The following is a 56595-nucleotide window of genomic DNA, read 5'->3' on the forward strand; positions in this document are numbered from 1 at the left end:
TTCATCGACTGGAACCTTGCGCCTCAGCTCGATAATGCGACGTTCTCTGTACAGATCCCCGACGGTCTGCAAAAAGTCGCGTTCGCAGCACAGCTTCCGCGCGCGTCGCCCGCCACTGGCAAGCCGTCTGCGAAGAAGGGAGGCAAGTGATGAAAACAGGATCGTGGGACCGTGCCATTACGGCGTTGGTCGCCGCAGTATTGACGCTGGGGCTGATCAATCAGGCGGATGCACAACGCGAGAGAGGCGGCGGCGCCCGTGGCGGTGGCGGTGGCGGTGGGGGCGATGGCGGCTATTCGCGTGGCGGGGCGGCGTCGGCTGGAGGGCTCTCGTCCGGCGGCTCGACCGCTGCGCAAGGCAGTTCACGGCGTGGCGCCGGCCAGCAGGCAACGGGCCAGCAAAGGCAGGCCTCGCGCCAGGCTACAGCGACTTCAACCTCAAGCGCGAATCAGAGTGCGCGCCAGAGTTCGGCGAGTTCGATGCAGGAAACCTCCAGCCAGAACCAGGCTAACCGGCAGCAGAACACGAGCGAGAACCAGGCCCAGCGCCAGGCCACGTCGAGCCAGAACCAGGCGCAGCGCCAGACTACGTCGAGCCAGAACCAGAGTTCGCGACAAGCCGCGGCGGCTCAAACGACCAGCCAGAACCAGAGTTCGCGGCAATCGACGGCTAAGGAGATGCAAAACACGCGTGCTACGACCGTGAGCAATGTGCAGAACAACTACGATGGAAACTGCAACAACTGCTCAAACTCGGACTGGGACGGCGGTTCCGCGGCAGCCGGATTCGTAGCCGGTGCAATGGTTGTAGGTGCGGCCGCGGCCGCAACCACACCGACCGCCGTCGTTGCCGCGCCCGCACCGGCACCCGCGCCCGTGGGGCCGCCATGCAACGTGGCTCCGGTCGCTGTTCAGGACGTGGCGTACTATAAATGTGGCGCGACGTGGTACGCGGCGGGTTATGCGAGCAGCGGCGTGGTGTACATGCCAGTTCAGGCGCCGGCCGGATACTGATCGCGGCAGCTTCGCGGCACGGCCGGCGGTTGCCCGACGACTCTACGTCTGCAACGAGCGAAGCACATGCATCGCCGCGTCGGCCGATTCCAGGGGAACAAAAATATGATCGTGGCATGCGCCCGCCACCACGTTGCAGCTGATTCCGGAATGACCCAATGCAGTGGCGAATGCTGCGGTCAAGCCCACCGCCTCCAGGGCTGAATTCACGGTCAACGTAATCCAGGCGCATTTGAACAAGGCATTCAACCCGCTGATCTGCGCATCCGCTTCCCTCATGACGACGGATAAGCCCTCGGGCTCGCGGATCGACGCAACGATCGCGGCCGGGTCGATGGCGTTGCCGTCCTTGACCGAGGCAAACACGAACACGCCAGGGTTAAGCACCGGCTCCAGCGTCTTTAACAAAACAGAGAGATCCGAGACCGGGCTCATGTTGCCTCCCGTGCGGCGTCGTTCCACATCATTCAAAGCTCCGTCGCCTCGTGGGCCATCGGTGGGTTGTCGAACAATTGAAGCGTAATGTCGAATGACGGAAATTGGCGACTGGGTACCGGGGCTTGACGTGAAACCGCGCAACCTTTCGACGTTCGCCTCCAGCGCCCGCACTTGACCCGACTCGCGACGCTCACGCTCGGTCAGCATGTGTCCGCTGCCATCCGCTGAGCCGACGCTCGTAAAAAAAAGCGATCACCGCCTCGCAATGCCGCCGAAAGGAGCGCTGCTTTCCGTTTCTCATTCGCGAAGAAGCACAATCCGTCGGCAGGATGCTACCGCATTTCAGCGCGAAGTTCCCGCACCCCGCGGCCGAGCCTCCGGCGCAACAAGGTCCGCAATGTCGCCGAGTCGGCGTAGCCGACCTCGCTCGCAATCTTCTCGAGATCGTAGCCAACCGAGACGAGGTGCTGTGCCCGTTCGATTCGCAGGTCCTGAAAGAACGCCAGTGGTGACTTGCCAAGTACGGCCTCGGTACGGCGCTGCAAGGTGCGTGGTCCGACGGACAACGCAGCCGCCGCAGCCTGAAGCGAAAACCCCAGCGAAAGATTATCGCGAGCCCATCGCTCGAATCGCGCGACCAGTGGATCGGCGTGGGCGAGATAATCCGGAATGATGTATTCGGCCTGGGATGAACGCCTGTCAATGAGCATGAAGCGGGCAACGAGCGTGGCGAGTTCGGGACTTGCCTGACGCAGCAGCCATAGCGCAAGGTCGAGATGGCCCATCGCGGAACCCGCCGTGACCACACGATGCGACGCGACGACCATGCGTGAGTCATCCAGATTGACCGCCGGATAGCGTTGACGGAAGAACGGCGCCAGTGACCAGGTAGTGGTCGCCTCACGATTATCCAGAAGCCCGGTTTCAGCAAGCAGGAAAGTCCCGATACAGGCCGCCGCGACGCCGATGCCGTCAGCGTGCCAGCTACGAAGGTACGTCATCGCATCGCGTGCATCACGATCCTGCATCCGCTCGATCAGGCGCTCTGGCTCTCTGATACCCGGCGCGGGCACGACCACCCAATCTGCGCGAGAAATGGTGCTCACCGGTTCGACCGAAGTCGACAACCCGTGCGCGGTACGGATGCGCCTGCGCACGCCGACGAGCCTCACGTCGAAGGGCTCTGTCGCGAACCCATGGGATGCGGCCAGTTCGTTAGCCATCGCGAAGGTGTCGAGCAGTACCGTGAGGCCGGTGTCGAACAGGCCGTCAAGCGCGAAGATAACCAGTCTCATGTCGCAAACACCTCCAATAATGTCATTTGCGACTATAGCCCCGTTCCAGTCCGGCGTCTAGACTGCGTAGCAATGCGGTCACGACAGTGCGCTGGCCGAACATTCCCGCCCCCGTGGCGCCTTTGCGCTTGCAAAGGAGAGACATGCACGCATCGATACAAGCTGACCTCGACCGCCCTGTCTGGGCGGCACTCACAACCCGGCAGGCGCACCTCGGGCATGGAAATGCGCTTGCCCGCCGATACCATCCCGATGTGGCGCCCTTTGCTGCTCTGGCATCCGAAACGCCCGCCGCATACCGGACGCTCCATCAGCTTCTGCTGCCTCACGAAGAGGTGGTCTTGCAATCCGCTGAACCGATCCGTCCAATCGAGGCGCTACGAATGACGCACGTGGGCGTGATCCATCAAATGATCGCCCCGCATCCTGAAACAAAGCGTACGGACGAGCCGGAGGTCATCTGGCTGGGCAAGGCGGATGTGACAGATATGCTCGATCTGGTCCGAAGGACCAGGCCCGGCCCTTTCGGCAGCCGGACTTGCGAGATGGGCAACTACATCGGGGTTCGCGACCGCGGACGTCTCATTGCGATGGCCGGCGAACGGATGTGCGTCGACGGGCAGGTTGAGATCAGCGCCGTTTGCGTAGATGAAGACTATCGCGGGAATGGCCTTGCTGGCGGCCTCGTGAAAGTGTTGCGCAGAGGAATCGAGCAACGGGGAGAAGCACCGTTTCTGCACGTGTTCAGTGACAACATTTCTGCGATTCGGTTGTATGACCGTCTCGGCTTCCAGTTGCGTCGCACGTTTTACCTTACCCGCATTGGGCATGCTGATCCTGGTTCGGATGCAGCTTCTTTGAACCGACTAGCGGAAGGCGGAAAGCGGGCGGAACAGCAGTCTTCCGGGCAGCAGCCACGGTGATTGGCGGAAACGGCCGTCGTCTGCCGATGTTCTTGCTACGGCTTCGCCACTCTTCCTTCCCATCTCTTCAACCCATGAAACAAACCCATCATGTCCAAAACTATTCTGATTACCGGGGCTAGCAGCGGCTTCGGCCGCGACACCGCACAGATGCTCGCACAGGCCGGACACCGGGTTTTCGCGTCCATGCGTGACGTCGCCGACCGTAACCGGCCCCATGCCGAGGCGCTTCACGCAAAGGGGATACATGTCGTCGAGCTGGACGTGACAGACGACATCTCCGTCGAGCGCGGCGTGACCTTTGTGCTCGAACAGGCGGGATGCCTCGACGTCCTCGTCAACAACGCCGGCATCGGCTCGGCGGGCGTCTCCGAAGCGTTCACGACAGAACAGGTGCGCGCACTATTCGATGTGAACGTACTCGGCATCCAGCGGACACTGAGGGCCGTGTTGCCCGCGTTCAGGCATCAAGGCGAGGGTTTGGTCATCAATATCGGCTCTATCCTCGGGCGAGTGACCTTCCCTTTCTTCGGTCTCTATGGCGCGTCGAAGTTTGCGATCGAGGCACTAACCGACAGCTACCGCTATGAGCTGTCGCAACTGGGCGTCGAGGTGGTTCTCGTGCAACCCAGCAACTATCCGACGAACATTTTCGCCAACGCCCAGCGGCCCGGTGATGTGGCGCGCGGCCTCGACTACGGTGAACTTGGCGGGATCATCCCGGGCAAGATGGTTGAGACGTTGATGGACCTCTTCGAAAGCGAAAATGCTCCGAATCCGCACGACGTCGCCGAAGCCATTGCCCGGATAGTCGAACGGCCAAACGGCACGCGTCCCGCACGTTTGGTAGTGGGACAGGCATTCGGCGCCGACGCCATGAACGGTCAGGCGTTGTCCGTCCAGGCCGAGTTCATGGAGGCTCTCGGTCTCGCACAGCTAGCCGAACCACGAATGGGCCCGGCGGCGGCTTGAGCATACCGCGTGGGCCGGAGCCGATGCCGGCCCAGCCCACGCGCCACCCTCCACTTTTCGCCGAGTACCGGACGCAGGTCTGTCTACGTGCGACCCGATGGCATTGAATTCAGCGACACACTTTCCGCGTAAATGCGTGACGGCGGAGGTTGATCATTTGACGCCCCATGCATGGCACCGGCATGTATGTTGCACGCGCGGCGCGTCTCCTGACGGCTTACCGGGGCGCGCTGCTCATCCGTATGCTGGCGTAAGTCACGCGGCTATTCCAGCTCCCGAATAGACGAGTTCGCTCGTCCCCCGTCTCGGGCCTTGAGCAACATCAGAATCTCACGAACATCGCGTACGTCGTCCATTCTGGAGACAAGGTCCGCGAGTGTGTCGGCCTCGGCCTCGCCTATGGCGGCTCGCGCAAGCGAGCGGTACTTCGCAAGCAGCCGTGCATCGTCTAGCGGATTGCGCGGATCGCCAAGCGGGATGTCGATACGACAGGACCTCGACGTGCCGTCCGCCCACATCAGCGTAATCTCGGGCTCGTCGAGGTCGGCCATCGCGGGGTCGGGTTCGAGCGTGATGCGTTCGATCATCGCCCGCAGGCGCGGATCGTTGCGCCGCGCTTCGAGAAACGAATCGATGCCGGCATCGCCGAACACGAGCGCCGCCGCGATCGCATAAGGCATGCTCATCTGCGCCGATGCGAGGTTTGCCGGATTGCAGTCGCCGCACATGCCGGCGACGAACGCGCTCAGGCGCACATGCACGCGCGTGACGGGCTGCCGCTCGTCGCGGGAAAGTGCGAGCGTCGCATCGACGGCGGCATGCGTGCTCCGACAGCACGCGTGCGGCTTGATCGAACAGCGCATGATCTTCCAGTTCGCGCCCAGTTCCGCGACGAGCGCCCCGGGCTGCTGCGAATCGGGAGCCAACGTGCTGAAAAAGCCGCCCCATTCATCATCGAAGATTCGCGTCGGACCCGTCACGCCGCGCGCCGCCAGCAGCGCGGCGGTCAGGCCGCCCTCGGCCGCGCGGCCGGTGTGCAGGCGCTTGGTCTGCGATCCATCGTGGATGAAAGCCCACAGCCCGCCCGCGAAACTTGCCGCATGACCGAGCGCCGCGCCGATGCCGGCGGCATCGAGGCCGATGAGCCGCGCGCTCGCCGCGGCCGCGCCGAACACGCCGCAGGTCATCGTCGAGTGCCAGCCGCGGCCGTTGTGCGCCGAATAGCCGCCGCACGCTTCCAGCACACGCCGCGCGACGTCGTAACCGAGCACGACCGCCGCCAGAAATTCCGTCCCCGATACCGGCCGCTTCGTGCAGGACAGCGCCGCGAACGCGGCCGGAAGCACGACGGCGCCGGAGTGGTCGCAGCCGCCGGAGTCGTCGAGTTCCAGCGCGTGAGCCGCCACGCCGTTGATGAACGCGGCATCGCGCGCGCCGGCCGATTGCGCCGTGCCCCAGACGACGGCCTCGCCCGGCGCGTTCATGACCTCGCGGGCCTGACGCGCCTGCGCGGTGTGCGCGCCCGCGAGCGCGGCGCCCAGCGTGTCGAGCACGTGACGCTTGGTTTTCTCGATCACGTCGGCTGGCAGGTCGTCGTAACGGGTACGCTCGACAAAGACCGCAATGCGCCCGGACAAGGAAAGCTCCCGCACGTTCATCGAAGCGCGCTCCTGTGGCGTTCGTAGATGTCGACCGGATGCCCCGGCTCGTTCACATCCCGCTGACTGCGCCACCATTGCGCGACTTGCGCGCCGGTCGCGAACCAGACATCGCCACGCTCACGCATCGCGGCAAGCAGATCGCGCAGAATGCCGATGCGCCCCGCCGTGCCGGTGATCTCCGGATGCAGCCGCAGCACGAAGCACAATCCGAACCGATGGAACGCGTCGAAATCCTGCTTCCAGTTGGCGAGCACTTCGCGATACGACGCGATGCGCGACTGTCCCACCGGAACCGGCGGCGCGAGATTGAACGCGAAGTACGGTTCGTCTTCGAGTTCGTAGTGCAGCGGCAGTTCGATCAGCGGCGCGTCGTGGTGGAAGTAAGGCAAGTCATCGCCGCGCCATGACGACGACCACTCGATGCCCCGCTCTTGCAGAAACGGCGCGAAGCCCGGCGCCCAGTTGCCGGTGAACGAGCGAAAGCCTTGCGCTCCACGTCCGGTCGCAGCGACGAGCGCGGCTTGTCCCGTGTCAAATGCGTGCTTCTGCGCGGCGAGATCGAGCGCGTCGAAGTCCTCGCAGCGATAGCCGCTGATGCCGATCTCATGGCCCGCCGCATCGATGCGCCGCAGAGAATCGCGATGCGTTTCGGCCACGCGGCCCGGCACGAACCAGCTTGCCGGCACGTCGAACTCGCCGAATGCATCGAGCAGGCGATCGACGCCGCGCTTCGCCCCATAGCGCCACACCGATAGCGATTTCTCGCGCCCTTCGATCGCAGGCACCTGTGTGCGAACGCCGAGGTCGTCACTGAAATCGACGGTCAGGATCACCGCCGAGCGCGCGTTGTTCGGCCATCGTTCGTCGTTCATGTCGTCGTGCCTTGTCCGCTCGCAGTCCACCAGCTGGCCACTTCGGAACACTTTGCGAACCAGACGCCGCGCGCCGCCCGCATGTGCCCGACGAATTCTTCCAGCAGCGCGATCCGCCCCGGCTTGCCCGATACCTTTGGATGAAAGAGCGTCGTCATGGCGAGCCCGTCGTGGTGCGAGCCGTCGAATTCGCGGCACCAGTTGTCGAGCGTCGTCTCGTAGCTCGCGATGCGGTCGAGCCCCGCCGGGAAATCCGGATTGCGCTGGTACGCAAGCGACGCGTAGTCGTCGAGTTCCCAGCGCGCCGGAATCTCGATCAGGCCGCTTGCCGCGTCGAGCAGATACGGCCGGTCGTCGCCACGCATCGAACTCGAATAGCACACGCCGAACTCCGGCAGGATGCGCATGGTCTCCACGCTCCAGTCGCCCGAAGGCGTGCGAAAGCCTACAGGCCGAACGCCGAGGTGCCGATCGAAAAGCCTCATCGAACGCGCCATGACGTCGCGCTGTTCATCGGGCGAGAGCGTCCAGAACGCCTCGTGCATGTAGCCGTGATACGCGACCTCATGTCCGTGTTCGACGATCGCGCGGCATTGTGCCGGCCAGTTCTCGATCACCCACGCGGGAATGAAGAACGTGGCCGGCACGCTGTGCTCCGCCAGCACGTCGAGGATCCTGCCGAGCGCGCGCCACGGCCCGTACGCACCGAGCGTGAAGTACGACGGATTGCGCCAGATCGAGCCGTCGAGCATCGCGCCGCCGGTCGGCCCGTCCAGGTCGAACGCAAGCGCGACGCAGGAGCGCCTGCCCTCAGGCCAATGAGGACGCGCCGCCTCAATTGCTCGCATTGATGATTGCCTTCTGCACGCCCTGCTCCTGCAAGCCCCACTTCGTGAGGATCTTCTGGTACGTGCCGTCGGCGATCAGCTGCTCGAACGCCTTCGTCACCGCAGCATTGAGCGCCGTGTTGTTCTTCGCCATACCGATGCCGGTGTACTGCGCCATGAACGGCGCACCGATGCTGACGTACGCGTTCTGATCGATCCTGTTCTGATACGGCAGCGTCTCGCCGCCCTGCACGGCCGCATCGAGCCGGCCCTGGCGCAACTGCATGCGGGCATCCGACGAACCATCGGTGCCGACCACCGTGATCGGCGGCTTGCCCGCCTTCACGCAATGCTCGTCGCTCCATGCCGCGGTGTTGGTCGGGAAGGACGTGCGGCGGCTCGACCCCACCTTCTTGCCGCACAGTGCGCCCATGTTGGGGAAGTCGACGGCGCGGGTCTTCAGCGCGTAGAACTGCGGACCGCTCTTGATGTAGTCGAGGAAGTTCACCGAGGCGCGGCGCTCCGGCAGGTCCGTCATCCCCGAGAGGATGATGTCCACACGGTTCGTGGCGAGCGCGCTCATCATCTGGTCGAAGCTCGTCTCCGACCAGACCATCTTCACGCCCATCTTCGCGGCAAGGGCTTCGCCGAGATCGATGTCGAAGCCGGTGAGCTTGTCCGTCTCCGGGTCCTTGAATTCGAACGGCGGATAGTTCGGCACCACGGCCGCGACGATTTCCTTCTTGCCGGGCGCCGGCGTCTGGGCGACGGCGGCCCCGGCATGAAACATCACGGCAACAGCGGACAGCGCCAGCAGGTCACGCAAACACAAGGATGCTTTCATTGAGAACTCGCTTTGATTGGAATGGTTGGAAACTCATGCCAGCACGGCGGAAATGAAGTCCTGCGTGCGGCGCTGGCGCGGCTGCGAAAGCACTTGCTCGGGCGGTCCCGCTTCCACGACCTGCCCCTGATCCATGAACACGACGCGATTTGCCACCTCGCGCGCGAAGCCAAGTTCATGCGTGACGACGATCATCGTCATGCCGCTCTTCGCGAGATCGCGCATCACGGCGAGCACTTCGCCGACGAGTTCGGGATCGAGAGCGGACGTCGGCTCGTCGAACAGCATCAGTTGCGGATGCATCGCGAGCGCACGTGCGATCGCCACGCGCTGCTGCTGGCCGCCCGACAGTTCGACCGGATAGGCATCGCACTTATGGCCGAGCCCCACGCGTTCGAGCAGCGCGCGCGCTTCGTCGCACGCTTCGACGCGCGGGCGCTTCAGCACCTGCACGGGCCCTTCGATCACGTTCTCCAGCACCGTCATGTGCGGAAAGAGGTTAAAGCGCTGGAACACCATGCCTGTCGCGAGCCGCTGCCGCGCGATCTGCTTCTCCGACAATTCATGAAGCTTGTTGCCGGATTGCCGGAAGCCGAGCAGTTCGCCGTTGACCCAGAGCGAGCCGTCGCTCACGGCTTCGAGCTGGTTGATGCAGCGCAGGAAAGTGCTCTTGCCCGAGCCGGACGGGCCGATCACGCAGAGCACTTCGCCCTTGGCGACGTCGAGCGTGATGCCCTTGAGCGCCTGGAACTCGCCGAACGACTTGCGCACATCGATGGCACGAACGATGGGATTCATTTGCGTCATCTCCTCAATGGCGGCTCGACGGCCGGCCCGCGCCGCGCGCAAAGCGCCGCTCGACACGCGTCTGCAGGAACGAGAGCACCGTGACCACCGCGAGATACCAGACCGCAGCGACGATCAGCAGTTCGATCACGCGGCCGTTCGCGTAGTAGATGTTCTGCGCGTTGTGCAGCATTTCCGCATACTGGATCACGCTCGCGAGCGAAGTCAGCTTGACCATGCCGACCAGCTCGTTGCCGATCGGCGGCACGATCACGCGCATCGCCTGCGGGAGGATGATGCGGCGCAATGCCTGAAGACGCGGCATGCCGATCGACTTCGCCGCCTCGTATTGCCCGGTATCCACCGAGAGCAGGCCCGCTCGCACCACTTCCGACGTGTACGCGCCCTGGTTGATGCCGAGGCCGAGGATGGCCGCGAGAAACGGCGTCATCACGTCGACGGTGCGCCACGCGAACACGCCCGGAATGCCGATGCTCGGAAAGATCAGCGCGAGGTTGAACCAGAGCAGCAGTTGCAGGATCACCGGCGTGCCGCGAAAGAGCCACACGTAGCCTTGCGAAATCGTGCTCAGCACCGGATTGCTCGACAGCCGCATCACCGCGGTGATCACGCCGAGCGCGATACCGACCGCCATCGCGAGGATCGTCATGACGATCGTGTTGCCGAGACCGATCAGGATCGAGCGCGCCGTGAGGAACCGGCCAACGTATTGCCATTCGATCTGTCCGCGCGCAAACGCGGCAATGATGTAGCCGATCACGACGACGATCGCCGCCGATGCCACGTAGCGTCCCCAGTACCGCCGGCGCACGCGCTCGAGCTTCGGCTGCCCGGCGCCGGGGGCGACGCCGCGCTCCGCCTGTTCCGCTGCACTCAACATGTCGGACCTCCATATTCCCGAGCCCACGCGCGCTGCGTGCCGAGCGCGGTTTTCAGGCGCGCGATCTGCTCTTCGACGCGCAGGGGCGCCGTGCCGCCGAAGCCGCTGCGCGCGGCCACCGCCGTTTCGAGCTGCACGCGTTCGAGCACGCCCGCGTCGAGGCGCGGATCGATCTGCGCGAGTGTCGCCAGCGACACCTCGCCCAACTCGATCTGCTGCTCTTCGCAGGCGCGCACCAGCGCGCCCGTGATTTCATGCGCCTCGCTGAATGGGATGCCCTTCAGCGCGAGCCAGTCGGCCACTTCGGTGGCGAGCGTGAAGCCGAGCGGCGCCTGGCGGCGCAGTTCATCGACGTTCACGCGCATGGTCCGGATCATGCCTGCCATGGCGGGCAGCACGAGACCGAGCGTGTCGATGCTGTCGAAGGCGGCGGTCTTGTCCTCCGCGAGATCGCGGTTGTACGCGAGGGGCAACGACTTGAGCGTCGCGAGCAGGCCGCTCAGGTTGCCGATCAGGCGCCCCGCCTTGCCGCGCGTCAGTTCGGCAATGTCGGGATTCTTCTTCTGCGGCATGATCGAGCTGCCGGTGGCGTAGCCGTCGTCGAGTTCGACCCAGCGGAACTGGCGCGAGGTCCAGAGGATCACTTCTTCCGAAAGCCGCGACAGATTGACCGCCAGCATGCTCGTGATGAACAGGAACTCGGCGACGTGGTCGCGCGAGGCGACGGCATCGATGGAGTTTTCGCACGGTGCGTCGTAGCCAAGTTCGGCGGCCGAGAGCGCCGGGTTCACGCAGATCGCCGAGCCGGCGAGCGCCGCGGCGCCCAGCGGCGAGCGCGCGCTGCGGCGGTCCCAGTCCTTCAGGCGGTCCACGTCGCGATAGATCGATTGCGCGTGCGCCAGCAACTGATGTGCGAACACGACCGGCTGCGCGGGCTGCAGGTGCGTGAAACCGGTGCTGATGCTGCGCACGTGCGTCTCGGCCTGGGCGACCAGCGCGTCCTGCAGCGCAATGACGTCGAGGGCGAGCTTGCGGGCCTTGTCGCGCAGGAAGAGGCGCAGGTCGTTCGCGGCCTGGTCGTTGCGCGAGCGGCCGGCACGCAGCTTGGCGCCTACCGCGCCCAGACGCTGCGTCAGTACGCGTTCGAGGAACGTGTGCACGTCCTCGTCGTGCATCGACGGGGCCAGCGTGCCGCCGAGGAATTCCGCCTGCACGCGCTCCATCTCGGCGAGCAACTGCTGCACTTCGCCGGCGTTCAAAATGCCCGCGCGGCTCAGTTCGCGCGCATGGGCCCGGGAGCCGGCCAGATCGTAGGGTGCGAGGCGAAAGAAGCTCGCCTCCGAGCGCGACAGCGCCGTCAATTCGGCCGCCGGAGCCGATTTGAAGCGTCCGCCCCACAGTCGTTCAGTACCGTCGTTCACCTTCATCTCGTGCCTCGTCTTCTTTGGATTGAAAGCAGCATAGGGCGTCAATTTTTTTCTTTGTAGCGAGATTTTGGTTCTGTTCTAATCAAGTTTTTCTCAGCATCTCCTTGCGCACCGACGACCTCCGGACCCCATGCGAAGCCGACTCCCGCCGCTCAATCCACTGCGCGCATTCGAGGCGACGGCGCGCCATGCAACCGTCGCGAAGGCCGCCGAAGAGTTGAACGTGACCGCGAGCGCGGTGAGCCATCAGTTGCGCGTGCTGGAGGAATCGCTTGGCGTGACGCTCTTCATCCGTTCGCGCGCGCGCCTGAAGCTCACGCCCGATGGTGAAGCGCTGCTGCCTTCCGTGCGCGCCGCGTTCGAGATGATCGCGTCGGCTTTCGTGAAGGTCGGGTCGCCGGTGATTGCCGGGGATCTCGTGATATCGGCGCCATTGTCGTTTACTTCGCGCTGGCTCGCGCGGCATATCGGCGACTTCCTGCGGCAGTATCCGGCGGTCAATCTGAAGGTGATTCCGTCGAACGACGACAAGGAGGTGTATTCCCCGGATGTCGACGTCTGCGTGCGGTACGGCGAAGCGCAGTGGCGCGATCGCAGCGTGACGCTGCTCGAGCACCCGACGCTCTTTCCCGTCGTCAGCCCCGCGCTGATGAACGGCCCGAAGGCGATCCGCTCCGGCGACGACCTGCGCCATTACGCGCTCTTCTGCGAGCATCGCGGATCGTGGATGCGGTGGCTGATGGAAGCCGCGGTGGACAAGCCCGAACGGATGCGCGTGCTGGAGATCGGCAACGCGCATATCGCGATCGAGGCCGCGCTGCACGGCCAGGGTGTGGCGCTCGGCGACAGCATATCCGTACGCGACGACCTCACCGAAGGCACACTCGTGCGGCCGTTCAAGGCGACGGTGCCGTCGCGGCATCCGTATCACATCGTCAGGCGGCCGGAGCTGGCGGAAGCGCCGCTTGCGTCGGCGTTCGTGTTCTGGCTCGAGAGCAAGGTCCGCGGAGAGTCATAGCGTTCTTTCAAGCCGCGCGCGTGGCCGCCTCGGTCGATGCGGGCATCTGTAACTGCATCGCCTCGGCGATAAGCGCGCACGTTGGATATTCAACGGGCGCCGTGACCGATCGCATCGAGACCGAACTCTTCGAAACGTGTACCGAACTCCGCCCGAGTGAGAAGGCAAGTATGTCTCCTCCCCGCTTCCAATTGAACGTGCAGCGCGTGAGGCGTGTACCTCCCGCTTGCTCAGGCCGTGCCCGCCCGCCGCATTGCGTTATCGCCCATGGTCGGTGTCAACCTTCGTACCCTCGATACTGATTTGCGGCCCGATAAAGCATGGGGCGCCGCACGTCATGCCATTTGCAGACGGCATCGAACCGGGGACCTGCTCCTTGCTGACGACGCCCCTGACCAGTTGCCCGTCGTCTCCGACCACGAGTTGAATGTCGAGTATCGCTCCCGCCGCCGGCGCCCCTGGAAACACGATGTGCATCGTGCCCGTGCAGTCTGCATTGACCTGGTACGTGCCAGTCTCGCCTTCTGCGAATCCAGCCGTGTTGGTGGCGCCGGGCCGCGGGAGGCCCGTGTTCATCAGAAAGTCCTTGCGGGTGAACGTCCCTTTCCCGTCGAACGTCTGCACGGCGACGCCGTCGATGAGTTGCGGAGAAGAATACGGATAGAGCACTCCGCCAGCGATGACGCCCACAAGCGACCCGTGCACGCCAAAGCTGTAGGTGCCCCTCAGCGTACTGTTGGAGCACTGATGTCCGTCAGCGCGGGCCGCGCCACTGAGCGACATGAGAACCAGCGCTGCTGCCGCTGCGGAGTTGTTCCAGAACCTGTGCGTCATGATCATCTCCTTCAAGATTAGGCGTCGACGGTGAAACGCATGAGGCCCATTCGTGTCCATCGCCGCAGCCGAGACGTTTCTTTATGAGTTGAACGGAAAGCTTGCGATGGGGTTGTCCTTCACCCTCGACCTTCGAGAGCTTGATTGGCAGGATGGTGTGCGCCCCGAGGGAAATGAAGCAGCGCGATGAAGCGAGGCGGCACGACGCGACCATCGGATTCACGCTCAACGAACAGCCATCGACTCCATGCTGCGGCTGACCCGCCGATGGGACAATGGAGGCTGGATAAAGAAATCGTTAACTCCGTTCGATGTCGCTTCTCGCGAACGACAACACAAAACTGGATCCAGTACGCGGTAGGACGGCATCCCGGAACGCCAACGGTCGTGACTTGGCGCGTGTGACGGCGTCACGAATCCGACTGCACGGTGTGTCTTCCCGGGCCACGGTTGCTACCGCTGATATGTCTTCGATGCACCTGTCGCAGGCGGCGAAGCTCCAGACGCACGTTGAAATCTGCGCTAAATATGTGACGGGCCCGTTGGATCTTTTCGTGGTTTCGGGCGCGACATCATCAAGGCTATAGATGACCCGTTTTGCATTCGAACGCAGCCCACGCCGGTTCCTTGAGGTCTTTCGACGCGCTACGGTTCACAGCTTGAGCATGGCGCCCATATGGAGTCCGCGGAGCGTCTCCATGCAAAGCGAACCCTCACGAAGCATAGCCCGTGCCGTTATGCGGTAAACAATGGATTTCAATATCAGCTTCAACTTTCACGAATCAATCAACTACGCTTGGGTGACTGGCTACAGACAATGGGTTCGTTTGTAACGAGCGCAATCAACCATTTGAGGTACGCCACCATGAAATCGCTAATATACGGAATACTGCTTGCCTCGGCGCTTGCCGCCCCGGCGTTGTCGCTAGCCCAGTCGAATGCACCGGTGACCCGGGCGCAGGTGGACGCTGAACTCAAGCAGCTCGAAGCGGCGGGGTATCGGCCTGGTTCTGACAACAATTACTATCCGGCTGACATCATCGCGGCACAGAAACGTGTCAACACGCTCAACGGCACGCCAACGGGATACGGAGGCGCAGTGTCCGCCGCGAGTTCGTCCGGACGTCCGCCCGCCACATCGACCTCTGACGCGAGGTCCCTCTTCGGCCACAGCTAGGCCGGGGGCCGTTTGCGAAGCCTGGACCATTCTGATGCATGTCGGTTCGCACGCCAGCGTTGAATCGAGCGCCAGGCTCCATCTCTAGCGGTCGAACTGCTCGTCCCTTCTCGACATGCCGATCCGGTTGTCGACGTAGACGCCGCCATCGCACGAATCCTGTACGCCCCGCCGTGGCGAGCTCGCCGCCACGGACAGGCAGGCTGAAGCGCAAATCGACGCGCGGCCAATGCCCATTCCCTCGCTGACGTTTCGGCATACAAGACAAGCGCGAATATCAGGCTCGGAACGCCTGACGGCGTCAGATTCCATTGGGACCCACGCGCAACATGCTATTAGGGCTTAGCCGCATGGAACAACCGCTAATTGACGGCGCTTGTATAACGAGGCGGCCTGCGCACACGAGAGGGAAGCCGATGCGCCCCGTCTGAATATTCTTCAAACGTGCAACGTTGACCTCCGTTGGATCAGGACAAGTTGCGCGCGGGATGCACGTAATCTTGCACATCGACTGCCTGCCCTGCGAGCGAGCCCCTTTTTTCGAAGGTGCTGTGCTATAACCCAATATGCAGTTCGCTCCCGTTCTATGGGTCTTTCAAGTCCACGATGGAGAAGAATTATGCAAAGACGAAACTTCATGCTCCAGTCGACTGCCGTGCTGGCGCTGGGAGGGCTTGCGCTAGCCGGATGTACCACGACGTCGAACAAGGGTGACCAGAAAACCGCTGGCGACACGGACGCACGCCGCGCCATCGATTCCGAAGTCGACGCAACGCTGCAGCGCCTCTATGCCACCGTCCGCGGTTCGCAAGAACTCGTTTCCAAGGCGCGCGGCGTGCTGGTGTTTCCGTCTGTGATCCAGGCGGGCCTGGGGATCGGAGGCCAGTACGGGAAAGGTTCGCTCAGGGTCGGCGGGTCTACAGTAGGCTATTACAGCACAACGTCGTTGTCCGTCGGTCTGACGGCCGGCGCTCAGTCGAAGGCGCTCATCTTCCTGTTCATGACGCCGGAAGCGCTCGAAAAGCTTCGCAACTCCAAGGGCTGGGCGGCCGGAGTCGATGCATCGGTGGCGGTCGTCAAGGTCGGTGCAAACGGCGCAATCGACACAGCGACAGCCACGTCGCCCGTCGAAGCATTCGTCCTGACGAATGCCGGCCTGATGGCCGACGTGTCGGTGCAAGGCACCAAGGTCAATCCGCTGGATCTTTGAGCGCACAGCAACGTCTATGCGACGGCGCCGCTACCGGGCGGGCTCGATGTGAGCTTCGTGTATTTGGTCATCGATCCCGGCATGCGCCAGCCGCTCGCAGCGCTATTGTTGAAACAGTTGCACGCGCAATTGCAGGACAGGGAACGGTTGGTCGTCTATGCGGGAAGATGGATAGCTACAGTACCGCGTTCCGTCATCTCGCCGCGCGTACCGGCACGGCGGATTTTCAGGTGTGCGTTTCCGATGGCGTCAAGTCATTTGCGACAGCGCATCGTACTGACTCGCAAAACCGTGGCAGGCCAGCACCTCTTCCGTGCGCAGTCCACGGACTAAATTTTTGCGCCTCAGTTTTGATGATGGCGCCGTTCTCGGCACTGACTCCCGATGGCTTGAGAAAGGTCGCGGTTGCAGCACGGCATTCCCGCTCACAGCTTCAGGCCCATCCGAGCATCGCACGACGGACAATCGGCGCGGCAAGTGCTCGGTGGAATGAACGCGTAACAACTGTGATCCGCTGTCAAGGACGGACGTCCCGGAACAGCGAGAGAGCACGTCTCTGCGACGCCTCCTCGTCGACGGCGCATGGAGCCGGACCCGTCAGGCGTCAGGTGCAGCGTGAACAGTGGTCACTGTGAAGACGCGCCATGATGTGCCGCGGCGATCGCGGCATCGCGCTCCTTCGCCGCTTCCGCCTTCTTGTGATCGTAGACTTTCTTCGCGGCATTGACCTTCTTGTTGTAGGCCTTGTTTGCCGCGTCGACCTCCATTCGCATCTGGACGATCGGATCGTTAGTGCCACTTTGGGCTGCGCCGCCGCCCTGTGCCCAGACCGGCGATGCAAGCGCCAATGTCGCGAGCCCGACGGTTGCCATCATGAGTTTCACGATTCTCTCCTGTATTGGATGTACAGACATGAAAACGATGTACCGAACGATGCACGATGCCATCCCGACTCCCGCCGTTTTGGACTGGAGACGACCTCGGGCAATCGCGTCCCATGAACTTCGGACGAGGCGGAATTTGGAAACGTTCATTTCCGGCGGTCGAGTGAATCAAACTCGCGCGACATGCTTGTCTTATAGACGCGCCTGCGCGTGAATTCAAGATTCGTAACGTCTTTGATCAGTGAATAGGGGAACACGTCCCATTCCACCTATGCCTCGCCTTACGGTGTCGGTTAAGTGCATAGCCAAACTCACTCATTCAGTTATGCCGCATCTCTCAGGATCGTTAGCACATGACAATCTTGCCCTTTGGCTATATGGGTTCTTGCAAGAGTTCGACGTAGATTCTGGAATGCGAATATGAAGGTGCTAACGCTTCAGCCTTAATTACATATTGCTTTCTATTTTGCTTGCGCGGAGCGCATCGGATACCGGCGATACTTTCGGACACGCGAGAGCATGAACGAAGCAGCGTGTGACCTGAAGCTTCAGATAATGAGCGATCCAACGACGGCAGAAATGATGTCACGTGGATTCCTTAAGCTAACGATCTCATGCCATAGCCCTCAAGAAACGTTTGAACTGCTGGTGCACAATGAACTTGAAATGCCGAATCGCCTGCAGATCGAGGGATGCACGCAAGCAACTGAAGTCCCACGCCCTGGCCTCCGCCCATAGCTCTTCCGAATCTCGCGCGGCACCGTTCGCCATGGAGGCGGAATGAAAATGACGGTCGCTTTCCTGATCGCGCTTTTTCTCCTGACTACGCGCGTGTTGGTCGCCGGTGCGGCAATCCGATATGAGCAAGACGCGACACCCAACGGCGCCGCAACATTCGATATCCCCGGCGCGGCTCTCACGTCGAACCAGGAATCGAGCTACGACGAAATGCTGATGGCGAACGGTGTGGACCCGGGTTCAAACAAGGCCCGTGTGATCGTTGCCTGGATTAGACGAATCCAGCATGACCCTGTCATAAGGGCCAACGTACACAGCATCAGCAGGCTGTTTATGGATGCTCAGACTCGCGCGAACCTCATGGCGGACGGTGTCGCGCGTCTCGCTCCCGCAGACCGTCTCAGGTACGCCAGACTCATCACGAAGTTTCTCGACGTGCTCGTACCGCCCGATTGTTTCGGGATGAATGACATGAGTGAGGTCATGAGCCGCATCAGTCTGAACGAAGTGGCCGACGCCGATATCGATGAATATCTGCAAATTCTCTTGGAAGCGCTTCGAAGCTCTGCATCGGCGGCTCCGATCGATATCCCGACGCCACAGCAATATGCCGCCGCAGAGATCACACTGGGACGCGCGCTCGCATCAGAACTTGGAAACGACAAGGCGAACCTCACGCGATACGAGGCCTATATGGCCAATCCGAAGCGTGCTACGCCCACCGAGGCGTGCTGGGGACTCAGGGTCACGATGCACGCAATCCTAGCCATGCCCGAGCCCGACCGGGACATTGTCTTGCGCTACGTGGTCACGCCTCGGAGCGCGCAGGTTACGCCGTCCCCGCGCCGGCCCTGACCGCAATTACCGGACGCGTGACCGCCGAACCACGGACAAAAACAAAGGCAATCCGACGCCGTCAGTCTCGCGGATGATGGAATCATCCATCAATCCCCTCGAATCGCATGGCGAAGCCCGGTCTACATCGCGGCATGGTTCGGCCCGCCGCCGGCCTTGGGTGCAGCCCGGTAGCGCACCTCGGCAGCGGCAAAGCCGGGAAAGATTTCCACGCCGACGCTTTCGGCCTGCTGCGCCATCCGGCGCGTAACGCAGCCCAGGCTGATTCACTGAAGGCAATCATCCCGACGCGGCGATGTGCTCAGGCTCACACCCGCGCCACCGGGCGATCCAGCCTCGGCGGCAACCAATCGCCCGTGAGACCACGCCATCACGCTATTCGCTAGCGAATGCGCATTGCCAGCCGTTCCGACTCGGGCGGGAAAATGCGCCAGGCACCGTCACGGTGCCGAAAGAAGAAAATCGCCACCAAACCTTCCGGTCTTAGTGCCTCAACGCAGACACAGCGCATCCGGTTCAGGCGGGTGCGACCGAAGCGGGTGACCCGAACCGGTGTTGCCGTGCCTAGCGCAAGCCATTTTTCGACCAGCATACGCAAAGACGTTTCTGCGACGTTCATCCGCTCCTCCTTCACATTCCGGCCCAGCCGGCCGCGCCTAGTTGCACTCACCCTGCCGGGCGGCGAGTAGTCGTGGCGGAGCCATTTCGCACCGGGGCCCGCCCCAGGCACGCGTCGGCACCTGTCGACACAACTTTGCCTGCAAGTCCCCGCTGCCGGACCTCTCCTGTTGGGGGGGCGGCTTCGTATGCGGCGTGGTCAGTCCATGAGTGCGGCCAGATCTGCGGGCGCGAAACCGTAGTCAATATGAAAGGTAAGGCAGCGCAGACGTAGATCGATCGAGGCGAACGTCTCAGACGCGCTACCCTTCGCAGCGCTCCCGGAAAGCCTCACCATCCAGCCATGGAGCGCTCGTGAGCACGCGGAAGCTTTGGACAGTAGAATCGTCATGAGCCATCCCGTGGTGGCATCAGAAGAACCCATCGCCCGGCAGTCGACCCGTACCAGGGATACCAGCATGAAAGCCCGGCGCGTTCCGCCATCGCATGGACGCGCCCTTTCTGCCGAAAGGAGATCTCATGAAGGTGCTCGCTGTTCACCCCAGTGGCCTGATGTATACCCGCGTGTTTCTGCGCCTCGAGCCGCTCGGTCTGGAGACCGTCGCCGCCGTCATTCGCGAGGCTGGCCACGATGTCCGGCTGATCGACCTGCAGGTCGAATCGCATCGCGAACTGTTCAAGCTGATTCGCAAATGGCGCCCCGACGTCGTCTGCTTCTCCGGCAACTACCTCGCCAACATTCCCGAAATCATCGATTTGTCGAAGACGATCAAGGCGCAATGGCCGGATTGTTTCGTGTTCGTCGGCGGGCATAGCGCGTCGTTCACGGCCGCCGACATGCTGAAGCACGCCGACGGCGCAATCGATTGCGTCCTGAAAGGCGAAGGCGAAGCGAAGGTCGTAGAACTGCTCGATGCCGTCGCGCGCCGCGGTGAACTGTTGCCGATACCGGGCGTCGTCACGCGCGACGGCGAAGGACCCCCGCCCGGTTTCGTCGAGAGCCTCGATCAGGTTCGCCCCGCGCGCGATCTGCTGCGGCACCGGCGCAAGTACTTTATCGGCGTCCTGGACCCGTGCGCGTCGATCGAATTCGCGCGCGGCTGCCCCTGGGACTGCACGTTCTGCAGCGCATGGACGTTCTACGGACGCAGCTATCGCTCACGTAGCCCCGAAGTGGTCGCCGACGAACTGGCGTCGATCCGCGAGCCCGGCGTGTTCATCGTCGACGATGTCGCATTCGTGCATGCCGATCACGGCATGGCGATTGGTCGCGAGATCGAGCGCCGGGGCATCCGCAAGAAGTACTACCTCGAGACGCGCGGCGACGTGCTGTTGCGCAACAAGGAAGTCTTCGAGTACTGGCGCACGCTGGGCCTGCAATACATGTTCATCGGCATGGAGGCAATCGATGCAGAAGGGCTCAAGGCATTTCGCAAGCGCATCAATATCGACAAGAACTTCGAAGCGCTCGCGTTCGCGCGCTCGCTGGGCATCACGGTCGCCGTCAATCTGATCGCCGATCCCGACTGGGATCACGACCGCTTCGAAGCAATCAGGCAGTGGTGCCTGGAGATTCCGGAGATCGTCAACATCAGCGTGAACACGCCGTATCCGGGCACCGAAATCTGGCTGCGCGAGCAGCGCCAACTGACGAGCCTCGACTACCGGCTCTACGACATCCAGCACGCGGTGCTGCCCACGAAGTTGCCACTGCGCGAGTTCTACACGGAACTGGTACGCACGCAGCAGGTGCTCAACCGCAAACATCTCGGCTGGACTGCGCTGCGTCATGCAACCGGCGAGGCAGCGCATCTGTTGATGCGCGGTCAAACGAACTTCGTGCGGATGTTGTGGCGGTTCAACTCGGTGTTCAATCCGAACCTGCAATTGAGCGACCACGCGCGTGAAGTGCGTTACTCGATGACTCCTCCCGATGCGTCGCGTGAGCAAACCGACGTGAAAGTGCTGTACGTCCATCGGCCGGCCGGTCGCAAAGGCCGCAAGATAGACGATGCGACGGAGAAGTTCGTCGATCAGACGCGCATGGGTGCGGGCTAGCTAACAGCGGTCGCCTCCCGATCTGAACGGCGCGTGAGCACCAAGTGCGTTGGATAGCCGTATCGACCGACATGAATGGGTCCGAACGCGCGCCAGGTCACGTTAAGAAAGAGCGGACATCGCCGATCGGGCGGCTGTCGTCGCGAATCCGCGAAGGTCTCTTACAAGTCACGTGATTGACAATACCCGACCAGTCGTCTATATTTCGTTTTATTGTAATTCAGCAGACAACCCCACATGCCAAGACCCGCCAACCCAGAAGTCCGCACCCGCCTGCTTACCGCTGGAGGACGCGTTGTCTACGAAATGGGATTCAACGCGAGCGGGGTGCAAGACATCGTAGCGGCGGCCGACGTGCCGAAGGGGTCGTTCTACAGCTACTTTGGCAGCAAGGAGACCTTTGCGGCCGAGGTGCTGGAAGCCTATTGGGAATCCATCGAACACCGGCACGGCAGTGTCATGTATGACGCGCGCATCAAGCCGTTGGCGCGAATCGAAAAGTTTTTCGGGCTGCTGGCCGAGGACCACGCGGCCAGCGAATTCAGGCTCGGATGCCTGATAGGCAACCTCTCGCTGGAGCTGTCCAATGCCAGTGCTGAAGTACGAAGCGCGCTGAAGCGGATCCTCGGACGATGGGAAGGTTCGATTGCCGCCTGCCTGGAAGAAGCGAAGATGCGCGGAGAACTCCCTTCCGACCGCAATCCCAAGCAGGTCGCTGCGATCATCGTCGAGAGCTGGGAGGGAGCGATCCTCCGTTGCAAGGTGGAACGCAGTGGCAGTGCCTGCCATCGATTTCAGCGCGTCACGCTGAAGCAGTTGTTGAGCTAAATTTTTTTTGCGTCAATATATAGACGACTGGTCGGCTATATTAAGCATCGATGAAGCTGAGGCGACCGGCGTACTGATTTTCAACAAAGCGTTCACTAAAGGAGCTGCAGCATGTCTACGAAGAACTGGTTCGCCGACAAAGCCGCGCGACGCGACGTATTGATCGGCAGCGCCGCCGCAGTTGGCGCAGTGGCCGGATCATTTCTTCCGGGTCTGGCTCATGCCGCCACGTCGCCGCCTGCAGCGCCTGCCTCCAGATCACCCGGCCAGCAGCTGGGCAGTTACATCGAGGCGAAGGATGGTACTCAGCTTTACTACAAGGACTGGGGCACCGGCCGCCCGGTCGTGTTTTGTCATGGCTGGCCCCTTAGTTCGGATAGCTGGGAATCGCAGATGATGCTGGTGGCGTCGCACGGCTTTCGCGCCGTCGCCCACGATCGCCGGGGCCATGGCCGCTCGAGCCAACCTTGGAACGGCAACGAAATGGATACCTATGCCGACGATCTGGCGACCGTGTTCGACACGCTTGATCTCACGAACGCCATCCTCGTAGGCTTTTCGACCGGCGGCGGAGAGGTGGTCCGCTACATTGGCCGGCACGGCACGCGGCGGGTCTCCAAGGTCGTACTCGTTTCCGCCGTGCCGCCGCTGATGCTGAAGACGCCTGCCAACCCAAAGGGACTGCCGATCGAAGTATTCGATGGGCTGCGTGCCGCTCAACTGGCGAACCGCTCCCAGTTCTACAAGGATGTTCCGGCGGGTCCGTTCTATGGCTTTAACCGCCCGGGCGCCAAACCGTCCCAGGGATTGATCGACTCGTGGTGGACGCAGGGGATGCAAGGCGGCCACAAGAACACCTTCGATTCGATCAAGGCGTTTTCGGAAACCGACTTCACCGAGGACCTGAAAAAGATCGACGTCCCCACCCTGATCATTCACGGCGACGACGACCAGATCGTGCCGATCGACGCCGCAGGTCGCGCATCGTCACGGCTCATCAGGAACTCGAAGCTGGTCGTCTATCCAGGTGCGCCACATGGCTTGACGGAAACGCACAAGGACAAGTTCAACGCCGACTTTCTGGCGTTCATCCGTAGCTGATACCCGTCTCACCTTTCCAGCGGGCGCGGCTATTGCGCCCGCGCCACCCCCAGCCTATGAGAGGCGTCCCAATGTGCAATCAACATTCCCCCTACGCGGATCCTGCCGACCCCGCTTTGCCCGGTTCCGACATGAAGCTCGACCTTTCACGGACGGCTCTCGTTGTCATCGATCCGCAGATCGATTTCATGAGCCCCGAGGGCCGCAGTTGGGGTGTTGTCGGGGAGAGCGTCACGGAGCAGAACCTGGTTCCCAACCTGAGCCGGCTGTTCCAGGCAGCAAAGCAGGCTGGCATCACTGTCGCGGTTTCGCCGCACTACTACTATCCGCATGACCACACGTGGAAGGTGCAAGGGCCGGCAGAGATGTTCCAGCACGCCATAGGCATGTTCGACCGCCCGGGCGCATTGACACTGGAGGGCTTTCGGGGCTCTGGCGCCGACTTCGTTCCGGAACTCAAGCCATATGTCGAGGACGGCAAGACCATCATCTGTTCGACGCACAAGCTGTACGGCCCGCAATCCAATGACCTGACGCTGCAGTTGCGCAAGCAGCGCGTGGACCAGGTGATCCTCGCTGGAATGGCCGCGAACCTGTGCGTGGAATCGCATTTGCGTGATTTGCTCGAGCAAGGCTTCGAAGTTGCGGTCGTACGCGACGCAGTCGCCGGTCCGAAGCTGCCTGACGGCGATGGCTACCACGCGGCGCTGGTCAACTTCCGCTATCTCGCGAACGCGCTCTGGACGACGGAGGATACGGTCGGGCGCCTGCTCGGCAACGCCTGAGCGCACGCGCCTGTTCGATCGGCACGGGACGTCGCGAACCGGCGGCTTTACGTCTTCGACATCATTACCGCGTCGGAGTCGTTGATGTCGCCGGTTGGCCGTGTGCACCGCCGATCCAATGCGCCGGCCACCCGGGCGAATCGTGACTATCTCGCGGCGCTTGGCGTTACGTTGGCATGCATCTGTCTGCGCTCAACAGAAAGAACACGAGCATCGGCAGCCCGAGCGGACCGGTAGCCAGCTTGACGGCATCCATCGTATCGGCGCCGGGCGGCAGCGCCAGCACCGCGACGGCGCCGAAGACGAACGCAAGCGTCGAACGACATGGGCATGCCCGGCCTTGAAAGGGAATCGAATGAGATGTCTTGCGGCGCGTCCCTTTTCAGCGCGAAAAAGCGACCCTCAAGCGCGGCCGGCTGAGTGGGCCGGCCACATCGCTCCCGAACCTCCAGCGCGAACGTCGCGCGGCAGATTCCTCGCGTCGGCCGAATCAGGATGCCGTCGAAAGGTAGGCCGCGAGGCGAGCCAGCATTGCATCGCAGTGGCGCAGTTGCTCGACCGTCACGAATTCGTCCGGCTTGTGCCCTTGATCCATGCTCCCCGGCCCGCACACCACCGTGGGAATGCCCGCCTGGTCAAACAGCCCGCCCTCAGTGCCGAAGGCGACCGTCCCGAATTCCGTGGAGCCGCTCAACATCGCCAACAGACGTGCCGCTTCGCTGTCAGGCGAGGTCGCCAATCCCGGATAAGCGCTCAGCGGCTGAAAGCGAATGTCGGTGTCGGACTTCACCGCACGCATCTTCGGCAGCAGTTCGGCCTCGGCATAGGTCTGCAATTCATCGGCCACTCGATGGGCATCGAAGCCTGGAAGCGCGCGCACCTCGAAATCGAATTCGCATTCGGCCGGCACGATGTTGAGCGCGCGTCCCCCTTTGATCACGCCGGTCTGCACGGTCGAAAACGGCGGATCGAAGCGACCGTCGTGATGTTCGGGCTGCGACAACCGATCGCCGATCTCGTCCAGACGGCCGATCAGGCGCGCCGCATACTGGATGGCGTTGACCCCATAGGGCGCGTAGGCCGAGTGGCAAGGCGCGCCTTTCACCTGACAGCGCATCGCAAGCTTCCCCTTGTGGCCCAGCACCGGTTCCATTTCGGTCGGCTCGCCGATCAGGCACAGCACCGGCCGGTGCGGACGCTTTTCCAGTTCGGCCAGCATCGGCCGGACGCCCAGGCATCCGACCTCCTCATCATAGGAAAAGGCAAGGTGCACCGGCAGCCTGAGCGCGCGCCCGAGAAAGACGGGCACCGCCGCCAGTACCGATGCGATGAAGCCCTTCATGTCGGCGGTGCCGCGGCCGTACAGCCGCCCGTCTCTTTCGGTGAGGCGGAATGCGTCGACAGTCCAGGGCTGGCCGTCGACCGGCACGACATCGGTATGGCCGGAAAGCACGATGCCTCCGCGGTCACTAGGGCCGATGGTGGCAAACAGATTGGCCTTGGTGCGCTCGGCGTTGTAGAACAGCTCGCTTTCGATTCCGAATGCCGCAAGGTAATGCCGGATGAATTCGATCATCTCCAGATTGGAGTCGCGGCTGACCGTGGAGAAGCCGATCAGCCGTTCGAGCAACTCGCGGCCGGACGTTTCATTCATTGCCCGGCACTCCATAGCTGGGAGCGGCGGTCGGATTCAGCGCCCGGGTCACGTAATCCTGCATCTGCGGACGATAGGCCTGCCAGAGACGGTCGAGCTGGCCGATGGGGTCATCGTCGGCCCAGTCGACCCGCAGATCGACGATCGGCCAGCTCAGGTCGCTCACTATCCTGAGCGCTGCCGAATGCACGGGGCCCGCTTCTCCGCCCGCCGCCATCGCGGCATGCATCGCGGCGAGCAGACGGTCGGCCAGCGAACCGGGCGCATTTTCGAACGCCGGAACCATCGCTTCGATGACTTCGACACCCGCCAGCATGTTGCCGGCCGCTACGCATTGCGCTCCCGCCACGGCGGCGTGCAGGCCCAATGCCTCCTTGCCGGTGAAGCACGCGGTACGACCGTCAACATCGATCACCGTCACCTGCCGATACTGGCTCCAGTCGTCCGCGCTGAGCGCGCGGTCCAGCGCTGCCACGGGATCGAGCTTCGCGTTCTGCAGCAGATCGAGAATCTGCGGACCGAGCGCAGGCAGCGTGACGTTCTGCGTCGCGACCGCGCCCACGCCTGCGCGCAGCCAAGGGCATCGCGCGCCCACCGCGATACTCGACGAGCTGATGGCGATCCCGAGCTGCCCGGACTCCGGGCAGCGTCCGACGATAGAGAATGTCATGTCCCGCTCCTCAAGCCTGTGCCGGCTTCCAGCCATCGGGGATGACGGCGATCACATCGATCTCCATCAACCACTGCGGCTGGCCCAGCGCGCTCACGACCAGGCCGGTGGAAATGGGAAACACGCCCTTGAGCCACTTGCCGACTTCCTGGTACACCGGCTCGCGATAGCGCGGATCGATCAGATACGTCGTGGTCTTGACGATGTGAGACAGGTCGCTGCCCGCCTCCTCCAGCAACTGCTTGACGTTCTTCATCGCCTGCTCGGCCTGAGCGCGCGGATCGCCGAGTCCGATGAGCTGGCCCTCGAAATCGGTACCCACCTGGCCGCGCACATAGACGGTGTCGCCGGCGCGCACGGCCTGACAGAGATCGTTGTCGAGCGTCTGGTTGGGATACGTGTCCTTCGTGTTGAACATGCGGATGCGGGTGTGCGTAGGTTGGCTCATCAGTGCACCTTGAAGCTGAGAAGAAATGGGTCGCGGCTTGATGGAAGGAGAAGCAGGCGTCAATTCACGCCCATCTCGCTGACTTTATGGAGGCACGAATCGACGGGCGCGCTCGCCGCCCTTTCCTCGCGGCCGTCCGTGGCATGGCGCTGCGAGGCATCGCGGTAAGAGAGATATTTGCGCTGCGTGACGATGTGGTCGGCAATATGCCGGGCATCGTGCCAGACGCCCCAGATAAAAGCGGAGCCGCGACGCGAGAGCCACGGCAGGCCGAGAAAATAGATGCCCGGCTCCTTCGAAACCCCGCGCTGATGCTTCGGCTTGCCCTTTTCGTCGAAGGCGTCGATCTTCAGCCAGCTGAAATCGACCGCGTAGCCGGTTGCCCAGATGATCGACGTCACGCCGGCCTTTGTCAGGTCGAGTTCGAGAACGGGATTGAGCACGCACTCCGGATCGGCAGGAATGATGCGGGCCTCATGATCTTCCGGCAGGTCGAGACCGTTGCGGGCGACATAGGTGTCAGCCGCGTTCAGGAGCGACAGGTAGTTCTCGTCGCCGCGGGCAATGTTGATTGCCAGATCCGATTGGAATGTCACGACGCCGCCATTGAACGATTTCGTCAGACCAACGAGCGTGATGCCCTGATGCGCAAGACGCCGGAAATCCACCGTATGACCGCCACGCGCACCGCTCACTGCGATGGTGACGTGTTCCTTGCCCGGCCTCATGACCTCCGCGTCCCATTCGCCGAGCACGCCCAGCCACCAGCAGAAGTCGCGGCCGCGATATGCGCGCGGGGGACGATCATGCGGCCCAACCGACAGATAGACCTCCCTGCCCGCACGCTGCAGTTCATCGGCGATCTGCACGCCCGATGAACCCGCACCCACCACCAGCACCGCCCCCTCGGGCAAATGCTCGGGGTTGCGATATTCGGCGGAGTGAATCTGCGTGAGATTCGGGGCTTCTGGGGCGATCGGCGGAATGACGGGGCGCTGGAAAGGTCCGGTCGCGACAACGACGCGGCTGGCCTCGATGGTTCCCTCGGATGTTTCGATGGTGAAGCCCTGCCGCCCGGCGTTGCGCACGACTTCTTTGACCTCCACGCCGGTGCGGATCGGGGCTTCGAACTTCTCGGCGTACGCTACGAAATAGTCTGCCACCTGATCCTTCGAGGCGAAGGCGTCCGGCTCGAGACCGTCGAACTCGAGATTGGGAAAACGATCGTGCCATGCGGGACCATTGGCAACCAGCGAATCCCAACGCCCCGTGCGCCAGCGTTCGGCTATGCGATCGCGTTCCAGGACGAGATGCGGCACGCCGAGCTTGCTGAGGTGTTCGCTCATCGCGACGCCGGCCTGACCGGCGCCGACGACGAGCGTATCGATTGACGTTTTTTCCACTGTCATGGCTTTGTCCTTCTGAAAGGCGGTTTGATCCGGATCGGTCATGACCTCCCGACCAGCGAGAGCCCGCGGCCATCGCGGACCAGGTCGCGATTTTTTAGCCCGCCCGATCGCTGTCCTTGCGGTCCAGCGTCCATGCGGGTTCGGTGTGCGTTGCATTCTGTCCCCGGCGAGCGATTCCGCGAAATGACATTTCCATCACTCGCCAGCCGCAAAACATGGCTGCTCATGCGGGACACAAGGCCGTACGCACTTATCGTCCTGCCGAGGTAAAGCGCGACGCCGTGAGCCCCTTGCCGTGGCGAAAATCTACGCCACCCGTCAGAATCCGAAAAATATATTAAAAAAATGCACTGCATCAGCTTTGGCTATGCAGGCTTTTTTGAGCACCTCACAATGCGGTCCATTGAAGGCCCGATCATGGAGCGTCCCCGATGGAAAGCCATCCATTGCGCTACTCGCTGCGTCAGTTGCGCTATTTCGTCGTCACGGCAGAAACGCTCTCCTTCACCGCCGCGGCGCGGCGCCTGCACATTTCCCAGCCGTCCATCTCGACGGCGCTCGCGGACCTCGAAGTGTCGTTCGGCGTGCAACTCTTCATACGGCATCACGCAAGCGGTCTCTCGCTCACGCAAGCGGGCCGCGATCTGCTCGGACAAGCGCGCAATCTGCTGAAGATCGCCGAGGAACTGCAGATGGCCGCGAAGGAAATGGACGGCGGCATGACGGGCTCCATCGCGCTCGGCTGCCTCGTCTCGCTAGCGCCGCCGTTGATGCCAGGCCTCATCAGCCGGTTTACGAGCGAGCATGCGGGCATTTCATTTCGCACCGTCGAGGCGCATCAGGACGGCCTCCTGCGAGGCCTGCACGACGGCTCGCTCGACATCGCCCTGACCTACAGCCTCGATTTGACCGAGGACATCGCCTTCACGCCGCTGCTCTCGCTGCCGCCTTATGTGATCCTGCCCAAGACGCACCGTCTCGCGCGCGCACGCAAGGTTTCGCTCGCGGACCTGCTGCCCGAGCCCTACGTGATGCTCGATCTGCCGCACAGCCGCGAATATTTCGCGGCGCTCTTCGATGCGGTGGGCAACCGCCCGGTGCCCGCCTTTCGCTCCTCGCAGCCGGAAGTCGTGCGCGGCATGGTGGCCAACGGCCTTGGCTACAGCATCCTCAATTTCCCGCTCAAGTCGAACCGCACCGTGGATGGCGAAGACTTCGTCATTAAGCGTTTCAAGGACAGCGTCAACGCGACGACGCTCGGCATCGCGCAGTCACGCACGATGAAGCCGCGGCAAGTCGTGCAACGCTTCGCATCGTTCTGCGAGAACTATATCCGGCGCCTGCATCTCGATGCGTGACGGCGCGCGGACAGGCGCGGGCACAAGCGCCAATCCAGCATACGCTGCATAGGTAAAAGCTTTGCGTTGTATCCGAAAACAATATTTTGGCTGGCAATTTGGCTTGATAGATTTCTGACCATGTTGAGCGCAACGCCGCAATACCTCGCGTTGGCATGCTCCCACGGTGATTGATCAAGGAGGCTCCATGGCAAAGCCGGCAAGGACGATCGAGGTGCAAGCGCTTGTGGAAGAATTGCAGGCCGGTTGCGAACGCTCGTTTGGCCATGCGCGCTCCATGCCGCCTGGCGCCTATACGTCGCCCGAATTCCTGTCGCTGGAAGAGCGCGATATCTTCCAGCATGAATGGCTGTGCGTCGGCCGCGCAAGCGCGTTGAAGACTCCCGGCGACTATCTGACGGCGCATATCGGCGCACAACCCATCGTGGTTTTGCGCGACGAGCAGATGCAACTCAAGGCGATGTCCAACGTGTGCCTGCATCGCATGTCGGTGCTGCTCGAAGGACGCGGCAATGTGCGCCGGATCATATGCCCTTACCACGCGTGGAACTATTCTCTCGATGGCGAGCTTCGAGGGGCACCGCTCATGGACCGGCAAGAGGGCTTCTGCAAGGAAAGCTACAAGCTGCCCGCCGTGCGCTGCGAAGAATGGCAGGGATGGATTTACGTGACGCTCGACGAGAATGCGCCCCCCGTCGAGGAACAGCTGACCGAACTGAGCGGACTCATCGGCGCGTACGGCATGTCCGACTACATCGAGACCTTCTATGAAGAGCACGTGTGGGATACCAACTGGAAGATCCTCGCCGAGAACTTCATGGAAAGCTATCACTTGCCGATGCTGCATCGCGCGACGGTAGGACCGCATTCGCGGCTCGAGGAAATGGAATGCCCGCCGGGCTCTCCCGCCTTCAACTACCACTGGATCACGAAGGAAGCGTCTTTGCCCATCGGCAACGCGCATCCTGACAACACGCGGCTCACGGGACACTGGCGCAAGACCACGGCGTTGCTCGCCATCTATCCGACGCATCTCGTCACGCTCACGCCGGGCTACTTCTGGTATCTCGTGTTGCAGCCGCAAGGGGTCGGGCGCGTCCATATCCGCTTCGGAGGCGGGCTTGCGCCGGAGTTCATCTCCGACCCCGATGCCAACGCTCACATGGCGGCGCTGAAGACGCTGCTCGACGAAGTCAACGCGGAAGACAAGCGCGGCGTGGAAGCGGTCTTTCGCGGCGTGCATGCACCGCTTGCAAAGCCCGGCCATCTGAGCCATCTCGAACGCCCCAACTATGACTTCGCGCGCTATCTCGCGAAGAAGCTCGGCGAGCATTGATTACGGCGGCACTCCGACAGGACACGATCACGATGTCAAACCCTTCCTTCATTTCATTCTCGGGCGTAAGCAAATCGTATGACGGCGTGCATTACGTCGTGGAGGATTTGAACCTCGACGTGCGCAAGGGAGAATTCCTGTCGCTGCTCGGGCCGTCGGGTTCGGGCAAGACAACCACCCTCATGATGCTCGCCGGATTCGAATCGCCGACGCAGGGCGAGATTCGCCTGGACGACCGCCGTCTCGACGACAAGCCGCCGCATCAGCGCGATATCGGCATGGTGTTTCAGAACTACGCGCTCTTTCCGCATCTGACGATTGCCGAAAACGTCGCGTTTCCGCTTTCGGTCCGGCACGTGAGCCGCGCCGAGCAGAAGGCACGCGTGAAGCGCGCGCTCGAGATGATCGAACTCCCGCATCTTGCAAACCGGCGTCCCGCACAGCTCTCCGGTGGCCAGCAGCAGCGCGTGGCACTCGCGCGCGCGCTCGTGTTCGAACCGAGCGTCGTGCTGATGGACGAACCGCTCGGCGCACTCGACAAGCGTCTGCGTGAAACGATGCAGTACGAGATCATGCGCCTGCATCGGGAACTTTCGCTCACGATCGTCTATGTCACGCACGATCAGGCCGAAGCGCTGACGATGTCGGACCGCGTTGCCGTCTTCTCGGACGGCCGCATTCAGCAGGCCGCCACGCCGAGCGAACTGTATGAAAACGCGCAGAACGCATTCGTTGCGAACTTTGTCGGCGAGAACAACGGGCTGACCGGACGCGTCGTCAATGCAAGCGAGGGCTGGGCAACGCTCGCGCTGTCGGATGGCAGCGTCATTCGCGGACGCTGCGAACGCGGCCTCAACGCGGGCGATCAAGCGATGCTCGCGCTGCGCCCCGAGCGCGCGCATATCCCGAGCGCGGAGGGAACGAACATCGACGAGCACAGCAACGTGGTCCACGCTCGCGTCGAGGAACTGGTGTATTGCGGCGATCATCATCGCGTGCATCTGAAGCTCGGCTCGCGGGACGACATTGTCGTGAAACTGCCCAATACGCAGCGCCACGCGCTGCCCTCCCCCGGCAGCGCGATCGATATCGCATGGCGCCACGACGACTGCAAGATCCTCGCGATGAGCGCGCCACGCGGCGCGTGCGCGCCCCAACCCTCCACACCGCCGTCAACTTCCATCATCACGCCCGCTATAGCAGGAGCCAACTGACATGCGCACCAACCTTCACGCCCAGTGTGCCGCACTCGCCGCACTCGCATTCGCCAGCGTCACCGTTCAGGCAGCCGAGACGCTCTCCGTCGTGACCTTCGGCGGCGCATACGAGGCCGCCGCAAAGAAGGCGTACTTCGAGCCGTTCACTCAGGCCACCGGCGTCGGCTTCTCGACTGAATCGTATGACGGCGGCCTCGCCAAGCTTTCCGCCATGGAGCAGGCGAAGAACACCACGTGGGATCTGATCGACCTCGAAACGAACGACGCGATCACCGCCTGCGATGAAGGCCTGCTCAAGAAGTTCGACAAGAAATCGATAGGCAAGACGAGCGATTTCATCCCCGGCTCGATCAGCGATTGCGCGGTGGCGAGCATGGTCTGGTCCACGGTCTACGCCTATGATGCGAGCAAGCTCAAGACAGCGCCCACGACCGTCAATGACTTCTTCGATCTGCAGAAATTCCCGGGCAAACGCGGCCTGCGCAAGTCGCCGAAGGTATCGATGGAGTGGGCGCTGATCGCGGACGGCGTCGACCCGAAGGATGTCTACAAGGTGCTCGGCACGCCGGCCGGCGTCGATCGCGCGTTCAAGAAGCTCGACACCATCAAGAAGAACATCGTGTGGTGGGAGTCGGGTGCGCAGGCGCCACAACTGCTCGCGGATGGCGCGGTCGTGATGACGCAGGCGTATAACGGTCGCATCGACGATGCAGCCAAGAAGGACAACAAGCCCTTCAAGGCGGTCTGGGACGCGCAGGTGTACGACTTTGAATGGTGGGGCATTCCGACTGGCGCGAAACACGCCGACACTGCCGCGAAATTCATTGTCTCCGCTTCGCAGCCGAAAGCGTATGCGGACCTGTCGAAGTACATCGCGTATGCGCCGCCGCGCAAGGATGCGATTGCGCTCGTCGACAAGCAGCGTCTTGCCGATCTGCCGACCGCGCCCGACAACTTCAAGCGCGCCGTGCAGATCAACGCGAACTTCTGGGCCGACAACGCGGACCAGATCAACAAGCGCTTTCAGGTGTGGCTCACGCAGTAACGCCGCCATTTGCACGCCCTGAAGCGTCACCGTTCGACGAGAGCACAACTTGACTGCGACCACCAACATGCCCGCTTCGGCCCCGGCCGCGCCTTCGGGCTCTCCAGCGAGAGCCGACGGCCGCGCGTCGTATCAGAAGGCGCGCCGCCGTGCGGCAGTTCAAGCGCTTTTGCTTGCGCTGCCGCTGATCGTGTTTTTGCTTTCCACGTTCATCGCGCCGATCGCGCTGCTGCTCGCGCGCAGCGTGGAAAACCGCGAAGTGCCTGACAGCATGCCCGCGCTCACGCATGCGCTCGATGCCTGGGACGGGCGTGGCGTACCCGACGAGCGTACGTTCGCCCTGCTCGCGTCGGGACTCAGGCAAGCGCAGGAAAGCGGGCAGCTCGGCACCGTCGCGCGGCGTCTGAACTTCGCTCAGCCCGAGTTCCGAAGCCTGTTGATGCGCACTGCGCGCGGACTGCCGGCCGACGCACCGCCCGCGTGGAAGCCCGCGCTCATCGAACTCGACGAGCGCTGGAATTCGCCGGAGATCTGGCGCTTGCTGAAGCGCGCCGCCGCCTCGCCCACGCCGGACTACCTGCTCGCAGCGGTCGATGCGCAAGTGACGCCGCAAGGCTCGGTCGCATCCGTGCCGGACAACGCTTCAATCTACCGACAGGCGTTCGTGCGCACGATAACGATCAGCGCCACGGTCACGCTCTTGTGCCTCGTGCTCGGCTATCCGGTAGCGTGGCTGCTCGCCAATCTGCCCGCGAAAAGCAGCAACCGCCTGATGCTGTTCGTGATCGTGCCGTTCTGGACGTCGCTGCTCGTGCGCACGACCGCGTGGTACGTGCTGCTTCAGCCGAGCGGCGTCATCAACAGTCTGCTGATGGGACTCGGCCTCGCCACGCGTCCCGTCGCGCTCGTCTTCAACCGCGCGGGTGTGCTCATCGGCATGACGCACGTGCTGTTGCCTTACATGATTCTTGCCATCTATTCGGTGATGAAGGGTGTGTCGCCCGTGTATGTGCGCGCGGCGCAGTCGCTCGGTGCGCATCCAGTCACCGCGTTCGTGCGCGTCTACGTCCCGCAGACGCTGCCGGGCGTGGGCGCGGGCTGCTTCCTCGTCTTTGTGCTCGCGCTCGGTTATTACATCACGCCTGCATTGCTCGGCGGCGCAGGCGACGAAATGATCAGCCAGCTCATCGCGATACAGACGAACACGCAGCTCAACTGGGGGCTCGCCGGAGCGCTCTCGGCGTACCTGGTGATCTTCACGGCGATTTTCTATTTCCTGTTCAACCGGATCGTCGGCATCGACCGGCTGCGCTTTGGTTGACCGATGCCGACACGACGAAGGAACGACATGCAAGAACAACGCAACAAGGTGCTGACGGAACGCATTGCCGGGCGCTGGGTGCGCCTGCATACGGCGCTCGTGCTGTTCTTTCTGATTGCGCCGATTCTCGCGATCATCCCGCTCTCGTTCAATTCCGGATCGTACTTCTCGTACCCGTTGCAGGGATTCTCGCTGCGCTGGTATGAACAGGCGCTCACAAGCGCGGACTGGCAGCGCTCGCTCCTGAACAGCATCGGCATCGGCGCGGCATCCACGCTGATCGCCACTTGTCTGGGCACCCTTGCCGCATTGGGCCTGAGCCGGGCGCAGTTTCCGCTGCGCTCGCTGATCATGCCGATCATCATCTCCCCGATGATCGTGCCGATCGTCGTCGTCGCCGCAGGCTTCTATCTGATCTTCGCGCCGCTCGGTCTCGTGAACTCTTACCCCGGCGTGGTGCTGGCGCATGCGGCGCTCGGCACACCGTTCGTGGTCATCACCGTGACCGCATCGCTGCTTTCGTTCGACCAGAGCCTCCTGCGCGCCGCGTCCGGCCTCGGCGCGACGCCCTGGATCACGTTCAGGCGCGTGACCTTGCCGCTCATCACCCCGGCGGTCGCGACAGGCAGCGTCTTCGCCTTCGCGACCTCGTTCGACGAAGTGATCGTCATTCTGTTCATCGGCGGCCCGGATCAGCGGACCGTGCCCCGGCAAATGTGGAGCGGCATTCGCGACTCGATCGATCCTTCGATACTCGCGGTGGCCACGATGCTGATCGTGTTCGCCGTGCTGCTTTTCGCCAGCATCAACTGGCTGCGCAGCCGCGCGGCCGCAGCCAGCCAGGCGCTCGTTTGACCGTTGCGGCTCGCTAAAGCCTTCTGCATGGGCTTGTCATTTGGCGAGCGTCATGTCCGCGCACTGACGCCCTGCAGCAATGACGAGGATCATCGCATCTGCAACCTGCGCAGTGACGAGGTTCTACCGAGGTTCAAGAGACGTTCGGGCGTCCAGTCCATGAGTTGAGTCGCGCCGATGGGTCGCTGTCGTCCAGTCGAGTTCCTCTATCCCCTCCCCGCTCCCTGGTGTCACCAAGGGTGGATCTGGCGAGCCTGCCGGACCCATGTCCGAGACCTTCGCGGCATATAGCCGGTTTGACTCGCCGCTCAGGAACGGTACCATCCAGACAGCAAGGTCGAGAGCGTATTGTCGCTTTCCATGCCTCTCAATTGTCTGGAGGTGCGAGCCATGCGGACCAACAGTCCCATTCATTCGAAGCGCGGTACCGGAAGCGCACAGCGATGGCTTCGCTCGTTGCCCGTCATCCAGGTCGTCAAAGGGTATCAGGCAAGCTGGCTGCCGAAGGACCTTGCCGCCGGTCTGGTGCTGACCACGATGCTGGTGCCGGTCGGCATCGCCTATGCGGAGGCGTCGGGCGTTCCGGGGGTATACGGCCTGTACGCGACGATTGTTCCGCTGCTCGCCTATGCGGTGTTCGGGCCCAGCCGGATATTGGTGCTCGGGCCGGACTCCGCGCTCGCCGCACCGATATTGGCGGTGGTTGCGCAGGTCGCCGCCGGCGATCCCTCTCGCGCGATCGCCGTGGCCAGCATGATGGCCATCGTCTCCGGCGTGGTCTGCGTCGTGATGGGAATCTTGCGGCTGGGCTTCATCACCGAATTGCTGTCCAAGCCGATCCGCTACGGCTACATGAATGGCATTGCGCTCGCGGTGCTGATCAGCCAATTGCCCAAGCTGTTCGCCATCTCCATCGAGGAACATGGACCGCTTCGCGATATCGTCAGCCTCGCGCAGGCCATCGCCGCGGGCAAGGTCAACTGGATCAGCTTCGCGGTGGGCGCAGGAAGCCTCGCGCTCATCCTCTTCCTTAAGCGCTTCGAAAAGCTTCCGGGCATTCTCATCGCGGTCGTGCTGGCGACATTGTGCGTCAGCGTATTCGACCTAGACGATCTTGGCGTCAAGGTGCTCGGCAAGATTCCGCAGGGACTGCCTTCGTTTGCGCTGCCGTGGGCAAGCGGCGCGGACTTGACGAAGATCGTCCTTGGCGGCTGCGCGGTCGCGCTCATCGCTTTCGCCGACACCAGCGTGCTGTCGCGAACCTTTGCTGCACGCGCCAACAGCCGGGTCGACCCGAACCAGGAGATGATTGGCCTGGGGGCCGCCAACCTCGCGGCGGGACTCTTCCAGGGCTTCCCGATCAGCAGCAGTTCCTCCCGCACCCCCGTAGCGGAAGCCGCGGGCGCGAAAACCCAGTTGACGGGCGTCGTAGGCGCCGTGGCGGTCGCGGCGCTGCTGCTGGCGGCACCTAACCTGCTGCGCTATCTGCCCACCAGCGCGCTCGCCGCGGTGGTCATTGCCGCCGCCATCGGCCTCTTCGAGATCAACGACCTCAAGCGCATTTTCCGCATCCAGCAATGGGAGTTCTGGCTATCCATCGCGTGCCTGGCGGGCGTCGCTATCTTTGGCGCCATCCCCGGCATCTGCCTCGCGGTGATGATAGCGATCATCGAATTTCTGTGGGATGGCTGGAGACCGCATTTCGCGGTTCTCGCGCGCGTTCCCGGCTTGCGCGGCTATCACGACCTGAAGCGCTATCCGCACGGCAAACGGATTTCCGGTCTCGTGCTGTTCCGCTGGGATGCGCCGCTTTTCTTCGCCAACGCCGAGCTGTTTCAGGAGCGTCTGTCAGAGGCTATCGCGGAATCGCCGACACGCGTGCGCAGAGTGGTTGTGGCGGCCGAGCCGGTGACGAGCGTGGACGTGACATCGGCGGATATGCTTCGCGAACTGATCCACAAGCTGAGCGCGCGTGGCATCGAGTTGCACTTTGCCGAACTCAAGGACCCGGTGCGCGACAAGCTCAGGCGCTTCGAATTGACGGACCTTCTCGGTGACGCGCAATTCCATCCCACGATAGGCAGCGCGGTCGATGAATATCTCGGCAAGCATGCAGTCAAAGAGCATGGTGACGATGCCAGCCCTGCTCCATCGGGTGAGACATAACCGGTTGCCGCATTCCCGCCGATGTGAATCCCGGCGCGGCTGGCGTCGCGCGGGCCATTGCCTTGCCGTGCCGCAGGCGCATTGCACGCCGATGTGAACATGAATTCGCTTAGCATCTGTGCCTCGCCTTGAAGCCTGAGTCGATCGAGCCGATGGCTCGTCGGCCACTCACGAGCAATTGCTCCCTCCGGGGAATGACTGCCGCATGTGAATTCGTTCTCGTCGCCGCTCATTCGTGCCATCATGGACTGCCGGTAATGGATGCTCGCCTTTATCGGACGTGGTTTCTTGGGTCTGGCTCTCTACGAGCATGCGAAGGCGGCTCGGCGCGGCAACTGACCGCCGTTTCAACCAAGCACAGAGGAGCGTGAAAATGGTCGAATCAGGAAACGGACTTTGGAGGCGGACGTGCGCAATGCTGGCCGCAGCCGGACTCTTGGCGCTGTCGGGCGCTGTCCTCGCCACCAACCAGTCGCAACAGCGCCAGGAAGGCAGGAACGCAAACCAGAATGCCAAACAGGACGCGCGTTCGAACAAAGTCGACTGCCGGGCCGCCAACCAGAAGAGCAACGCCCAGTGCCGGCAGGACAAGCGCGACACGAAGCAGGGCGGCCGCCAGGAAAAGCGGGACATCAAGTACTGATGGAACGTGGCGGTTGAATGCGGTGCCTGCCGGCAGCAGAGCATGCCTGCTTTGCGGCCGGCGTCACGTTCGGTTCATGCAGCCTCGCGGTAACACTTCAGGCGGATGGCATGGCAACGCTAGCTGGGTTGCATTTCAATTGCCAATCACGAATCCGCGTCGGGCGATGCGCGGAAAAACCGCAGATTGGAAGAGACACCCGCTTTTGGGAAAGTAAATCCCTTTTCATCGCCTCTTAATCCCGGCTGCGTCATTATTTAAACGCGTGACGGACAAACGAACCGCGTGTTCGACGCAGAAGTGTCGCGCTGTGTTCTTGCAGTAGGCATTTAAGGATTATTGAAATTTACCGCCAAAGATTGCTGACGAATTGATAGTTGATTTCAATTGGAACGCGAATGTGTGTGCGAGTTTAATCGCCTCTCGCGCGGCAAAAAATTTCAATTACTGAGAAGGAGCAGCAGATGGCTCAGCCGAATGTTGAGGAAATCGTACGAGCAATTGCAGAGGAGACTCACGCATCTCCTGAAACGGTATCCAAAATATATTCAGATGTTTGGGCGGAGTTCGAGCAGGACGCGAGAATCATCGACTACATCCCGCTGTTCGTCGCTAAGCGCGTTCGCGCGCATCTCAAGAGCGACTTTACCTAGCCATCCGCCACGCCGGTACGTGGGGCAATTCCTTGACTGCGAACGCCGGGTGGACGGAGTGCCGCCCTGCCGTGCGTTGAACAGCTTCAGCATGCGCCCGGAATACAAGCCGGTGCCCAACCCGGTGCCGGTTCGCTCGCACACGATCGCGCCGCGCTTCTCCTGACCGCGGACCGCGGCCTTCGATTCAAGGCCGTCGAAGCCGATACCGATCATCACATCCCGCTACGCCGGATCTGCGTGATCCCGCAACACTTGCACGCGCTCGATCGCCCGTAACCCGCGTTGTCCGTTCGCACCATCGAGCAACATCGCCAGCAGTGCGCGCTCGTGGCTTTCCCTATATGAAGCGTTCTCGCCGGTCGCCCGCATCACTGATGCTTTGCGCCGATCCAGCGTCGCGCCGACTTCCTGCACCGCTGACCACTGCACCACTTTCTCCCCGCAACATCGACGTCAAAAATCTCTCACTTTTCCGCGTCAGAACGGTTAGAAATTGCATCGCAGCGCAACCGGAGGATTTTGGCTATCGCGCCAGTCTTTTACGATCATTACAGCCTCACGCGATCCAAAAAGGCCGCGGAAGTGCCCGAGTTTCCTTCAATCGTCGACGCAACCCAGCGAGCGCCCGAGCATGAAAAACCCGAGATTCATCCCTTCTCTACTGACGATGGCATTCGCCGTGCAGCCGCTTATGGCGGAGGCGGATGTCACGGTCAGGATCGGCCAGGTATCACCCTTAACCGGCGAGCTGTCCCACATAGGCAAGGATGACGAGAACGGCGTCCGGCTCGCCATCGAGGATCTCAACGCGAAGAAACTCCGTATCGGGGGGCAGCCGGTCACGTTCGCACTGGATTCGCAGGATGACGCCGCCGACCCGAAGACCGCTGTGACCGTTGCGCAGAAGCTGGTCGATGATCGTGTTGCAGGCGTGGTCGGCCACGCGAACTCCGGCACGTCGATCCCCGCGTCGAAGATCTACTCGGATGCCGGCATACCGATGATCAGCGAGTCCGCAACCAACCCCAGGCTGACGGCGCAGGGCTATAAGAACGTCTTTCGCATGGTTGCGAACGACGTGCGGCAAGGAACGGTCATTGGCACCTATTTCGTGAAGGAACTGAAGGCGACGAAGATCGCGATCGTCGACGATCGAACGGCCTACGGACAGGGACTTGCCGACGAAGTCGAAAAAGCCGTCAAGGCTTCGGCAGGCACCGTTGTCGCGCGTGAATACGGCACCGACAAAACCACCAACTGGATGGCCGTGCTCACGACTATCAAGGCCCACGTGCCCGACGGAATCGTCTTCACCGGCGGCGATACGCAAGCGGCCGCATTCGTCCAGCAGGCCCAAAAGCTTGGCCTGAAGGCCAAGCTCATTGCGGGCGACGAGGCCTGTACGCCGCAATTCATCAAGCTCGCTGGCGCCGCGATGAACAGCGGCACGTATTGCACGCTGGCGGGCGTGCCGCCGTCGAAAATGCCGCAGGGAGACGCATTCTTCAAGCGCTACCAGCAGCGCTTCGGCGTTCCGGTGCAACTCTACGCGCCGTATGCCTACGATGCCGTGATGGCGATGGCCGGTGCGATGCAGGCAGCCGACTCGGTCGACCCGAAAGTCTATTTGCCCAAGCTTCAGAACCTCGCAATGGACGGTGTGACGGGTCCGATCAGGTTTGACGGAAACGGCGACATTCGCAACGGCGCGATAACGGTCCGGCAGTTTGACCGGGGCGACTGGCACGACGCGAGCGTGGTCAGATGAGCCGCGTTCGTCGCGATGGGCAGTGCGAGGTCCGTCGCGCAGACGCCGTGAGCATCGTCAGCCGCGTGCCGCGCCACATGATGTACCTCAACCGTCGATATCCACAGGCACGCCGAGCCCGACCTTCACCCTGCTCATGCTCACGAGCGTCTTGAAGCGCTTGACGTTGTTATTGGAAAAGAAAAGCTGCCGGGTCAGGTCGTTGTATTGCTCCATGTCCCGCGCAGTCAGGATAAGGACGAAATCCCATTCACCCGCGACGTAGTAGCACTGCTGGATCTGCGGACACTGTTCAAAGGTCCGCTTCATGGAATCGAGCAGATCGATTTGCTCGCTCTCGACTTCCACCATGGAAACAATGGTAAGAGGACATCCGACCTTTTCGGGTGAGACGATGGCCGCGTACCGGTCAATCACTCCGTCTTCGGCCAGGCGGCGCAAACGGCGGTTCACGGCGGCGGTCGAGAGGTTGACCCGGGTGCCAAGTTCATTTTGAGGGACTTGGGCGTCCCGCTGGACCTCGGCCAGCAGTTTGCGATCGAATGCATCGAGGGTGACAGCCATGGTGCCGGGTTCCATTAGGTGAATGAGAAATTATTGCGTCGGAACTCGACATTTAGGGATTAATTTAACGACGTCAAGCAATATTATTTTGTCATTGGCTGGCGTGTCGATTTCTCGCAGGGTAAGTCGACGTTATGCGCCGGACACTTTTCACTGGAGCCACATTGGAATGCTGATCGCCAACAAGCATGCGTCGCACACTGACTATCCCCGCGATCTGAAGGCAATTTTGAGCGTCGAGTCCGCTGAGGAGAGCCGTGCATGGCTCAGGAACTGGAAGCTTCTCAACTCGTCCGCTACGCCTCTATGGGATCTGCCCGATGCGGCGGCGCGACTTGGCGTGGCGCGTCTGAGCATCAAGGACGAATCCATCCGCTCACCGCTCGGCAGTTTCAAGGCCCTGGGCGCGCCGATCGCGCTCGTACGCCTGATCCTGCGTTTGTGGCCCGAGCATGATCTCGATCCGAAGGGCTTGATTCAGGGACGCTACAAGGACATGCTCGCGAACCTCGTCGTGATCAGCGCGACCGACGGAAATCATGGCAAGGCCCTGGCCGCCGCGGCACAAACGATCGGTTGCAATTGCGTGATCGTGCTGCACGCCAACGTGAGCGCTGAGCGCGAACGGGCTATCGCTGCCTATGGGGCGCAGATCATTCGGATCAAGGGCAACTACGACGAGTCCGTAGAAGAGGCCGCACGCCTTGCGAGGGAAAACGGTTGGCACGTGGTCTCGGACACATCCTATGAAGGATATGAAGCAATTCCTCGCGACGTCATGCAGGGTTATGGCGCGATCGCAGCCGAGATCGTCGAGCAGTCTGAAAGTCGTGCAGACGCATCCGCTTTCACGCATGTATTTCTGCAGGGCGGTGTCGGGGGTCTCGCTGCCGGGGTCGCCAGCTATCTCTGGGAGATTCATGGCCGCAAGCGCCCGCGATTCGTCGTCGTTGAGCCGCAGCAGGCGGATTGCCTGTATCAAAGCGCGCTCGAAGGCCGCGCGGCGAAAGCGACAGGTTCCGTCGATTCGGTCATGGCCGGCCTTGCGTGCGGAGAGGCTTCACCACTCGCCTGGAAAATCCTCGAACCGTGCGCGGACCATTTCCTGACGATCAGCGATGAAGACGCGATCGCGGCGATGCGCAGGCTCGCGGCCGGTAGCGGCGCAGACATTCCGCTGGTAGTCGGCGAATCCGGTGCCGCAGGCTATGCGGGCGTCGAAGTGGCGATGCACGATTCGACAGTGGCGCGTGCCATCGGTTTGAACAGAGCGTCACGCGTTCTGGTGATCAGCACAGAGGGAGCGACGGCACCGTCGGTCTACAGCGAATGTGTCGGCGAGACGGCCGGCTCGGTTCTTTCACGTCAGACTCAATGGCTCAAAGCCACGATTCGATAAGTCAGTTCGAGTCACCATCGAAAAGGCACACGCGTCATGGAAAGCACCTTGCAATCGCAGTTGAAGAGTTGGCGTCAGCATCTGCACCAGAACCCGGAAACCGGCTTTGAGGAGGTTGCCACTTCGGACTATGTCGCGAGAGCCTTGAAAGCCCTGGGCCTTGACGTGCACCGGGGAATTGGAGGAACGGGCCTGGTCGCGAACCTCGCAGTCGGCAATGGCCGCGGCGTGATTGGCCTGCGCGCCGACATGGATGCGCTGAATATCGCGGAGAACGCACCGGGCCGCGCACATGCATCGCGAACGCAAGGCAAGATGCACGCCTGCGGACACGACGGACATATGTCGATGATTCTCGGCGCGGCACGTCTGCTTGCCGAACGAAGGGACTTCAACGGCACGGTGCGATTTATTTTTCAGCCAGCCGAAGAGCATGGCCGCGGCGCGAAGGCGATGATGAACGACGGGCTCTTCGAGCGATTTCCCGTCGACGCGATTTTTGGTGCGCACAATATGCCTGGCATGCCCGCCGGGACGTTCGCTACGCGCAGCGGCGGCATCATGGCCAGCGAAGACAATTTCGTCATTCACATCAAGGCCCGCGGCACGCACGCAGCCAGGCCGCACATGGGTATCGACCCCATCGTGATCGCGTCCCAAATCGTGCTGGCATTGCAGACAATCGTTTCCCGCAATCTTGATCCGGGCCTGCAGGCGGTCATCTCCTGCACGGAATTCGTGACGGACGGTATCCGCAACGTCATCCCGTCGAACGTCACGATCAAGGGTGATACGCGCAGCTACACACCCGAAGTCCAGGCGATGCTCGCCACCCGCATGCGCCAAATCAGCGAGGGCATCTGCAACACGCACGGGGCTGAATGCACGTTCGAGTACACGCATGAATTTGCGCCCACCGTAAACTCACCGGAATATGTGAGCCTTGCCGTTGCGGCGGCCCGCAATATCGCGGGCGCTGATCAGGTCGACGCCAGCGTGCAGCCGATGATGATCTCCGAGGATTTCGGCGCTTTCCTTCAGGCCGTACCGGGCAATTTTATTTTTATTGGCAACGGCGATACGGGAAAGGAAGGAGGTGTTCCACTCCACAACGCCGCATACGACTTTAACGACGCGATATTGCTTGTCGGCGCGCGATACTTCGCAGAGGTAGCACGACTTGCTCTCCCTCTTTCCTGAGTGACGTCCGCCGGGCGTGGGAACGCGTTTGGGATAAGGGTCGTAATTTGCACGCCGTGGCATGATTTCGTATGCAAATGGCCTTGAAACGAAACTGCGCCATTGTATCTGCGCTTATCATCGTTGGAGCCAACGGATAACGGATCAGGAACCATGAGTCAGCCGGTCAAGCCTCCCGGACTTAAGGGTGTCCGTCCCATAAGCGCTGTGCGAGGTTCCGAGGCGAGTGCGACTCTGCTGCTCGCGTTGCTCTTCGCAGGGCTTTGCTTGTCACGATATGTGCCCTTGATCAGGGGATTCCCCGCGACGACTTCCGCCGCCGCGATTCTTGTGCTCTTTACCGTGTGCTCGTGGGCGCTCGGCGTCTTCAAGGAGCCGGTCACCACGCTCCTGTTCTTCCTCTGTGGCATGTTGTTTGCCATCGCTCCTCCCGAGACGCTATTTAGCGGATTTGCTTCGCCGGCCTGGTGGCTGGTGCTCGGCGGAGCTATCACCGGAGTCGCGGTTCGATCGACCGGACTGGCGCAACGGTTTAGCGACATCCTGTTATCGATGAACGCGAACACGTACCGCTACTATGTGTCCACCGTGGTGCTCAGCTCCGTTGGTCTTGCCTTTGTCATGCCCTCGACGACCGGACGGGTTCTGTTACTGACGCCGATCGCGATGTCGCTCGCAGACAGGCTGGGTTTCGAGAACGGGCGTCGTGGCCGGACGGGGTTGGTGATGGGCGTCGCGGCTGCGAGCTACATGCCTCCCGCCGCCATTCTTCCCGCGAACATCCCGAACTCGGTGCTGTTGGGTGCGGCACAAAGCCTCTATGGTGTAAAGCTGCACTACGGGTCGTACTTTTTGCTTCACTTTCCGGTACTGGGCCTGCTCAAGTCCATCGTGCTGATCTGGCTGATTTGCAGACTGTTTCCTGACACGGTCGAGACCAACCGCGCTTCTGAAGAGCCAAAGCGTGATGTGTCGACGCGTGAGGTTGCCCTCGCTGCGATACTGGGTCTTTCCATGCTCATGTACGCCACCGACTTCTGGCATGGGATATCGCCGGCATGGGTGAGTCTTGCCGCCGGGGTCGCGTGCCTGCTCCCGCAGACCCGGATCCTCGATGCAAAGCAATTCACGGAACAGGTGCACCTCACACCCCTTATCTACGTCGCCGGGTTCCTGGGGCTGGGTGCGCTGATCAACGAGAGCGGGCTCGGACACTGGGCCGCCCGCGGGCTTCTTGCGTTCACTCAAATGACGCTGGATAAGCCGGTAAGCAACGTCGCGATCATTGTCGCGGTCGGCGCGGCAATCGGATTGCTGACCACGTTGCCGGGATTGCCTGCAGTGCTGACGCCGATTGCCGCACAACTTGCGCGCGCGAGCGGCCTGCCGCTTTACACGGTGCTCATGCTGCAGATCCCGGTCTTTTCGACGGTCTTCCTCCCGTATCAATCGCCTCCAATGATGATTGCGATGCACCTGGGCGGTGTTTCGATCAAGGATGGCACCCGTCTGTGCATCGCGCTTGCAGCGATCACCTTGCTGATCCTGTTGCCGCTCGACTATTGCTGGTGGCGTCTGCTCGGGGAGCTGCCATAGGGCCGCGTGGACAATGTCCGCGTCCCTTTGGGACAATGCAAGGCGCCATGCGGGACGAGCGATCGTACTCGAGGTCGCATCATTCGTACTTTCAGTAGACCATTCGGCGCACCGGAGTGAGGCAGGGTATTAGACCTTGTTGACCAGTCTCAGGAGACGGGACATTGATTTCGCCGCCAGAACGAGCAGAGCGCCGGACAGCCCGTAGTCTCCTCTACACATCAGGTCAGCCAGATTGAACATGGATAGCGCGATGAGCGGGTGATACATCGCGCGGTTTATCAGCTGTTTCATTGGCAATCTCACGCTATCTGGTTTGCCCGAACCGGCGGGCCATTGAACAGATCGGTGCGAATCCGTGTATTGCGGCGATGTCCGCAATCCGATAGTGATTTCGTCGCGAAGTACTGACGCGTTCTGTCCTGTGGTGTACTTTGCCTCGCTCATCGAGTTCTCGTCCTGCCCGTGCGTCGACGTTTCATGCTCGATCGTCCGGGTTTGATCGATAGCTCGATCGCCAAGGCCGTATCGCTGAATTCGGAGGGTTTTCTTGCGATGGAACTGGACGAACAGGTGATCGCGTGTATCAACGGCGCGCAGGCAGACCGTCATCCGATGCGCAAGGAGCGTCACATCCAACTGCACGCCTGGCGTTTTCGTGTTCGACAGTCCGTGAATTGCGCGCAGGCGGCCTCCGCAGCCATGGATCGCTCGGCCATCGAGCCGCCTCGGCCGCTCGCGCCAGTGCCGTCGCAATGACCGCTGTTGCCGCTGAACCCGGATAAAGAGGCATCGCCTTCAGCCGATCCCCGCCAGCGCGCCGGCGGGCCGGGACTCGCCTCGAAAAAATCAGACCTTCTGCCCTTTGCGACCCGCACGTGCCTTCTGCATCTCCGGTGGCGAAGCCAGATCCGCTACGGCGGCCCCCGACTGCATCAGAAACTCGCGAAACGCGTTGGCGACCTGAGGCAGGCGCCGCTCCGACATATGCACGACATGCCACGCTCGCTCAATCGGTGTGGAAGGCACGGGAAGCCTCGCGAGAAGTCCTGCCTGCATCTCGAGCGCACACGCGTGCAGCGAAAGGAACGCCACGCCGAGTCCCGCTTCGACGAGCTGCTTGATCGCTTCGTTGCTCGATAGCTCAGACGCGGCATGCAGCTTCAATCCGGCCTCCTTGAAAAGACCTTCGATCGCGACACGCGTACCCGAGCCGCGCTCCCTCACGAGCAGGTTCGCCGCCTCGAGATCGGTCAGGTGCAGACGCTTTGCGCGCATGAGCGGATGCGACGGCGCGGCAATGAACGCCATCGGGTGCTTCGCGAATGCCGCAGCACTCGTGCGCAGCTCGCGCGGTTGCCGTCCCATGATTGCGAGGTCGATCTCGTTCGTCGCGAGCATGCGCACGATGTCGTCGCGATTGCCGATGCGGAATTGCAGCTTCACACCGGGTCTTTCTTTCGTAAACCTGACGAGAAGTGGCGGAATGAGATACTCCGCCGTCGTGATGGCGCCGATACGCAACGTGCCGCCCAGCTCGCCGCGCAGCGCCGCCACTTCCTCGCCGGCCTCGTTCCAGAGGCTCAGGATCTCGTTCGCGTAGCGCGCCATCACCTCGCCCGCGGCGGTGAACTGCACCTCGCGCCCCACCCTGCGCAGCAGCGGCGTTCCCGCCGCCTCGCCGAGAAGCGAAATCTGCAGCGATACCGCCGGCTGCGTGAGATGCAGCTCGTTCGCGGCGCCCGAGATGCTGCCCACGCGTGCGACAGTCTGCAGCGTCCTCAATTGCCGGAAGGTCGTCGTCTTTAACATTAGTAAAAACTTATGTGTCGGTGATAAATACTAAATAGCGCAAATGTTTTCGCGAACTTATATTGTTCCCACGACGTCGTCAAGCGAGCCCCGGCCCGCCGCGACACACATGCTTTCAATATCTCCGAGAGGCAAGCAATGACCATCGACGCGATCGTGGCAAACATGGACCCGGTCTGGACCAGCACTGGCGACGACACGAAGCCTGCGGCGAAACATGCGCAGAGCGCCGCGCTCAAGCGCTTCCTGCAAAGCGCGCGGGACGACGGCTACCCGCTCCTGCTCATGAGCGAACTCAACGCCGCGAGCCTGAACAACGCCATCGGCGAGACCCTGGGAGACGACGGCATCACGTACTTCTCGGCGATCCTGTCATCGAGCGCATGCGGGACGCGCTATGCGGTGGCGCTTCATACGCTTGCGACGCCCGCCCATCGCGTCGTCGCGGTGGGCGCCGATGAACGCGAACTGGAAGAGGCGCGCAGCTCGGGCATCACGCGGTGCATGCCCTTGAGCGATGCATTGCGCCGCGGGTCCGCACCGTTCAGTCACGCATTTTCGTCGGATCGATGAAGCACTTCCGGGAGAGCCATGATGTTGAATATTTACGCGCGACACCAGGTTGATTCGCCCCACCGCATCGTCATCGTGGGCGGCGGCGCGGCCGGACTGGAGCTCGCAACGCGGCTTGGCAACGGCGTCGGCAAGCGGCGCCAGGCCGAAGTGATCCTCATCGACCGTTTCCCGACGCACTTCTGGAAGCCGCTCCTTCACGAAGTCGCTTCGGGTCAGATCGACGCGTCGAGCCATCAGATCGAGTACGCCTCCCACGCGAAATGGAACCACTTCCGTTTCGAGCAGGGCGCGCTCTCGAGCATCGATTCGGGCAGCCGCGAGATCGTCATCGACGAGACAACCGACGTCGACGGCCGAGCGCTTCTGCCGCGCAGGACGCTCCGATTCGATACGCTCGTGCTCGCGCTTGGCAGCGTCACGAACTTCTTCTCGATACCGGGCGCCGAGCAGCACGCGCTGACACTGGAGACGGTGGAACAGGCGGAGACGTTCAGGCGGCGTCTGCTGTCGAGCCTGCTGCGCTCGGGCCAGGCACGGCAAGCGACGCCCGGCGCCGTCAAGACACCGGTCTCGGTGACCGTGATCGGCGGCGGCGCGACCGGCGTCGAGCTGGCGGCGGCGCTGCGCGGCTCGGCCGAGATGGTGCGCGACTATCACCTCGCCTCGCTCGACCCGGCAAGCGATATCCGCATTCGCCTCCTCGAAGGCGCGCCGCGAGTGCTGCCCGCGCTGCCCGAGCGCATCTCGACGCGCGCTCAGGAAGTGCTCGCCGGGCTCGGCGTCGAGGTCCGCCTCGGCTGCCGCGTGCAGTCGGTCGACGCCCACGCGGTCTCGACCGCGGATGGCGAAACGCTCGCAAGCGACATCACCATCTGGGCCGCCGGCGTGGAAGGTCCGCCCGTCCTGCGCGCGCTTGAGGGGCTGCCGCTGAACCGGCTCGGACAGGTCATCGTCGACGGGGCGCTGCAGGTCGAGTTCGGCTCGGGCATCTACGCGATGGGCGACTGCGCCGCATGCGCCGCATCGAAGGGCGACGCGCTCGTGCCGCCGCGCGCGCAGGCGGCCTATCAGCAGGCCGTCTACCTTGCGGATGCGCTCGCGCGGCGTCTCGACGATCGCCCCGTGCCGCTCTTCTCCTATCGCGATCAGGGAACCCTCATCTCCTTCGGACGCGCGGGTGCGGCGGGAGCCCTGATGAGCGAACTGCTGCGCCGGCCGCTTTTCATCGACGGATGGTTCGCCGCGTCGTGCTACAGGCACCTCTACCGCAGACACATCTTGGGCCTCACGGGCATCAAGCGAGCGGTGATGTACGCCGCGAGCCAATGGCTCCGAGAACGTGTGCGGCCCACGGTGAAGCTGAACTGACGCGGCCAGCGCATTCCACGGGAGCGCGCACGCGGGACAGCACCCCGTCCCTGCGTGCGCCCATCGTTCATGCATTCGCTGCGTATGTTGCGACGATCGGGGCGCCGGCTCTCGCGCACGAGATTTTGAGCGCCATGGCCGTATCGTTGCCAGCGGCCTGCTATTTAAAAAGGGATCGGGACACCGCGTTCAAAGCGTCAGACGAGGCTCCAGAGCTTCAGCAAATGGTGTCCGCGCATTTTTTCGTTGGGATCGGCCGGTTTGTAGCATGAAGAAATACCGAGTTGGCCGGTGCTCTCGTCCAGTCTGCCAATGACGAAATCATCTCCGTTCGTTCCAGCCACGAACACGCTGTCGCCATCCGAACTCACGACGATATCGTGCAAGGACGTGCTGCACTGTATTGCATAGTCCCGGTACGCGCGCTCATAGTTTTCCAGAAACCAGGCAAGCAAGCGGGGATTTCTCTGAATGATCCCTGACTCCACGAAATCGCCGATGTAGCCGGATAAAAGCTCAGCCCCAGGACACCATATGCCGAGCAGCGTCTGCCTGTCCCTGTCGTCGGGAGCAATGCGGGCTTCGCATACGGTGCGCGGCAGCACCATCCTGAGCGCGCGCCACCATTCGGCGCATTCGCCCGAGAACGCCGGGCTTTCCTCTTCCAGCTCGGTGAGTTCCTCGAAAAGCTGGTGCGTTGCTTCCACACTATTGAATCCGGCTGATACGCCAAGCAGCGTCGCCGTGTTTGCCGTCAATCCGCCCTCGGTATCCATGAAGAGCACATGCTTCATGAAATGAAACCGGATGTTGGTCGAAATCGACGTGTGATTGCCGTTTCCCCAGCCTGCAAAGCCGGCAAAATGGCTGCCAGGAGGAAAGTCGCGGCAAAGCCGGCAAATGATCGCGATCATCCTGCCGTTTCTGCCCCGTGTGACGCCCTCGTACCTTCCCGGATGATTGACGTTTTCTCTGAAAGCAGCTTCCACGATCGTCCCGATCGTTTGAAGAATGTCGACTGTCGACGCATTGCCGACTGCATGCGCCACAGGCGTCACGAGCTCCACGAAGTCGCGCAGACGAGTTCCGCCACGACAGGCATAAAACCTTCGAATGTGCGTGTGATGTAGCACGACATGTGGCCATGCCGCCTGGAGGGGAGCGAGAGAAGCGACGTTTCCGGGAATGTCGGAGAGGTTGTCAATCAGCTCGGCATCGACGAATACCAGATCCGTGAGCTTGGCTGCCGACATCTGAAGGAACGACAGCAGGACATTTTCGCGGGCCAGCACATGAGGGCGGGTGACGATCATCCGTCGGAACACACCCCATTCCGACCAGACGATATCAATGGCTCCCTGCAGAAGCGCACCCTGCCGAGCGACGAAATTCGGACTCGGCTGGGCTATCTGGGACCATGTGCAAAGATCGTCGATTCTTGGCATCTTTTCCTCTTCTGTCTGCATGACCGGCAAGAGCATGAAAGCAAACGGCAAGTTGCCGAGCCCGGCGCCCGGTATTCGGCGCTGGCGGTCTTGTCATTGAGCTTCGGGCTCGGCGTCGGCCTGTCCTTCGGTTCCGTGCTGGCCGTCACGGCCGGGCGAAGCTGTCCGCACCGTTCATTTCTTCTCGGCCGCAGACGGCAACAAACCGAGCGCAGTCCACAGCTTCTGTCCATCCACACCCGCGGACATCAGTTCCTGCAGCAACACAGGCAACGGCTTGCCGCCCCACTCCAGCGCGAGCCGGATCATGTAAGGCACAGGGCTATGCGGCTCGTAACGCATCAGGTACTCCGCGATCGACGCCAGTTGTCGATACGCATCGTCGCGGCTTTGCGGCATGCCCTGCGCAATGGTTCCGGCAAAGCCCGGTGCTGGCGCACCGGCTTCGCTTGCCGGTGCGACCTGCTGCGTCTGTGACTTCGGATGCATGGCGAGGCACTCCATCAGTACAAGTTCTGCATCAGCGATCGCCCTGACGAGCGTCGCGAAGCTCGGTGCCTCGGCACCAAGCCGAGGCGTACACCAGGCATCCACGCGCTCGATCAGCGGCCGCGCTGCGGCAATCGAAGCCTGTTCGATCAGCAACTCCGCCGGCGACGCACGCGCCGCCTCATGCAGCACATTCAATGCGCGCGCGGCCGCCTCGCGTTTGGCAGCGGGCATGTCCTGACGCGCACGCGCGGCAAGCGCCTCGCGCTGCGCCGCGTGCCATTGCGCGAGCGTTCCACGCAGCCCCTCACGACCTCCAAACAACTCGACCCGGGTCGACAACAGGTCGGCATACGCGCCGGCGAGCCAGGCCAGCGGCGCGGCGCGAAAGCCGAAGTCGCCGTCTCGAGGCAGTGGATGCAAGTCGTCCCAGAAGCGCTCGCACAGCCCTGAGATCAATTCGAAACAATGCGGCAGCGCGGGCCATCCGTAGAGATGCAGCCAGCTCTCGCCAAGCCATGCGGCGATCGTCAGGTCCTTGCTGCGCTCGATGAGCAAGCGTCGGCAGCCCGCTTCGACCGCGTGCCAGTCCGCAGTCTTCAATTCGGTCTGCCAGACACCGACCGGCAGGCTCGGATCGTCCTCGCGACGCGCGCTGCGTATCGCGTCGAAGTCGGCATCGTGCAGCAGGGGCACGCCGCATCGCGCATCGCCCGGCACGGGCTCCAGCAGCGCGGCAATCTCGAATTCGGGAATCATCCGCGTCCAGCCTCGTCTTGAATCGTCGTTGCCGGGTATCTCACGGTGGACATTCCCGGCCCTTCATACGCCGGCGCCGCAACCGGCAAATCCGGAATGGCCTGCGGCGTCTTCGCCGCACCGACGAAACCGACCCGCATGAACATCCTCGCGGTCTGAATCGCGCCACTCCGGTCGTGTACCGGCACGGTCAACAGCAAACGCGCCGGCTGCGCCGGGCCCGCACCACCCGAAGCACTCGCGGCGCCTGGCTCGCCCTGCATCTGATGCAGCCGCACGAGGCGCAGCAGTGCCCACGTGTCGCCGCCGCTCCATGTCGCGACGCTGAGCTCGCTCGACAGCGTCGGCTGCGCGGCGTCGAACATGGGCTGCCACGGGGAGTCCTTCGCCCAGCGCAGGCCAAGGGATACCGGCAAGCCGGGCTTCCAGCGCGCGGGCGGGCCGCCCGACGATGGATACGTCAGCACGTCGCTTCCACTCGCAAGCTTCCATTCGATTACCTGATCGGCGCCGACTTCGTCCGCGCGATCGACGCGCCATTCGACATTCAGTTCCACGCCTTGCAACGCGCCGTCCGCGCCGCGTGCAACGAGCGCGTCGAGCCACGGCTTTGCTTGCGCCAGCTGCGCGAGAAACTGCTCGCTGCCGGTGCGGCCGCGTCCTGCCGCGGCGGCGGCCGCCAGTCCGCGCTGCGCGTCGGCGAGATGCTGGTCGAGCAGCGCCACGAACGCCGCCGTCTGGCGAATATCCGCAGCCGGCGCATTGGCGTTAGCGGCAAACGGGAAGCGTCCTGCCAGATAACGCGAGAAAAAGCTGCGGATCTGCTCGTATGCCTCCATGCCGTTGCCCGTCTGCAGCCGAAAGCACTGCTCGCGCGCGGACGATACGAGACGCATGCCGGCGCTCGCGACAATGTCGCGCGTTTCGGGCACGACGATCTGGGCGAGCGATACGCTGCAGTTGTCGACGTCGAGCTTGTCGAGCTGGTCGGCGATGATCGCCGGCACCGCGATGATCGCGCTCGTCGGGCTTTTCGCGCGGTACTGCGCGAGGTCGGCGGACAACGCCTTCCAACGGCTCACGAGCTGCATGTCGGCCGGTGCGAGCGGCTGCTTCTGGGCGCTCAGCCAGTCGAGTGCGCTCGTAGCGTAGCTCGCGGTATCGGCCACCGCCGCCGCCTGCGCGGCGAGATAGGCTTGCAGCGCCTGCGGCGTCGCCGCCCCGAACGCACGCAGCGAACCGCCGGGGCGGCCGTTCCAGCCGGAAAAATCACCCCGTGCCGGGGTAAATGGCGCGAGTGACTGGAGTTGCGCGTCGGTCGCGCGCAACACCGCCAGCGCGGCGTCGCTCACGTGCAAGGCGACGCTCGTCGCGAGATCGCCGCGCCCGAGGGAATCGAACGCGGCGATCAGATCCAGCGCGCTCTTGCGCAATGCATCGAATTGCAGCGCGGCTTCCGCCGGCGGACTGCCGTCGCGCTGTGCGGCCTGCGACGCGGCCGCCGAAAGCGCGCTCACCATGCTGTGCACCGCGTCGTTGCCTGCGGCTGCGAGGAGCGCATCGCGATACGCGTCCGGCGCCTGCGCGAGCGGCCCCGCCACGTATTGGCGGTACGCGGGCAACACAGCGAGCGCGCGTTGAACGCCACTCGCGTCGACAGTGCGTATCGCCTCATTGCCATCGCCCGATGCGGCGACGAACGGCTGCTCGAGCAGCGTGCGCAACGCGTCGCGCAACGGCGGCAGGTCTGCGGCGAGCTGCATTCCGCTGGCAGGCGAGGCGCTCAGCACGCTCGGCAGATTGTCGTGCACGAGCCAGCGCGCGGCGAACGCATTCTGTTCCGCCTGCTGGTGCGCAAGCACGGCCTGCACGGGTGCCTCGCCGATCAGGCGCAAATGGCGCGCGGTATCGTACATCGCGGTCAGGCCCGGCACCAGTTCCTTGCCGCGCGCACCGGCCCAGCCGTGATCGGCGGTTTCGACCTGCACTGCGAGCACATCGATGCGGGCGGCGAAGTCCGCGAGCATCTCATCCGTCGGCGTCGCGCCGGGCGTGCGCAGAAGCGTGAGTGTCGCCTGGACCTGCGCCGCATTCGCCGTCAACGTCGAATCCGAGTACACGCGGTCCAGCCACGCGTCGAAGGTCTCTTCGAAGCAGGCGCTCGCACGCTGCCGCGCGACAGTCGCGTCCTTGCCTGCGAACGACACCACGCCGTTCGCGACAACGGTCTCGCTGATCGCATTTTCGAGGCCCTCCCGATCCGGTATGTGATCGGGATCGAGCTTCACGCCGACGGCCTCGCGCATCAATTGCGCGAGCATCGCCACGTTGCCGCTGCCGGCCTGGACAAGCTCGTTGTAGCGCGTGATCAGATGCTCGGCTTGCGCGGCGTTGGCCACGAGCTGCGCGCCCGCGACGTACTCCGGAAAGTCCTGTGGCCGGGACGAAGCCTGGGGCGCGGCGTCGGGCGCGGGAGCGGCGTCCGGCGTGCACGACAGCTGCCCGAACCGCGCGATGAAACGCTCGCGCAGCGGTACGAACACGAGCCCGCGCAGCATGTGCCGCTGCGCGTCGCGCACCGTCCGGTCGAAGACCAGGTAGGAGAGCGGCATGAAGGGCGACGTCACGCGCCAGCGCGGCACCTTCATCAGCGTGTCGGCCACTGCGCCGAGCGCCTTCGCTGTGGCCGCATCCCCCTTGTCGGATTCCCGGTAGGTGGTGCGCGCGAGTGTCAGCGTGTCATAGGCGGCGACCAGCGCGCGCGCGTCGCTGCGCACATGCCACCACGACACGCCGAGCCCCACGCACCAGCAGACGGCGAGCACGGCGGCGATCACGGTCGCCGCCCGGTGCCGCCGCATCCGCAACGCGAGCACGCGCGGAATCGGCGCGGCAAGCCCCTGGCCGGACAACAGCACGTCGTGCCACAGCCGTGCGGCGAAATCGGGCACCGCGGTCCGTGCGCGGTCCGCAGCGGCGCTGCCTGCCGCACCGGCGCCGTCATCTCCCGGACGCTGTCCGGGCACCGCGCCGATGCAGTAGATGCCGCGCAGTTGCGGCGCCGTTCCATCGGCCGCGCCGCGCAGTGCTACGTCGATCCGGTCCCGCAGCGGCACGCGCAGCCGGTCGAGCCGCTGCGGCAGCAGAAACAGCGCGGCGTCGACATTGCCGTCGACCGTTCCCAGTTCCGTGATGGTCTCGGCCAGCGCGGCGCGCATCGAGGCGAACGCCTCGTCGATCCAGGCTTCCTCGTACGCACGCTTTCGTGAGTAAGGCGTAGCCCAGCCGAGCGGCGTGCTGCCGGCCGCCGCGCGGTGCAGGCCCGCTGCGAGTGCGTCGAATCCGCCAAGCGCGTCGCACCCGCTGATCACCACGTAAAGCGGCAGCATCAGGCCGAACTGCCGCTGCAGCGCGACGAGCTTGCGCGACGACTCGAGCGCGGCGGCGCTGACTTCGCGCGGCTGGCCCGTTTCGTCGACGAGCGCGTCCGCTGCTATCACCCAGAGAATCGCGTCGAGCGGCCGCCCCGGACGGTTGCGCAGCAACGCGCGCAACAGCTTGTGCCATGCGCCGAGCTGGCGGTCGGCAGGCGGCGCGGCGAGCATGTCGTGCGGCTCGGCGATCAGGAGGCCCTCGGCGTCGTTCCAAAGCCGCCCGAACCAGCCCTGCTCCCCAATGGGGGTGAGCCGCCAGCCGCGGCACAACGCATCGAGCGCGGCGGGCTCGCCGGTGGCAAGCACCCGCGGAATCGAATACGGGTCGCGCACGCCCATCGCGCCGTGCGCGGCGCGAATCGCCGCGCCGAAGCTGCGCAGCGGCTTCTGGTCCTGACGCCTGCGCCGCCACTGGACCACGGCGGCGACGGCCAGCCCGACCAGCAACAGCGCAATCAGGCCGAGCAGAGCCACGATGAGCGTCATGGCGCGTCTCCCCGAACCGACGCGGCCGTGCGCACGACCAGACTGCCCCCCTCCGGCAACTGCACCATCGGCGCAGCCGGCTTCGGGCTCGCGTCCTGCGGCGCCACGGGCTCGCCGGCGCGGGCGGCGGGCGGCGCAGGCGGGGCAGGCGGGACGTGCGGGCGCGGCGCGGCCGGCAGCGGCATCACCACGCCGGAGACGCTCGTGGTGTCGACCGCCGGCCGGGCATCGGCGAACGAGACCGCCACGAATTGCTCTACCGCGGGACGCACGCGAGAGGTGGTGACGGTCCAGACCAGGTGGGAAGCGCCCAGTAGCGCGCACAGACCGGCAGCCAGCAGCAACACGAAACGCGCCACGTCAGGAAACATCTGCGTGAGCGGCATCGCGTGACGCGGCGCAACGCCCGCGCGTTCGAGCGGCGCAGAAAGATGCGCCGGTTCCGCGTCGCGCTGCAAGGCGAACGCGAACAGCGCGTGGCGCAGCTGATCATGCCGCAGCGCGCCCTCCTCGCCGCGCAAGCGGCCTTTGAAGCCGAGAGTCAGGCATGCGAGGTATACATTGGCGAGATCGCGCTGCGACGGATCGCGCCCGGCAAGCAGCGCTTCGATCGCGTCGGGCAGGCGCTCGCCCGCGGCGCGCGTGCCGAACACGCGCATTTCGAGCGGCTGGGCTTCCCACGCCGCGCTGCCCGCCCATTCGGAGAACAGCAGCAATTCGTCCAGCAGCGCGACGAACGCATACTGAGCAGCCGCGATGTCCGCTTCCCCCGCGGCCCCGGTCCATGCCATCGCCTCGCGCGCAAGGCGCCGTGTCGCCGCCGCCAGTTGCGCGGCGAATGCGTCGACCTGCGCGG

The 56595-nt window shown here is 63.0% G+C and carries 52 protein-coding genes (1 of these 52 only partly in view); 28 read left to right on the top strand and 24 right to left on the bottom strand.

Features of this window, described 5'->3' with window-relative positions:
• Window positions 1-479: 479 nt before the first annotated feature.
• Window positions 480-1013, top strand: coding sequence for a hypothetical protein (locus BG61_RS41880; RefSeq protein ID WP_052040604.1), 534 nt, complete (start codon window positions 480-482; stop codon window positions 1011-1013).
• Between the two features lie 42 nt (window positions 1014-1055).
• Here the strand turns inward: BG61_RS41880 and BG61_RS13020 are convergent, their stop codons facing one another.
• Window positions 1056-1658, bottom strand: coding sequence for an ACT domain-containing protein (locus BG61_RS13020; RefSeq protein ID WP_306434268.1), 603 nt, complete (start codon window positions 1656-1658; stop codon window positions 1056-1058).
• A gap of 125 nt (window positions 1659-1783) precedes the next feature.
• A complete protein-coding gene (locus tag BG61_RS13025; protein WP_035939799.1) occupies window positions 1784-2746 on the bottom strand; it encodes a GlxA family transcriptional regulator in 963 nt (320 codons plus the stop codon).
• 143 nt (window positions 2747-2889) lie between these two features.
• Between BG61_RS13025 and BG61_RS13030 the strand changes: the two genes are divergently transcribed.
• Both BG61_RS13030 and BG61_RS13035 read left to right on the top strand, forming a co-directional pair.
• Window positions 2890-3669: a GNAT family N-acetyltransferase gene (locus tag BG61_RS13030; protein ID WP_051672478.1), complete on the top strand. Its 780-nt coding sequence runs from the start codon at window positions 2890-2892 to the stop codon at window positions 3667-3669.
• A gap of 90 nt (window positions 3670-3759) precedes the next feature.
• Window positions 3760-4641 (top strand): SDR family oxidoreductase, encoded by an 882-nt coding sequence (locus BG61_RS13035; RefSeq protein WP_035939798.1) that lies wholly within the window; start codon window positions 3760-3762, stop codon window positions 4639-4641.
• Window positions 4642-4904: 263 nt separating this feature from the next.
• On the opposite strand, the gene BG61_RS13040 is transcribed toward BG61_RS13035, so the two are convergent.
• From BG61_RS13040 to argH, 7 genes are read right to left on the bottom strand one after another with little or no spacing between them, the layout of a single operon-like run.
• On the bottom strand, window positions 4905-6299 hold the full coding sequence (locus BG61_RS13040) for an MmgE/PrpD family protein (RefSeq protein ID WP_051672479.1): 1395 nt from the start codon (window positions 6297-6299) through the stop codon (window positions 4905-4907).
• Complete coding sequence (locus tag BG61_RS13045; protein ID WP_035939796.1) at window positions 6296-7174, bottom strand: polysaccharide deacetylase family protein; 879 nt, start codon at window positions 7172-7174, stop codon at window positions 6296-6298. Before BG61_RS13045 ends, BG61_RS13040 begins: the two co-directional genes overlap by 4 nt.
• Complete coding sequence (locus BG61_RS13050) at window positions 7171-8022, bottom strand: polysaccharide deacetylase family protein (protein WP_035939793.1); 852 nt, start codon at window positions 8020-8022, stop codon at window positions 7171-7173. Before BG61_RS13050 ends, BG61_RS13045 begins: the two co-directional genes overlap by 4 nt.
• Window positions 8009-8845, bottom strand: a complete 837-nt coding sequence (locus tag BG61_RS13055) for an ABC transporter substrate-binding protein (protein ID WP_035939792.1) — start codon at window positions 8843-8845, stop codon at window positions 8009-8011. Before BG61_RS13055 ends, BG61_RS13050 begins: the two co-directional genes overlap by 14 nt.
• Window positions 8846-8878: 33 nt before the next feature.
• A complete protein-coding gene (locus tag BG61_RS13060; protein WP_035939844.1) occupies window positions 8879-9643 on the bottom strand; it encodes an amino acid ABC transporter ATP-binding protein in 765 nt (254 codons plus the stop codon).
• A 13-nt stretch (window positions 9644-9656) separates the two neighbouring features.
• A complete protein-coding gene (locus BG61_RS13065; RefSeq protein WP_035939790.1) occupies window positions 9657-10532 on the bottom strand; it encodes an amino acid ABC transporter permease in 876 nt (291 codons plus the stop codon).
• Complete coding sequence (gene argH / locus BG61_RS13070; protein ID WP_035939842.1) at window positions 10526-11953, bottom strand: argininosuccinate lyase; 1428 nt, start codon at window positions 11951-11953, stop codon at window positions 10526-10528. The genes BG61_RS13065 and argH overlap by 7 nt, the downstream gene beginning before the upstream one ends.
• A gap of 136 nt (window positions 11954-12089) precedes the next feature.
• On the opposite strand from argH, the gene BG61_RS13075 reads away from it, so the two are divergent.
• The gene (locus tag BG61_RS13075) at window positions 12090-12977 is read left to right on the top strand and encodes a LysR substrate-binding domain-containing protein (RefSeq protein ID WP_035939788.1); all 888 of its coding nucleotides are present in this window, start codon (window positions 12090-12092) and stop codon (window positions 12975-12977) included.
• A gap of 258 nt (window positions 12978-13235) precedes the next feature.
• Here BG61_RS13075 and BG61_RS13080 read toward each other — a convergent pair whose 3' ends face one another.
• A complete protein-coding gene (locus tag BG61_RS13080; protein ID WP_129572336.1) occupies window positions 13236-13811 on the bottom strand; it encodes a hypothetical protein in 576 nt (191 codons plus the stop codon).
• 52 nt (window positions 13812-13863) lie between these two features.
• Here BG61_RS13080 and BG61_RS42790 point away from each other — a divergent pair, with 52 nt between their 5' ends.
• The 3 genes from BG61_RS42790 (at window position 13864) to BG61_RS13090 (ending at window position 16198) form a co-directional block, all read left to right on the top strand.
• Window positions 13864-14001, top strand: a complete 138-nt coding sequence (locus BG61_RS42790) for a hypothetical protein (RefSeq protein ID WP_161783674.1) — start codon at window positions 13864-13866, stop codon at window positions 13999-14001.
• A gap of 675 nt (window positions 14002-14676) precedes the next feature.
• Window positions 14677-14988, top strand: a complete 312-nt coding sequence (locus BG61_RS13085) for a DUF4148 domain-containing protein (protein WP_035939841.1) — start codon at window positions 14677-14679, stop codon at window positions 14986-14988.
• Window positions 14989-15607: 619 nt separating this feature from the next.
• Entirely contained in the window at window positions 15608-16198 is a 591-nt protein-coding gene (locus BG61_RS13090) for a BPSL1445 family SYLF domain-containing lipoprotein (protein ID WP_035939784.1), read from the top strand.
• 626 nt (window positions 16199-16824) lie between these two features.
• On the opposite strand, the gene BG61_RS13095 is transcribed toward BG61_RS13090, so the two are convergent.
• Entirely contained in the window at window positions 16825-17073 is a 249-nt protein-coding gene (locus BG61_RS13095) for a hypothetical protein (protein WP_129572338.1), read from the bottom strand.
• Between the two features lie 789 nt (window positions 17074-17862).
• On the opposite strand from BG61_RS13095, the gene BG61_RS13100 reads away from it, so the two are divergent.
• On the top strand, window positions 17863-18675 hold the full coding sequence (locus BG61_RS13100) for a hypothetical protein (protein WP_051672480.1): 813 nt from the start codon (window positions 17863-17865) through the stop codon (window positions 18673-18675).
• Between the two features lie 382 nt (window positions 18676-19057).
• Here the strand turns inward: BG61_RS13100 and BG61_RS40065 are convergent, their stop codons facing one another.
• On the bottom strand, window positions 19058-19294 hold the full coding sequence (locus BG61_RS40065) for a hypothetical protein (protein WP_075584158.1): 237 nt from the start codon (window positions 19292-19294) through the stop codon (window positions 19058-19060).
• 518 nt (window positions 19295-19812) lie between these two features.
• Here BG61_RS40065 and hpnR point away from each other — a divergent pair.
• The 4 genes from hpnR (at window position 19813) to BG61_RS13125 (ending at window position 24065) form a co-directional block, all read left to right on the top strand.
• Window positions 19813-21351, top strand: coding sequence for a hopanoid C-3 methylase HpnR (gene hpnR / locus BG61_RS13110; RefSeq protein ID WP_035939836.1), 1539 nt, complete (start codon window positions 19813-19815; stop codon window positions 21349-21351).
• A gap of 237 nt (window positions 21352-21588) precedes the next feature.
• Window positions 21589-22179, top strand: a complete 591-nt coding sequence (locus tag BG61_RS13115) for a TetR/AcrR family transcriptional regulator (RefSeq protein WP_035939783.1) — start codon at window positions 21589-21591, stop codon at window positions 22177-22179.
• A gap of 111 nt (window positions 22180-22290) precedes the next feature.
• Window positions 22291-23280, top strand: coding sequence for an alpha/beta fold hydrolase (locus BG61_RS13120; protein ID WP_035939780.1), 990 nt, complete (start codon window positions 22291-22293; stop codon window positions 23278-23280).
• A gap of 71 nt (window positions 23281-23351) precedes the next feature.
• Window positions 23352-24065: a cysteine hydrolase family protein gene (locus BG61_RS13125; protein WP_035939778.1), complete on the top strand. Its 714-nt coding sequence runs from the start codon at window positions 23352-23354 to the stop codon at window positions 24063-24065.
• A 490-nt stretch (window positions 24066-24555) separates the two neighbouring features.
• Here the strand turns inward: BG61_RS13125 and argE are convergent, their stop codons facing one another.
• From argE to BG61_RS13145, 4 genes are read right to left on the bottom strand one after another with little or no spacing between them, the layout of a single operon-like run.
• Complete coding sequence (argE, locus tag BG61_RS13130; protein WP_035939776.1) at window positions 24556-25719, bottom strand: acetylornithine deacetylase; 1164 nt, start codon at window positions 25717-25719, stop codon at window positions 24556-24558.
• Window positions 25712-26389: a DUF1028 domain-containing protein gene (locus BG61_RS13135; RefSeq protein ID WP_035939774.1), complete on the bottom strand. Its 678-nt coding sequence runs from the start codon at window positions 26387-26389 to the stop codon at window positions 25712-25714. Before BG61_RS13135 ends, argE begins: the two co-directional genes overlap by 8 nt.
• A 10-nt stretch (window positions 26390-26399) precedes the next feature.
• Entirely contained in the window at window positions 26400-26837 is a 438-nt protein-coding gene (locus BG61_RS13140) for a RidA family protein (protein WP_035939772.1), read from the bottom strand.
• Between the two features lie 59 nt (window positions 26838-26896).
• Window positions 26897-28246, bottom strand: coding sequence for a flavin-containing monooxygenase (locus BG61_RS13145; protein ID WP_035939834.1), 1350 nt, complete (start codon window positions 28244-28246; stop codon window positions 26897-26899).
• Window positions 28247-28677: 431 nt separating this feature from the next.
• Here BG61_RS13145 and BG61_RS13150 point away from each other — a divergent pair, with 431 nt between their 5' ends.
• The 9 genes from BG61_RS13150 to BG61_RS13190 all read left to right on the top strand — a co-directional run bounded on the left by BG61_RS13150 (window position 28678) and on the right by BG61_RS13190 (window position 38840).
• A complete protein-coding gene (locus BG61_RS13150) occupies window positions 28678-29604 on the top strand; it encodes a LysR family transcriptional regulator (RefSeq protein ID WP_035939771.1) in 927 nt (308 codons plus the stop codon).
• Window positions 29605-29791: 187 nt separating this feature from the next.
• Entirely contained in the window at window positions 29792-30940 is a 1149-nt protein-coding gene (locus BG61_RS13155; RefSeq protein WP_035939768.1) for an SRPBCC family protein, read from the top strand.
• Between the two features lie 32 nt (window positions 30941-30972).
• A complete protein-coding gene (locus tag BG61_RS13160; RefSeq protein ID WP_035939830.1) occupies window positions 30973-32154 on the top strand; it encodes an ABC transporter ATP-binding protein in 1182 nt (393 codons plus the stop codon).
• A 1-nt stretch (window position 32155) separates the two neighbouring features.
• Window positions 32156-33202 (top strand): ABC transporter substrate-binding protein, encoded by a 1047-nt coding sequence (locus tag BG61_RS13165; RefSeq protein WP_035939767.1) that lies wholly within the window; start codon window positions 32156-32158, stop codon window positions 33200-33202.
• Window positions 33203-33269: 67 nt separating this feature from the next.
• Entirely contained in the window at window positions 33270-34523 is a 1254-nt protein-coding gene (locus BG61_RS13170) for an ABC transporter permease (protein WP_035939765.1), read from the top strand.
• Between the two features lie 27 nt (window positions 34524-34550).
• Window positions 34551-35378, top strand: coding sequence for an ABC transporter permease (locus BG61_RS13175; RefSeq protein WP_035939763.1), 828 nt, complete (start codon window positions 34551-34553; stop codon window positions 35376-35378).
• 390 nt (window positions 35379-35768) lie between these two features.
• Window positions 35769-37544, top strand: a complete 1776-nt coding sequence (locus BG61_RS13180; RefSeq protein ID WP_035939762.1) for a SulP family inorganic anion transporter — start codon at window positions 35769-35771, stop codon at window positions 37542-37544.
• Window positions 37545-37917: 373 nt separating this feature from the next.
• Entirely contained in the window at window positions 37918-38187 is a 270-nt protein-coding gene (locus BG61_RS13185; RefSeq protein WP_035939760.1) for a hypothetical protein, read from the top strand.
• A 464-nt stretch (window positions 38188-38651) separates the two neighbouring features.
• On the top strand, window positions 38652-38840 hold the full coding sequence (locus BG61_RS13190; RefSeq protein WP_035941691.1) for a DUF3562 domain-containing protein: 189 nt from the start codon (window positions 38652-38654) through the stop codon (window positions 38838-38840).
• Between the two features lie 225 nt (window positions 38841-39065).
• Here the strand turns inward: BG61_RS13190 and BG61_RS13195 are convergent, their stop codons facing one another.
• Window positions 39066-39272: a hypothetical protein gene (locus BG61_RS13195; RefSeq protein WP_129572335.1), complete on the bottom strand. Its 207-nt coding sequence runs from the start codon at window positions 39270-39272 to the stop codon at window positions 39066-39068.
• A gap of 202 nt (window positions 39273-39474) precedes the next feature.
• Here BG61_RS13195 and BG61_RS13200 point away from each other — a divergent pair, with 202 nt between their 5' ends.
• Window positions 39475-40611 (top strand): branched-chain amino acid ABC transporter substrate-binding protein, encoded by a 1137-nt coding sequence (locus BG61_RS13200; protein ID WP_035939757.1) that lies wholly within the window; start codon window positions 39475-39477, stop codon window positions 40609-40611.
• 87 nt (window positions 40612-40698) lie between these two features.
• On the opposite strand, the gene BG61_RS13205 is transcribed toward BG61_RS13200, so the two are convergent.
• Entirely contained in the window at window positions 40699-41175 is a 477-nt protein-coding gene (locus tag BG61_RS13205; RefSeq protein ID WP_035939828.1) for an Lrp/AsnC family transcriptional regulator, read from the bottom strand.
• A 169-nt stretch (window positions 41176-41344) separates the two neighbouring features.
• On the opposite strand from BG61_RS13205, the gene BG61_RS13210 reads away from it, so the two are divergent.
• The 3 genes from BG61_RS13210 to BG61_RS13220 all read left to right on the top strand — a co-directional run bounded on the left by BG61_RS13210 (window position 41345) and on the right by BG61_RS13220 (window position 45370).
• Complete coding sequence (locus tag BG61_RS13210) at window positions 41345-42574, top strand: diaminopropionate ammonia-lyase (RefSeq protein WP_035939755.1); 1230 nt, start codon at window positions 41345-41347, stop codon at window positions 42572-42574.
• Between the two features lie 36 nt (window positions 42575-42610).
• Window positions 42611-43774, top strand: coding sequence for a M20 aminoacylase family protein (locus BG61_RS13215; RefSeq protein WP_035939754.1), 1164 nt, complete (start codon window positions 42611-42613; stop codon window positions 43772-43774).
• 279 nt (window positions 43775-44053) lie between these two features.
• Window positions 44054-45370: an SLC13 family permease gene (locus BG61_RS13220; protein ID WP_370818105.1), complete on the top strand. Its 1317-nt coding sequence runs from the start codon at window positions 44054-44056 to the stop codon at window positions 45368-45370.
• A gap of 129 nt (window positions 45371-45499) precedes the next feature.
• Here BG61_RS13220 and BG61_RS43275 read toward each other — a convergent pair whose 3' ends face one another.
• Window positions 45500-45817 (bottom strand): hypothetical protein, encoded by a 318-nt coding sequence (locus BG61_RS43275; protein ID WP_081868058.1) that lies wholly within the window; start codon window positions 45815-45817, stop codon window positions 45500-45502.
• 33 nt (window positions 45818-45850) lie between these two features.
• Here BG61_RS43275 and BG61_RS13225 point away from each other — a divergent pair, with 33 nt between their 5' ends.
• A complete protein-coding gene (locus BG61_RS13225) occupies window positions 45851-46129 on the top strand; it encodes a hypothetical protein (protein WP_035939752.1) in 279 nt (92 codons plus the stop codon).
• A gap of 90 nt (window positions 46130-46219) precedes the next feature.
• On the opposite strand, the gene BG61_RS13230 is transcribed toward BG61_RS13225, so the two are convergent.
• Complete coding sequence (locus BG61_RS13230; protein WP_035939750.1) at window positions 46220-47182, bottom strand: LysR family transcriptional regulator; 963 nt, start codon at window positions 47180-47182, stop codon at window positions 46220-46222.
• 138 nt (window positions 47183-47320) lie between these two features.
• Between BG61_RS13230 and BG61_RS13235 the strand changes: the two genes are divergently transcribed.
• Window positions 47321-47755 carry a hypothetical protein gene (locus BG61_RS13235; protein ID WP_035939749.1) on the top strand — a complete coding sequence of 145 codons (435 nt, stop codon included), beginning with the start codon at window positions 47321-47323 and terminating at the stop codon, window positions 47753-47755.
• 18 nt (window positions 47756-47773) lie between these two features.
• Window positions 47774-49126, top strand: a complete 1353-nt coding sequence (locus BG61_RS13240; protein ID WP_051672482.1) for an NAD(P)/FAD-dependent oxidoreductase — start codon at window positions 47774-47776, stop codon at window positions 49124-49126.
• 197 nt (window positions 49127-49323) lie between these two features.
• Here the strand turns inward: BG61_RS13240 and BG61_RS13245 are convergent, their stop codons facing one another.
• The 4 genes from BG61_RS13245 to BG61_RS39235 form a co-directional block, all read right to left on the bottom strand.
• Window positions 49324-50571: a hypothetical protein gene (locus BG61_RS13245; protein WP_129572334.1), complete on the bottom strand. Its 1248-nt coding sequence runs from the start codon at window positions 50569-50571 to the stop codon at window positions 49324-49326.
• Window positions 50572-50745: 174 nt separating this feature from the next.
• Window positions 50746-51819: a type VI secretion system protein TssA gene (gene tssA, locus BG61_RS13250; protein ID WP_035939745.1), complete on the bottom strand. Its 1074-nt coding sequence runs from the start codon at window positions 51817-51819 to the stop codon at window positions 50746-50748.
• Entirely contained in the window at window positions 51816-55739 is a 3924-nt protein-coding gene (locus BG61_RS13255; RefSeq protein ID WP_035939743.1) for a type VI secretion system protein, read from the bottom strand. Before BG61_RS13255 ends, tssA begins: the two co-directional genes overlap by 4 nt.
• Window positions 55736-56595, bottom strand: partial view of a DotU family type IV/VI secretion system protein gene (locus tag BG61_RS39235; protein ID WP_051672483.1) — the 3' portion only. Its footprint extends 130 nt past the window's final position; the window shows 860 of its 990 coding nt (coding positions 131-990); the start codon falls outside the window, past its right edge; it ends in the stop codon at window positions 55736-55738. Before BG61_RS39235 ends, BG61_RS13255 begins: the two co-directional genes overlap by 4 nt.

It is taken from the genome of Caballeronia glathei, assembly GCF_000698595.1.
GTDB classification, from domain to species: domain Bacteria; phylum Pseudomonadota; class Gammaproteobacteria; order Burkholderiales; family Burkholderiaceae; genus Caballeronia; species Caballeronia glathei.

What these genes read in the sequence shown, in the direction of transcription:
- BG61_RS41880 (WP_052040604.1), top strand. Translation starts at nt 480, where the DNA reads ATGCAGGAAACCTCCAGCCAGAACCAGGCTAACCGGCAGCAGAACACG.
- BG61_RS13020 (WP_306434268.1), bottom strand. Translation starts at nt 1,658, where the DNA reads ATGCTGACCGAGCGTGAGCGTCGCGAGTCGGGTCAAGTGCGGGCGCTG.
- BG61_RS13025 (WP_035939799.1), bottom strand. Translation starts at nt 2,746, where the DNA reads ATGAGACTGGTTATCTTCGCGCTTGACGGCCTGTTCGACACCGGCCTC.
- BG61_RS13030 (WP_051672478.1), top strand. Translation starts at nt 2,890, where the DNA reads ATGCACGCATCGATACAAGCTGACCTCGACCGCCCTGTCTGGGCGGCA.
- BG61_RS13035 (WP_035939798.1), top strand. Translation starts at nt 3,760, where the DNA reads ATGTCCAAAACTATTCTGATTACCGGGGCTAGCAGCGGCTTCGGCCGC.
- BG61_RS13040 (WP_051672479.1), bottom strand. Translation starts at nt 6,299, where the DNA reads ATGAACGTGCGGGAGCTTTCCTTGTCCGGGCGCATTGCGGTCTTTGTC.
- BG61_RS13045 (WP_035939796.1), bottom strand. Translation starts at nt 7,174, where the DNA reads ATGAACGACGAACGATGGCCGAACAACGCGCGCTCGGCGGTGATCCTG.
- BG61_RS13050 (WP_035939793.1), bottom strand. Translation starts at nt 8,022, where the DNA reads ATGCGAGCAATTGAGGCGGCGCGTCCTCATTGGCCTGAGGGCAGGCGC.
- BG61_RS13055 (WP_035939792.1), bottom strand. Translation starts at nt 8,845, where the DNA reads ATGAAAGCATCCTTGTGTTTGCGTGACCTGCTGGCGCTGTCCGCTGTT.
- BG61_RS13060 (WP_035939844.1), bottom strand. Translation starts at nt 9,643, where the DNA reads ATGAATCCCATCGTTCGTGCCATCGATGTGCGCAAGTCGTTCGGCGAG.
- BG61_RS13065 (WP_035939790.1), bottom strand. Translation starts at nt 10,532, where the DNA reads ATGTTGAGTGCAGCGGAACAGGCGGAGCGCGGCGTCGCCCCCGGCGCC.
- BG61_RS13075 (WP_035939788.1), top strand. Translation starts at nt 12,090, where the DNA reads ATGCGAAGCCGACTCCCGCCGCTCAATCCACTGCGCGCATTCGAGGCG.
- BG61_RS13080 (WP_129572336.1), bottom strand. Translation starts at nt 13,811, where the DNA reads ATGACGCACAGGTTCTGGAACAACTCCGCAGCGGCAGCAGCGCTGGTT.
- BG61_RS13085 (WP_035939841.1), top strand. Translation starts at nt 14,677, where the DNA reads ATGAAATCGCTAATATACGGAATACTGCTTGCCTCGGCGCTTGCCGCC.
- BG61_RS13090 (WP_035939784.1), top strand. Translation starts at nt 15,608, where the DNA reads ATGCAAAGACGAAACTTCATGCTCCAGTCGACTGCCGTGCTGGCGCTG.
- BG61_RS13095 (WP_129572338.1), bottom strand. Translation starts at nt 17,073, where the DNA reads ATGATGGCAACCGTCGGGCTCGCGACATTGGCGCTTGCATCGCCGGTC.
- BG61_RS13100 (WP_051672480.1), top strand. Translation starts at nt 17,863, where the DNA reads ATGAAAATGACGGTCGCTTTCCTGATCGCGCTTTTTCTCCTGACTACG.
- BG61_RS40065 (WP_075584158.1), bottom strand. Translation starts at nt 19,294, where the DNA reads ATGAACGTCGCAGAAACGTCTTTGCGTATGCTGGTCGAAAAATGGCTT.
- hpnR (WP_035939836.1), top strand. Translation starts at nt 19,813, where the DNA reads ATGAAGGTGCTCGCTGTTCACCCCAGTGGCCTGATGTATACCCGCGTG.
- BG61_RS13115 (WP_035939783.1), top strand. Translation starts at nt 21,589, where the DNA reads ATGCCAAGACCCGCCAACCCAGAAGTCCGCACCCGCCTGCTTACCGCT.
- BG61_RS13120 (WP_035939780.1), top strand. Translation starts at nt 22,291, where the DNA reads ATGTCTACGAAGAACTGGTTCGCCGACAAAGCCGCGCGACGCGACGTA.
- BG61_RS13125 (WP_035939778.1), top strand. Translation starts at nt 23,352, where the DNA reads ATGTGCAATCAACATTCCCCCTACGCGGATCCTGCCGACCCCGCTTTG.
- argE (WP_035939776.1), bottom strand. Translation starts at nt 25,719, where the DNA reads ATGAATGAAACGTCCGGCCGCGAGTTGCTCGAACGGCTGATCGGCTTC.
- BG61_RS13135 (WP_035939774.1), bottom strand. Translation starts at nt 26,389, where the DNA reads ATGACATTCTCTATCGTCGGACGCTGCCCGGAGTCCGGGCAGCTCGGG.
- BG61_RS13140 (WP_035939772.1), bottom strand. Translation starts at nt 26,837, where the DNA reads ATGAGCCAACCTACGCACACCCGCATCCGCATGTTCAACACGAAGGAC.
- BG61_RS13145 (WP_035939834.1), bottom strand. Translation starts at nt 28,246, where the DNA reads ATGACAGTGGAAAAAACGTCAATCGATACGCTCGTCGTCGGCGCCGGT.
- BG61_RS13150 (WP_035939771.1), top strand. Translation starts at nt 28,678, where the DNA reads ATGGAAAGCCATCCATTGCGCTACTCGCTGCGTCAGTTGCGCTATTTC.
- BG61_RS13155 (WP_035939768.1), top strand. Translation starts at nt 29,792, where the DNA reads ATGGCAAAGCCGGCAAGGACGATCGAGGTGCAAGCGCTTGTGGAAGAA.
- BG61_RS13160 (WP_035939830.1), top strand. Translation starts at nt 30,973, where the DNA reads ATGTCAAACCCTTCCTTCATTTCATTCTCGGGCGTAAGCAAATCGTAT.
- BG61_RS13165 (WP_035939767.1), top strand. Translation starts at nt 32,156, where the DNA reads ATGCGCACCAACCTTCACGCCCAGTGTGCCGCACTCGCCGCACTCGCA.
- BG61_RS13170 (WP_035939765.1), top strand. Translation starts at nt 33,270, where the DNA reads ATGCCCGCTTCGGCCCCGGCCGCGCCTTCGGGCTCTCCAGCGAGAGCC.
- BG61_RS13175 (WP_035939763.1), top strand. Translation starts at nt 34,551, where the DNA reads ATGCAAGAACAACGCAACAAGGTGCTGACGGAACGCATTGCCGGGCGC.
- BG61_RS13180 (WP_035939762.1), top strand. Translation starts at nt 35,769, where the DNA reads ATGCGGACCAACAGTCCCATTCATTCGAAGCGCGGTACCGGAAGCGCA.
- BG61_RS13185 (WP_035939760.1), top strand. Translation starts at nt 37,918, where the DNA reads ATGGTCGAATCAGGAAACGGACTTTGGAGGCGGACGTGCGCAATGCTG.
- BG61_RS13190 (WP_035941691.1), top strand. Translation starts at nt 38,652, where the DNA reads ATGGCTCAGCCGAATGTTGAGGAAATCGTACGAGCAATTGCAGAGGAG.
- BG61_RS13200 (WP_035939757.1), top strand. Translation starts at nt 39,475, where the DNA reads ATGAAAAACCCGAGATTCATCCCTTCTCTACTGACGATGGCATTCGCC.
- BG61_RS13205 (WP_035939828.1), bottom strand. Translation starts at nt 41,175, where the DNA reads ATGGCTGTCACCCTCGATGCATTCGATCGCAAACTGCTGGCCGAGGTC.
- BG61_RS13210 (WP_035939755.1), top strand. Translation starts at nt 41,345, where the DNA reads ATGCTGATCGCCAACAAGCATGCGTCGCACACTGACTATCCCCGCGAT.
- BG61_RS13215 (WP_035939754.1), top strand. Translation starts at nt 42,611, where the DNA reads ATGGAAAGCACCTTGCAATCGCAGTTGAAGAGTTGGCGTCAGCATCTG.
- BG61_RS43275 (WP_081868058.1), bottom strand. Translation starts at nt 45,817, where the DNA reads ATGAGCGAGGCAAAGTACACCACAGGACAGAACGCGTCAGTACTTCGC.
- BG61_RS13225 (WP_035939752.1), top strand. Translation starts at nt 45,851, where the DNA reads ATGCTCGATCGTCCGGGTTTGATCGATAGCTCGATCGCCAAGGCCGTA.
- BG61_RS13230 (WP_035939750.1), bottom strand. Translation starts at nt 47,182, where the DNA reads ATGTTAAAGACGACGACCTTCCGGCAATTGAGGACGCTGCAGACTGTC.
- BG61_RS13235 (WP_035939749.1), top strand. Translation starts at nt 47,321, where the DNA reads ATGACCATCGACGCGATCGTGGCAAACATGGACCCGGTCTGGACCAGC.
- BG61_RS13240 (WP_051672482.1), top strand. Translation starts at nt 47,774, where the DNA reads ATGATGTTGAATATTTACGCGCGACACCAGGTTGATTCGCCCCACCGC.
- BG61_RS13245 (WP_129572334.1), bottom strand. Translation starts at nt 50,571, where the DNA reads ATGCCAAGAATCGACGATCTTTGCACATGGTCCCAGATAGCCCAGCCG.
- tssA (WP_035939745.1), bottom strand. Translation starts at nt 51,819, where the DNA reads ATGATTCCCGAATTCGAGATTGCCGCGCTGCTGGAGCCCGTGCCGGGC.
- BG61_RS13255 (WP_035939743.1), bottom strand. Translation starts at nt 55,739, where the DNA reads ATGACGCTCATCGTGGCTCTGCTCGGCCTGATTGCGCTGTTGCTGGTC.